This window comes from Flammeovirga agarivorans, from assembly GCF_012641475.1.
Taxonomy (GTDB): Bacteria; Bacteroidota; Bacteroidia; order Cytophagales; family Flammeovirgaceae; genus Flammeovirga; species Flammeovirga agarivorans.
In genome coordinates this window covers 115,344-173,014 of sequence record NZ_JABAIL010000011.1, presented here as the reverse complement: position 1 = coordinate 173,014, position 57,671 = coordinate 115,344, and the positions used below count along the sequence as shown (strand labels likewise).

Here is a 57,671-nt window from a genome sequence, read left to right as displayed (position 1 = left end):
TCATCGACAACAATAGTTGATGGATCATATGAAGAAAGATGTTGAACGACGTTTTGTGAGTAAGCACCTGTAGATCCCAAGAGCCAAATGATTATTGAAATCAATAAAAAATAGGAGTGCTTGATTGGTAATTTTTGTAGTATATAATTCATACAAATTCGTATTGTAACGTGAATTGTTTGTTCAATCCAGTAGTGTTTTCATTTCTATACTAACAAATCTATCCCACGAAGTTAATTTTACATTAATAAGCAATTAAGTACATTCAAATGGGTAAATGAGACAAAAATTAATTTCCATTATAAAAGAAAAACACCCACTTCTTAGAAAAAAGTGAGTGTTTTATTCCTACTATATTCGCTACTTGATACTTTATTTTTTCAATACTTTCTCATTTAAGATTTCACCGTTATCCAAATGTATTCTTAATAGATACATATCTGTGGCCAGTGTATGTAAATTGATGGTCTCCGAAGAGTGCCCTGCCTTTTTACAATACACCTTTCTTCCTAGGTTATCAAAAATTTCAATTCTTCTGATGTCTCTTTTCGCTTCGATAAAGAGATTACAACTGGTCGGGTTCGGGTATACTCTTAAAGTTACCCCGTTAAGGTCTTCCTCAAGATTATTGGAAACTTGTCTTGCATTACTATTCATGCCTGCATTCATATTTTCCATTCTTAAATAGCCTACTTCCTCAAAAGGATGGTCCACTTCTTCATCTTTGGACTGTTCTTCCTCTACCATAAAATCAACTCTATTATAGGTGAGGTTTCTATATCTTAAGCCTGATGTATTACTTCCATTTCTTGTCTGCATATTGGCTAATACTCCAACATTTTGAAGATCCGAAGTGAAGTCCATCTGATACCATTCATCATCCACAATATTTTCAGTAGCTCCTACTTCAATTGTTTCTCCATTAATAGTACCAGTACCTTTAGATAACACAATATAATGTATCACTTCATCTGCATGTACTTGGTCTGCATTTTCTTCTTCTCGCATTCTTATGGTAAAACCTGTTGTCGTTACATCTTTAATCTGAAGTGTCGTGGCGTTGGCTTCGTTATCAGAAACTTGTACTGCTAAAACTACAGGCGCTTCCGTATATTCATTGATAAATGATTTATTTACCCAAGTCATTTTACCTGTAAGGCTACCCGCTTCGGCTATAACACCTCCAAAATCGTATGTTCCTTCCTCAAGGGCTAAGTAATAAAGCTCTTCTGTTTTATTATGGACTCCATCCAAATAATCCCATTCATCCACTTGTATTTCAAAACCATCAGTAGTGATATTTTTTACTCTAGGGATAGCTGGAGCGGAACCGAAATTACTTACAGGTCCAGTGATTACAATTGGAGAACTTGCCATTGGGTATCCAAAATTGACCGAGGTCCAATCACTTGCATTGGCTTGAGTGATATCGACTCTACCAAAGTAAGGTCCTGAATTATTCAACTCATCTACAGTGACATTCACTTCTATTTCAGGGAAGGTACTTAGGCATCGATCTTCCAAGATTCTAAGCTTCCATACACCATTATAGGTATCTTCTAATGCTGCAGTCCATGTAGGGTTAGTATTCTGAGTCAGACTAATTCCTTCTGGAGTTACCCATTCATAATCAACATCTATTTCCTCAAAAGGTAAGAGAGTAACACTTTCTCCATCGTACAAGTTGACAATATTTCCTTGTTGTGAAGCACCCCCATCAATACTATACAAAACAACCGCTTGATTATAGTAATCTTCATATGAGGATAATGGAAGGGTAAAATTATTTTGCTCAGATTGTGCAGGAATAAAGTTAAACTCACCTAAGTCATGCTGATCACTTACAGTATAAGAGAATGTGTTCGATAACTTTGTAAACTGATAGTCGTCTCCACTTGGCGCTTCTACGAGCATTTCTAATGGAGAGTGATCTCTGAACTTATTGTAGACAGTTAGATCACTTGTTAATCCCCATTTGTGTGCTAAGTAACCTTCCACCAATTGTGTTTCCGCTGTATTAAGTTTGCGGTCTAAAATAATTACCTCAGCGATATACCCTTGATGGTATCTACTCTGACTTGTAGAATAACTGATCTGTCCCAATAAAAGGTCCTCCCCATTATCAAGCTTATCTCCTTCAGTAATAGTTAATGTAGTTTCTTGAGTACCATTGACAAACAAACTCATTACATCATCACCTTTTGATATGGTATTAATTGCGAGTAATGGTAAATCGTAGGCATCACCAGAAATATCCTTTTTACCTCCCGAAATCGCCATTTTACCATTATCTGAAATTCTAAAGAACATACCATCATCTGTTGTTGTGTTTTTGTTGCCTAGAGTATTACTCCAAACATCAATCGGATTAAGTTGATGGACCATAAAAATCGTCCAGTCTTCTTCCAAAAACTCTGTTTCTGTTCCCTCAAACAATGTCAATAAAGAACCTCTTGTTCTACCAAACTCTAAAGCAGGTTTACCATTAAACCCATCTACTGAATAATAAGGTGCTAATGTCGAATTTGATACTTCTGCATTGGCATTATTTCCACTGATATCTTCCCAAACCATCACTTGGTCTCCATCATTATATGTAGCAGTTGTTGAAACAGACTGTGCGTCTAACCATAATATAGGTTGAATATCTACGTCTGCTCTAAATGTGATTTCATCACCAAAACAAGCTTGTAGAGCCGTTGCCTTTTGCCAATCCTCTGTATTAATTTTTGTATTTATAATAATGTCGCCAGGAACATCAATGGTAGTTGAAGCTATATTGCTATCGACACAATCAGAGCTACTAGTCATTGTACAACCAACAATATCCCCTGGCTCAAAATCTGTAGTATAAAGTTTATTGCTATTATTATTTACCACTACTCCATTTACTGTCCATGAGTAAGAAGGATGTCCTCCTCCACTTGCAGGAATAGCCTCTATGAATTCCACATTTCTATACAATTGGGCGTTTGGACTTAATCGCAATTTCACACTTGGAGAAATATTAAAGTCCCAATTGATATTTGGCCATGCCTCTTTACTCCATGCGATCAACTCCTCAATCGTTTCGCATTTTACACCAAACTTAATGGATTCTTGAATCACCCAATACATATGATCTGCCCAAAGCGGTTCACCTAATGTATCTTCATCACCAGAAGACGTCGCACTAATTTCATCGTTGGAAAGCGTTACATCTACAACTGACGATTTCTCGATCGGGTCTAACATATTGGAACCATTTTCTCCGGGTGTCCAACGTTCCCATTCTGAAATATCATGCTTTCTCACTGCTTTTAAGAACTCTTGTAATAAGGCATCCAATACCCATTTTGACATCCCTGGTTCAATATCATCGAGTAGTTGAGGCCAAACACCCGGCTCAAAACCTAAGAAATTGTTTTTGCCACCATCTCCTTCTTTACCAAAGAAATACCAAGGGCCTTGCACTCTAATTCTAAAGCCCATACCATCATTTGGATTATCATCACCCGACCAAGTTTTCGTTTTATACATGGTACCGATACTGTGGTAATATCTAAGTGGATGGAAAATATTTGATGAGTAAGAACTCGCTAATATAAACTGTGGATGGTAATTATAATCAACCGGACCATTCCACCATTGGTAACCTTCACCACCTGCTAATATACCTTGTAGGTGATACCAAACAGAAGATTCATATTGTCCTGTAGTTAACGGTTGTCCATCAAATGTCTGACAGTCTCCATCTAAACAGCCCGTAATGTGTGCGGGAACTTCAAATACGTGTTTTGATAAACCATGGAACCACTGTCTTCCTGAAGGTTGATCTACTGCATCGATATAATTTGGAGCTTGATCCTGAAGATTAAATTCCAACATAAACTCAAAGTTTTTGACAGCCATTAGTCTTGCCATACTTGTTGCTGCAAACTCTTGTGGTACATCGGGAGATAACGCATCTAAACCATTACCTGTTGTAGACCTCCAGTGTCTAGTATCTCCTCCTCCTTGTGCTTGGAAAAAACGATAGTTGTATCTAAATATCTCATGTTGTAAACGAAATTCTGCCAACTGATTTTCCGATAAGGCATTCATATTTACCGTTACACCATCTCCGTTAGTAGGTAGAGTAAGAATGTATTCTCTCAACACTTCATACCCTTTCTCTGGATTTAATAAACTTACTTGATTATTAACATAAGGTGTTCTGTCTTGATAAGACGTTTCATATAAATTTCCTTCTGTAAACGCATCTTTAGGATGAATCATTGGCAACCAATGTTTCCAATCTGGAAATTGAATGGCTAATGGTAAAGTAGTTCTGTCTTCTCCTTGATCTTGATCAAAGTAATCTTTCACTGTTTCTTCATTGACTCCATTAGGGAACATGTAAGGAAGCATTTCTTCATCCTTTTCTAATACTGCGTCTAACCCAGCTCCCGCAGCCCAATAGTCAATCGACTTTCCTTCTAATTCTGGACCTGGTTGGTATGGAGGATTCCATGGACGACCATGTCGGTTGACATTTTCATGTTTTCCTGATAAGGAACGGATATAACTCGCAATTTTTCTCGCTTGCTCATCATTAAGATCATGAAACTTTGCTCTTTCAATAATGGATTTATTTGAGTAAGAAAAAATCTCTAAATCCCTACCATCTTGTGTATGGCAATCTGCACATTTCGCATTCATAGGAATATGTGCTTTTAAAGAATATCCATACCAGAAACCTTCTGTACCTTCTTCTAAATAGTTAGACCATAAACCTGCATTTCTCCACAAGTCTTCCCCTTCTGCTATAGAAGTATTGTCCGTATATGGAGAGACCCATAGATTCGGATCATCGTTATAGAAAAAATTATCTGGTAAAAGTGGTTCATCATTTTCATTTAATAAATTAAACTTAACCACTCTAAAACCATTGGAAATTCCATCTGAATGGTTAAACCTGAAGGATACTGTATTTGTCCCTGTTTGTATATCTTTTGTTGGATAAGTAAAACGGATGGTGTTATAACCTCCATGTTGCATACCTCCTCGAGCTTTTTCTTGCTCATACATTTCGACACTACTATGATTAATATCTATCCAGCTTCCATTGTTTATTTTCACTGAAGCCTTATTCTCATAACTTAGGTTATTGATTTGCAACCATACTTTCTGTGTGTTACTGGCTTTTGTTTCTCCTAACTCAAACGTTCTTGTTTCTACTAAACCTTCTCCTCCTAAAACTTCAACAGGTAGAGTAAATCCCTGCCATAAATCATATAACTGAGAGTACTCTGTTTTAAATTTTGAGTTGGACAAAGCTTCATTATAGATTTTTACATCTCCAACTATCCCTTTGAAATAACGGTTACCATTAGAATTTGAGCCTAAAAATAAATCGCCAATATTGAAATTAGCTGCAGTCACATCATAGGTCTGCTTTAATTTATTTTGGGAGTCCCAAAAAGTTAATTCCCCTTTTGTTGCATCATAATTTACAGCAACAACTATAGATTGACCTGGAATCGCTTTCGCTCCTGGAATCTTGGCATTTAAACTACCAAGATATACCTGATATTCTCCATCGTCTGCATAACGGATACCAAAACCACCGTTATCAGTATTGGAATTGTTGCCTATGATATCACTCCAATTATTATGAAGTGATTCCATCTGAAAAGTTAATAGAACAGCAAAACCTGAATTACTTGCTGCATCGCCTGTAAAGTCGAAAACCTGAGCTGCATCTGTCGATGATAACAGTTTTAAACTATTTCTATCTGCACCAAAATCAAGTCCTTCTTGACCAGAAAATGATGTGATAGTTGATGGAAATGTTACACTACCAATTTTAGAAGTGGCATGTTGTTCATTCCCTGAAATATCAAGCCATTTAGAAACTCCTCCCTCTGCATTTAATTCTATAGAAGTACTATTTTTAGAAGTTAAATGTTGAATTGGTGTTTGTGCTTGTGTGGGTGTAGTGAATAACAGACAGCACAACACGGCAATAAATGTTGCACTGCAGTCAAATAGTAAATTATTCTTCATTTCAATTCTTTAAGGTAATTACATTAAGCTGGTCTATGAACCATGATTGTTTTATTTATCTGTAATAATCACACTTAAAGGTAGGGAGATGCATTAATTTGACATTAATTTTCCGCTAATTGCCAAGAAGAACTCATTATTTTGATTCAATTAATGGATTAATACCTAATCTTTGGTAGACTTTACCGCCTCTTCCTAGGTTTTCACCTATCCCAAAATATCCAGAACCGTTCCCCATCATAATAGGTCGAAGCTTATTTATATCAACAAATTTCTGGTTCTTCTTTAGAATTGCCGTATCCACTTTTACATCCATAATCTCCCCAACAAAATGAGTATGTTTTCCCAATTCCGTAGAACGAACAACTCTACATTCGAGCACCACTGGAAATTCATGCACATAAGGAGCGTTAACTAGTTTTGAACGAACCGGAGTTAAAGGAAGTACATCAAATTTATCGATATCTTTTCCTGAATAATGGCCCACCCAATCGACATATTCCACAAGCTTTTCGTTAGCAATATTTACAGTGAACGCTTGTGTTCTCATTACATTATTGTATGTTTTTGTTGAAGGGCGTAACGAAACACCAATACTCATTGGTTTAGAATTCACAATCCCGATCCAAGATGCAGCCATGATATTTGGTGTTCCAACACTATCATAAGAACCAATAATACCAACAGGCATTGGGAATAAAAACGGTCTTTTACCTACCGATTTCTTGGTATGTAAAGAATCCATAACCGCTGTTGAGTTCACAACTGTCGTCTGGCTAACCTCGTCAGTAGTTCCGTTGACATTGTATCTAACCAATACGAAAATTAGGATGACCGTCAATACAATATTTAAGAGTTCGCTTGATTTCATAACACATTATATTTTTTATTGTCTCTAGCAGTCTTCTTCTTACAATTATCTAGAAGGAAGCCTGTTGGACAGATCTTACACCAAGGTTTAGAGTAGAAAAATGATAGCCCAATAAACAGTAGACCAAAACCAATCATCCACCATGAGACGATTCGAAAAGAGAAAGAGGGAAAAGGTTCTACATAAGATAACTCAGGATACTTTCCTATCAGAATACAACTGATAAGGATGATAGTAGCAATGGTTTGTAATGGAATAGAACGTAACTTCATCCAATTCATGTTCTTCTTTTTTAATGGAGATACTTTACCCACTAATTCTTGAGCTGCACCAAAAGGACACATATAGTGACAGTAAAACTGTTTCTTTGTTGTCAAAGGAAGCACCACCGATAAAACCAAAAGGACAATTGATACTAAATTCGATTCTAGAGAAATTCCATGAACAATCCATCCATGTAAAAAGGATACCGAGATCATTTTCTGATAAACAAACCCCATCACTATAGTGACCATAATGAGCATGGGTGTTCTATAGTTTTTCATTGGTTTATAAAAACACACCAATAATCCGAAAATGATGGTGATTGACGTTAGTACCCATTGTAAAATCAAAGACCATGAATACTCTTGATGTACCAATTCTTTACCTGTTATTTCAGATAACGTAACATGTATCGTTTTTATAATTGCTTCGCTTGTTTCTGTGGCAGAGGTAATCCCATCGACCTCATGGTACAAGGCTCTATCGAAGGTTAGCCCATTCCATTTATCTAATAATCGATCATCAAGTATAAATTCAATATATTCTCCAGATTCATTATGCTGAAGCATTTCCATTCCTTTAATAGTGGAGTCGTTATCAAACCCGATCAGTACCGGAACTTCACCTGCAAAACCTCTAACATGACTTGCATAATCATGCGTAGAAATCGCATAACCAATGATGTCTTTAAATTGATTGTAAACAGTATATTTCTTCTGCTCATCCACAGTAAAGTATTTCGCTTCTTTAAAAATACTTTCCAAGTGAGGTTGCGTCACTATTATTTTCTTTGGATGTGTATCTTCTTCTAGAAATGGTATTTTCCATCCTCCAGATATTCCTACAGCTACAACTAATAAAGATATTAATACTATTCTATAAAGATTATATGCCTGTAAAGAACTAAGTCCTTTACTTTTTTCCTTTTTAACTACCTTTTTTACAGGACGCTTTGGAGCAGGGCGTTTCCTTACTTTCTTTACTTCAGTTGTCATTTGCTTTTCCTTTTATTTTTCTTCCCTTCTCCTTTTATATATGATGTTGGCAATGTTGAATTCCATTGCTTCGCTTTATCTATTAATTCTTTAGTGATCTCAGGATGTTGTAAAGAAATATCTTTCGTTTCTCCTTTATCTTTTTCAAGATCATAAAGCACATATTTTTGCTCCTTCTTGATGTAATGTAACTTCCAGTTATTTTTTAGAACGGATACACTTCCGTTAGGAGAATTTGTCTTCCAATATAGATAGCGTTCAGGATTGGATTCTTCGCCAAACCAAACCTTTGATACATCCTTCCCTTCAAATTTATTTACCGAATAGGGTGTTTTAGTGATAGCACATAATGAAGGCAACCAATCTAAACCAGAAAGCACTGATGTTGTATTTACTTTCCCTTCAGGTACATGATTTGGATATCGAATGATAAATGGAATACGGACACCTCCTTCAAATTGCTCATGTTTTCCTCCCCTTAGGCCTCCTGCCCATCCCAACATATTTGCTACTAATTTTGGGTCTTTTTTTGGTTTCATGCGTACAGGAGCAGGGCCTTGATCACTTGAGAAAACAACAATGGTGTTATCAGCTAATCCTAGTTCATCTAACTTTTTTAATAACCGACCAACTGCTAAATCTAAAGAGTAAACATCTCCCAAATAGTTTCTAAAAGATTGATCAATATCTTGGTTCAATTCAATTGATTTTTTTAGCTTCTTCTGATAGTATTTATCAAAACGACTAGCATCTAACTTTACATCCTCAAACTCTTTTGGAAATTGATCACTAGGGTCTACTGCATAATGTGAAATATGTCCCCAAACATTTAAATAAAAAGGTTGATCTGATTTACTTCTTTTCTCAAGAAACTTTTCTGCTTCAGTGAAAATATCATCATCCCTACCAATATCATCGTCTTCGGCATTTCCCATGATTTTAATATAATCCATCCCATACGTACCTATTGGAGGGTTTTCATTACCACTAATATGCCACTTACCAATATGACCTACATAATAACCGTTATTGTGTAATAATTCTGTGATTGTAGTTCTCCCCGAAAAGCCATGAAATGCCATATACTTTTGGAAAGAGGCCGGGTGTTTACTCGTTAAAAAACCAGTTCTACTAGGGCTACATGTAACACCCGTTGCGTAAAATCGAGTAAACTTTGTTCCTTCACTCGCCAAACGATCAATATTAGGTGTTTTCATATATGGATGACCATAGGTACCCAAATCACCATAGCCTAAATCATCGGCAAAAATAAATATAACATTTGGTGGTTGTTCAGTATTTAATGCCTTTGAGCTTGCCTTCTGAGATAGAATAAGGCAAAGTATCCCCAACAAGATATTGAGTTTATACTTGTAGATTGAATTCATTTCAATGATATGTCTTAAAGGAAAAATGGTGTTAGTTCTAGGATAAAAGAATACCCAATAGCAGTTTCAGAAGTATTGCTACTATTGGGTATTGAATATTAATGTATTGGTTTCTTATGGATTTCTTTTTTCCATGCTCTAAGCAGTTTTCCATATTTGCTGACTAACTCGGGATGCTCTGAAGCAACATCAGTTGTTTCTCCCAAATCTGCTTCTAAATCATATAAAGTGATTTTGTTTAAATGAAGATGTGCTTTCCATTTACCATCTCTTAGCACTTGCCAATTGGGCTTATCACTCCAATATTGGATTTTATTTCTTTTCTGAGGTGTTCCCAAGACAGAAGTACTTAAATCTTCTCCGTCTAATTGCATTTCAGGAACTTCCACACCCGTTAATCCTGCTACTGTTGGTAAAAAGTCTACACCAGTAAAAATAGTTTCTTCATCTGTTGTCCCTCCTTTAATCTTCTTCGGCCATTTAATGATCCAAGGTGCTCTGATTCCACCTTCGTACATACTGCCTTTTCTTTGTCTAAACGGACCTGCTGAACCTACTGAATTGACTAATGTCGGTTTTTTAGCATAGCGTTCTCTTAATTTTTTCATGTTGTTAAGGATCGGCCCCGGACCATTATCACTTGAGAAAATAATGATGGTATTATCATCCAACCCCATCTCTTCGATTGCAGCTAACAGACGGCCAATTTCATCATCTAGGTTAGAAACATCTGCACAATAAGCTCTCATTGCATCATTGATATCATGAGTCTCACTGACAAAGTTTAAAAAGTCTCTTTGGTATTCTGATTCAAAATCATCAATATTCACTTCTAAGTCCTTAAAGCGATCTAAGTATTTTGGAAGTGGATCGATGTAAGAATGTGTAGGATACAACCAAAGGTTAATAAAGAATGGATCTTTTTTATGACTTTTTGCAAAGTCAATCGCCATGTCAATATAGTGCGTCGTTGTATGCTCTCTATAATGTGGTTTCTTTTTATCTTTTGATGTAAAACCAGGTCCAGTACTCTGAGTCGTAAAACTTAGATCAATACCATAATCTGCAGGAGGTGGAGCATTTTCTCCTCTTTTGTTATCTCCAATATGCCATTTACCAATATGAGCAGTCTTATATCCTGCATCACTCATAATACTCGTAACGGATGGTTTTTCAACGTCAATAACAAAAGTCGTTAGAAATTCTCTTGATGGAAATAAACTTGTCATCAATGCCGCCCTAGCTGGCATACACCAAGAACCTGACATATACCCTTGAGTAAAACGTTTTCCCTCATCAGCTAACTTATCTAAATGAGGTGTTTTTGTATAGGGGTGTCCATATTTTGGAAGATCACCATATCCTAAGTCATCTGCTAAAATGAAAATGACATTCGGTTTATCTTGTGCTGATGATGTGATATTTATTCCTGCAAATAAAATGAGGAGGAATAAATTCACTATTAATTTCTTATCGTTCATTTTATGTTATGTTTATTTACTTTTGATATCAATAATATTTGCCTCTGTGACCTTGTCTTTATAGATCTTTCTCATTTGTTTAAGAACATCAGTGTAATCAGGATCATTCACTTTATTCATATATTCTTTTGGATCTATTTCGTAGTCATACAATTCCGATTGGTTTTCATCCTCTCCCCACTGTGTGTATCGATATCTATCTGTTCTAATTGACTTACCCATTAATTTACCTCTTTTTGCATAAGTAAGTGCAACTTTTTGGAAATTTTTATCCTCAGGGTTTTTCAATAGAGATACTAAACTTGTTCCTTCTACAGTCGTTGGATTAGACAGTCCAATCAGTTCCGTTACCGTTGGGTAGACATCAATTAACTCTACCGTTTTCTTTACAGATGTACCATTATTCTTGTTATCAGGCACTCTAATGATTAGTGGTGATTTCGCACTTTCTTCATATAAAGACACTTTACCGTATAGATAATGATTACCCATATGGTAGCCATGATCACTAAAGAATACTATAATAGTATTATCCCATAAATCTTTTTCTTTCAGCTTATTTACCATCTGACCAAGAATGTCATCGATATATGAAATACAAGCATAGTACCCTTGCATATATCTCTTTCTAGCTTCCATAGATGACAGTCCAAAATAGATATCTTCAAACGCCTCATATCTCTTCCAAGAAGCAATTAATGGTTTATTGTTCCAGTCATCAATTGGCACTTTTTCTGGATGTATTTTGTCCAACGGATACATATCAAAAAAACGCTGTGGTGCTGTATACTGCACATGAGGTTTATGGAATCCATAAGCAATAAAGAAAGGTTTATCTCCGTAAGATGCCTCGTCGATCCACTCTGAGAAAGTGGCTAAATTCAGGTCATCCTCTAAAGGAATACCATCTTTTATAGGTAATGGCAAAGCATGTTTTCCTTGGCGATCATCATCTTGATATTGTTTCTTGATCACTTCCCATGCTTTTCTTTTTTCTTCGTTATCAATGGGGCCATATTCTTTTTCAAACTTCCCTTTTAGATGAAGTACTAAATCATTGTCCTCCATTTTTAATGTTCTTTTGGCATCCCACTCAAAATCTTCTGCATTCGGATGATATACTTTACCAGTATTTGCTACCCAGTAACCATTTTCTTGGAAAACTTTACCAATACTTACCGCATCCGGTCTGGTATCCGTAACATGAGGTCCGTTTGAAAAAATTTTAGTTTGAGGAGGATACATACTTGTCAAGAAAGAAGCTCTTGATGGACCACAAACTGGATATTGGCAATAGGCTTGTTGAAACAATACACCTTGATCTTTTAACTTCTCAATATTGGGAGCACTTACACTGGTATACCCAAAGGATGGTAAGTGAATATTTAAATCATCTACAGAGATAAAAAGAACGTTCATTTTTTTTGGTTTCTTTTTATCGCCAGCTACTACGATGGAACAGTAACTTAATGCAAGTAATAGTAATAAAAGATTTTTCATACTTTATATAAGATTTTGAATCTAGCTTAAAAGCTTTCACAATATCATTTTCGAAGGCAAATAATTCATTAAAATCAAATTAATGAAGACTTAAAAAATGGCCTTAATGGATATATTTTCGACATTAATGCTACTTTAATGTATTTCTGTGTTCATATTTGATGAATTGAAAACAAGTTCCTCATGAATCATCCTTTGCCTAAGTAAACCATCGAATTATTATACTTTTCTAACATCTGCAGTTCTTATAAAGAAACAGAGCCCTTACGAAATAAGAGCTCTGATTTACAAGAAATATAAGTTGAATAGTAAAGTAGTCACTATTAATAATCGTATTGTCTGTTATTGTTAGTTCTTTTATAAACTAATCTTCATTCGCTTGTCTTTGAAACTTGTCACACTCACTATTGAATCACTATTTTATGTTTTGAAATACCCAAAGATGTGGTGAGTGTAAGTACATAAATACCAGCCTCCATATTGTACACATCTATTGAAATATTCTTTTGATCTATTTTAGATTTTGTACCGATAGACTTTCCATTAATTCCATGTAAAGTATAACCGGTAATGGTTCCTTCTCGCATTTGAATAAACAATCGATCCGATGATGGAACAGGGTAGATACTTAATTGAGTGAGTACTTCAACATCTGATGATAAAACCTGGTCGTCATCAGTGTTATCAGTATCGTCTTGATCTCCATCATTAGGCGTTTCATCCTCATCGGGATCTTCCGGTGTTGTTGGAGATTCACCTTCAATTTCAACCTTTTTCCCTCTTACAATAAACATTGGATGATTAGTTCCTTCTCTAACGATATGGATATCAAGTCCATTTAAAGCGTAGCAAACCGCTTCTGTTCTTCCAGTACTTGGTCTTACTATTCTCTTTGCTTCTTTAGCAAAAGCTTCTTCCCAAGTTTCACCATCATTACGGGTATATTCAATCATATCTTCCACACTAATGATGATAGCTCTATGATTATCGTAAGATATATCCATTCCAGTAGCAGCATCAATATCTGCTCTTCCAATTTCTACTGGTTCATGAATGGTATTATCTTCATCTATCAGTAATGGGATTGTATAAATAGTCGTATTCTTTGCACTACCTCTTTTGGTTACAAAAAAGATTCTATTGTTCGGTAAATCAACGGCCAAAGATTCATGATTATAAGAAGTCTCTCCTCCATTATAAGCATATTTTATTTCCTTGATAATATCATGATTCCATTGAGTATCGGATTCAAGATCAACTTCTGGCTCTTCCATTAATACCAATTGATACTGTGTTCTTTTAGTATTATTGTCACCAAATGCCGCGACCATCAGATAGTTTTTTCCGTCTTTTTCAAAAGCGACAATATCTTCCCAATCTTTATTGTTCACATCGTTGATTAGCCCATGTGATACGACATTACCAAGTGTATCAATTAAATACAATAATGGATCATCTCCTGAATCATTGTGCACCCAAAAATGTCCTGGATATCTTCTTGAGGCACAAATTCCACTCATCTCTTCCAATAATGTACTTTCATACACAGGAGTTTCGACTATGTTTTCATCATATTCCACATAGTAATTTCCATTTTGAGCATACAGTGTCTGGGTACTCCAAAAGAGGAGTACATATAAAAGTAATTTTTTCATGGATTGCCTGCTAAGTGTTATTGTTGCTTTTTTAACCTTTCTCCTGCCTGACCTGTTAGCTTCAGATAGTGATCAGATGGAAGCCCTTCGTAATCAGAAAATGTTCCATTAATTGGAGGTGTATTTGTTGCTTTAAAAATAGCTGTTCCTTCATCAATCTCATCAAACATTGCCACATATAACATTTCGGCTCCATGCTCGATGGCCAAGTCTACCTGTTTATTAAAGAACTTGCCTTTTAACCTTGGTATAGCATTCAATGAATTATCTTTTCCCACCTCGCCTTTCATTCGTTTTAAATTATACCAGCTAAATCCAGGATAGATAGTAGGAACATAGTCTACAGCATTCTCCTGACACCATGCCACATCTTTAGCAATCTGAGTTTTGTAAACTTTGTTTTCCAAATGCTGCATTCTAAATCTTCCTACAAACCAAGGTTGAACAATATCAGCTTTTCTTATTACTTCATGTACATAATTATCAGGCTCACAATCACCGTCCAAGGTTCTGAACTTTGTAGGTACGCCTAGCATAATAGAGAAATTACCGTACTCGGGATCATTTTTTACAAAATCCATAAAACGTTCAATTTCACTACTCTTTGCTGTGTAAGGTCTTTCTTGAAAACCAACCCCCCAAATCGCGATCAAAGGTTTACCATTATGGTGTAGGTAATTTTCTTTATTGACGCCTTTATTAAATTTTAATTCATCAATTAATCGTTGCCAATCGCTTACTAACGTTTCATAGCAACTTTCCTCTTTTTTTAAACCAGATAGATCATACATTACTGCAATAGCTCTTTGGTGCTTATTAGCAGCCTTAAAAGCATTTTTCAATACCTGAGTTGCCTCTTTTCTTCTTGGACCTTTTTTAGAGTTGTTATAAAAACGTTGTACAAAAACACCATCTATTCCATACTCTTTCATCCATTTAAAATGAAGATCTACAGTAGATGCATCCAAAGAGCTAAATACAGTTGCAGGAGAACCATCTTTGTTTAAAAAATCTGTTGAATATGTCTTTTTATATTCAGACATATCAGGCCATAAGTCGACCGTTACATTATCAGGATTGAAACTTTTTGTTCCGTAATGTACCCAACCTCGGGCACCACCATCGCCTGGTGTTCGAAACCAACCTTGATAACCACACATCACTAATCCTTTATAGGAAGGATAATTAATTTTTTCTTTCTTCTTTTTAAAAGCCAATAACATTAGTAAGCTAAAAAATGCTACCAACCCTATTGTATATATTTTTTGTAATCTCATTTCACTCAAATCTTAATAATCCGTTCAATAGTTATCCTTGTGGATAATGTAAAAGTAGAAAAGTACTCAAATATTAGATTAATTGAACATTAATATCCAGTTGGTTAATATAAAATTTTTGTCCCCTCAAAATGATCGATAAAGTCTACTGAAATTTTGGGCAATTAACGTTTAATTAATGGTCGATGCTACTTTTATGCAAAATTTAAACGACCACCTGAATTAGTTAATGAAATGAACAACTCTTTTAGTTAAATCGATTAACTCCTTTTTGATATTAATACCAAATAATTAGTGTGAAAAAGGTAAACGCACTTAATCAAGAAGATACTTCATAGTGACACTACTCTACTAACAAAAAAATCCAATTACAATTCTAAAAACATAGCCAGCGAACACTAGAACAGGTGTAATTCATGATTCAAAATCATCATTTACATCCAAACTAGCTCTTTTTACAATTTTTATTTAAACAAGCATGATAATGAAATGTAAACAACTATCAGTATTATTACTTATTTCAAACATGGTACTTTTTGGAGCATGTACCAAAGATGTTCTTCCTGAAACTACAACGGAAGAAGGTCTTGAATTGACGTCTTCAGCAAGAAATACCCTTTCTGAGGGTGAAGTAGTGGCGATACAAACTCCTCTTGAAGGATCCACTATCTCTGAAGGTTCCATTTTTACAGTGGAAGGATTGACAGATGAAAATGTCGACCTTGTTGCTTGTAGATTGTGGATTGATGGAGAGTTCCATAGCTATGACAAAGAAGCTCCTTATGTATTTACCGTTGATGGATTGCCTTTAGGTGAGCATACCTTAATGGTAAGAGCTAATGGAGCAGATGGAGTAAACCACGATAGTGAAGTGATTACGATTACAATCGTTGAAGCCAATGCTCCTGGTTCTATTACTATCAATTCTATTTCTAATAGAGATACTTTTGAGGAAGGGGAACCTATTCATATCACTTCTACTAGTTCGGATGGTGACGGTATAAAAAGTGTAAGGCTTTGGATTGATGGAAACTACTATGATATCAATAAAGAAGCTCCTTATGATTTTACCATTGACCATCTCACGCCAGGAACATATGAGATTGTTCTAAAAATGAAAGATGAAAAGGACAACAACACTACTAGTGCACCTGTTATGATTGAGGTAGAAGCACCCAAAGCCAAAGAAATTGTTTGGGAGGACTTTTCATTGGCTATTCTTCCTTACGTTAGAATGAGTGGAAACCAAGACATTATTATCGACAAAAGTGTGGTGGGTACTACCGAATTCTTAATCCTTTCTGCAAGTCATGGTAACCCTCCTGCTGGAAGTTATGAAAAAGAATCTACCGTAGAAGGAGGCGACTGGACAAAAGTAGCATACGGAGGTGATGATGATAAAAGTGCTGAAGTTTGGGTTCGTCAAGTCAATAATGAAAATAAAAATGTGCATGGACAAATCAATACTAAAAATGCTGCTGCTAAATTATCTGTACTTACCTATGATGGGTTAATTAGTACAGGAGAAACACAAAACCTGCAATTTCATAATACGAAAGCAAGTATTGATCATAATGGTGAAGAAGGACCTTTCTTAGTGGTTATCGCTACTGATAATGGAAAAGAATCTAGTAATTCTGACTTAAACTATGGTTATAAAGATAATGGAAATGTTGGTGATGATATGACAATGTTGTACCTCACTCATGAAGATCAGTTTTACGACAATTCTTTCTCTGTTAGAGGAGGAGCTGTAAGTATTCAATTGATACCTTAATGAATTGATACAGCATAATATTCAATGTTTTCAATTTAGGATATTGTTCATAAAAAAAGATGTTGAATCAACGAAACGATTCAACATCTTTTTTACGCTCTGTTGAGTATAAGTTTATCTTTTAATAGGTATTTCCCATTTCTCTCAAGAATTCATTGTAATGCATATCGAATTTTTCATCGTAAATCGATTCATATTCATCCTTGAACTTATTGAAAATATCTTTTGCTACGCTATGCATTCCTTGTGAAGAAAGCAGTTGACATTTAATCAAAGTAGCTTCTTCATGGATATGGTCATATTGTAAAATAGTATCACTAATTTTTAGTTTTTCCTGATTAGATAGTTTCACTTCTGATGAAGTAAGGTATCCATACAACGTTTCGATTAGATGATTGACGATTTCAGCCTTCATCTCTTCCATCCACTCGTAATCCGTACCTAATAGTAACTTACCTGTATCAAGAATCTCTAATATTTTCAATAACGTTTCTCGTGATTGAGGTTTTACTAATAATTCTTTCAATTCGAAGAAAGGAATATTCACTTCCTCTCCAATTTCTAACTTCCAGAAATCAGCATCTTTCAAAAACTTAACCTCACCTATGGTTTTACATAACCTTCTTAATTTGGTAAGGTTTACTCCTCTATTGTTTCTTGCCTTACTCAATGGCATATCATACCAAAACAGTTTTATCATTTTATCTGCTGAGACACCTCTACCATTAATATATTGTGAGATGGTAATCAAGATAAACAACTGCTTAATTAGTGGAGTAAATTCATTAGAGATGTCTTTTCCAGTACTATCAAAGATTCTAAAACCTCCAAAGAAGTTAATAGTTGATTTCTTTACTTTCGGTGGTTGGACTTTAACAGGCTCCTCAATTGTAACGGTTTCTACAACAGGTTCAGACTTTGGTTTTGGTTCTTCTTTGGTAGCTAAAACATCCGAAGATGCCGACTCAGTTTTTTCAATCACCGTTGTAGTTTGAGACGACTCTTCAGTCTTATCCTCAATTGTTTTTCTAGATTTTCTCCAGATAACAACACCTACCATTAGTAGAGAGAAGGTCGCCATAAATAGAACTAGGTTCCATGATGCAGGCTCATCCTCAACAGCCACAATTTCTGCAGTCTCTTTTGGTAATTCTGGAATATAAAATCCTCCCATTAAATTTAATGAGAACACTTTTATCTGTGATTCTACCCCTACTTTCTCAATTAAAATAGCATATAGCTTCTGGTATTGAGTATCAAAAGTAAGGTCCACAACCGTTTTTAAATCACTAAAATTAAAAGGAATAGCCACGGGGAATATTTTCATTTCTCCAGAAGCTAGATCATAATTTCTTAGGGTAATTTCGTTTTTAAACTTATGGTTATCAAAAGTCAGAGCATACAATTGATTATCAGTAGTATCAACAACTACTGACCTTGCAGAAACAAAAGAATCTGATGGAGTATCCCAAGTAAATACTTTCTTTAATGTTGATGTATTTTCATTGAACTCATACAGGTCATAGAAGTTTTCAGGATTAATAATTTGCTGCCCTGATACACTCCCATATCCACCAAATAAATATACATGCCCTTTTTTGCCATAGCCGACACCGGTGTAATACCTAGGGGTGATTTTATCACCTGTTACATTGATATCGGTATAATTATTTTTCTCTATATCGTATTTTGTAAAATGGCTATTGAATTCATGATTGCCATAACCACCAAAAATCATAATTGATTTATTGTTCTTATCAAACCACTGAGCATGGTGTGTTGCTGTTTGACTTATTGGATAATCTGCACTAAACTTTTCAAACTTTTGGCTTTTAATATCATAAGAATAAACAAAATCTTTTTTGAGGTTATACACCAATAGTTTATTCCCATTCTTTACTAAACGATTACGTACATCTGATTTTAGGTCGATTGCGAAAGGACCTACCTTCTTTGTTTCTGAGGTTTGAAAGTCATGGCGGTATAAGTTTTTATCCTTAACAAAGTACATACCTGACCCATTCTCTAAGAAACAGTATAAACCTGATTGAATTGTTTCATTAAAAGAAGCATCCCATTTTGAATGAGTCTGTTTTACCCAAATTGGGTGCATCACTTTACCATTGTACTCGGGATTATCTTTACAATGTGCCACTTCACCTTCTTTCTCGTCTAGAGGCCAAGTGTACCCAGTGTTATCAGAAGTAATTTGAAGATTTTTCAGGGTCATTGGAGGCACATCATGTGCCTTAAAATAAGGGTTATTATTGGCACCAAAATAAAATTTCAGTCCTTTCATTGGAGGAATCCCATTCTCTACTTTGTAAGAATAAGTTCTATCGTCAAGGCTCAAAGAAATTTCATTGTTCTTGACGTCTAATTTAAACTTAAGTTTCCTCCACTTTTTATTTAATGCGTTTCTTCTGTTTTTGTAGTTAAATTTTATAGGCGTTAATTGATGGTCGTAGATAATACTGAAATCATTAAACCTATTCGACTTGTAATTATATACAATATCGATGTTCCGATGACTATCATCTATTATTCTTAAGATATAACCAAAGTAGTGTTTCGGTGATCTATTAAAAAATACATCGACAGTCAGTTCTAATTCCTCATTTACATTTAATTTCTTACCATCCATTAATTTTAGACCAGTACGTTGATCAATTAATGATTCGTGGCTACCAAATTGTAAACCAGCGGGTTGACTGACAACAGAATGGAAGGCAAAAACTAGTAAAGTGAGTAAAAAGTAAAAATACTTTCTCATATAAATGCAACCTGTTTAGTAAAGATTAAAAAATAAGTAACTCAATGAAGTGGTCAGTGCGTAGATAGATTTTTATTCAACTAATATTCTTTCTTTCAGAAAAGTAGTCATTTGAAATGTAAATTCATAATGAATTTAAAAAACCAACAACAATTTTCTTTTGTTTAAACAAATTATCTCATTGAGAGGCTATTTCACCTTATTTATCATGCTCTTTTTGGTTGAAAACAGTAATCTCAAATGTATGTGATTTTCTTTCCAAATTCGGTATTATAGCATTAGTAATAGTGTTACGATACATGGTATTTATATTTAAGTCAAAGTGATATTCACTTCCATCCATTGCTACTAACTAATGGGTGGAAGTGAATAATTTATTATTTACATAAAGATATTTTCTGTCATAGGTTCATCAGTCATCGTTACTTCTAGTGTCTTCCCTTCCATGATATCACTATGATCTATAAAAGGCTTTTTCAAATCCACCCCATCAAGTGTGATTTTCTTGATGTACTTATTTTCAATTTTATTGTTGATCGTCTTTACAGTGAAGTTTTTACCGTTTTCTAATTGAATACTAACGCTATCAAACAATGGTCTACCGATAGCATAAGTCGTTTCACTTGGACATACTGGATAAAAACCGATACTACTTAAAATGTACCAAGCAGACATCTGACCACAATCTTCATTACCAATTATTCCTTCTGGTGTAGCAGAATAATGATTTTGAAGTAAGTAGTCTGCCATATACTGCGTTTTATGAGGTTCATTGATATAGTTATACATGTAAGCAATATGATGACTTGGTTCATTACCATGAGCATACTGACCAACCATACCTGTAATATCTGCACTCGCATGTTCACCTGCTAATTGTGAACTTGTAGTAAATAAAGAGTCTAATTTTTCTTCGAAATAAGTCTCCCCTCCCATTAGGTCTTTTAATCCTTCTACATCATGCGGTACAAACCAACTCCATTGGTATGCGTTGCCTTCCGTATAATCATCTTTTCTATGTTGACTAAACTTCGGATCAAATGGCTCTCTCCAACCTCCGGTACTTAATTTGCCACGCATAAAACCTGTTTTTGGATCATAGTATTTTTGGTATCTTTTCGAACGTTCCATGTATTTTTTATGGATCTCCATTTTACCAAGATCTTTGGCCATAACAGCAATACAGTAATCATTGTAAGCATACTCTAATGCTTTAGAAACAGATTCATTTTCTTTGTCTGCAGGGATATAACCTAAGGTTTGATTATAATATTTGCCCATAGGCATCATTTTTTCCTTTACGACAGGATCATAAGCGACAAACTCTTTGCCTTCGTTGTACTGACTTGCTTCTAGCATCGCTTGAAAAGCTTTTTCAACATCAAAGTCTCTAGCCCCTTTCATATATGCATCTACAATAACGGGTACCGCATGATATCCAATCATTGTTCCAGTATAATTTCCCATTAGTTCCCACTTTGGAAGTAATCCACCTTCATCATATTTTTTTAATAACGAACGGATGTATCCTTGGTTTTGTGAAGGCTGAATGATCGTCATTAATGGGTGAAGACCTCTAAAAGTATCCCAAAGAGAAAATACAGTGTAAGCAGTATTCTGAGTATCTTTTTTAATTTGTTGGTCAATAGTTCTGTATCGTCCATCTACATCTGAGAACGTCATAGGAGCTATAAATGAATGATACATTGAAGAATAAAATATCTTCAAGTTTTCTTCATTTTTACTGTTTGCATCTATCAGAGCAATTTTCTCTGACCATCTTCCCGATGCTTCTGTTTTTACTTGAGCGAAATCCCAATGGTTTATTTCCTTTTCTAGGTTGTTTTTTGCACCATCGATATCTACACTACTAATACCTACTTTCACTTGTACTTTTTCTGCTTCTGAAGTAGCAAATTGTAGTACTGCTTTTCCGTGTTTACCTGTATATGTTTTTCCTTCTACTACTTTGTCATTACCATAAAGAGTATATCTAAATGGTTTATTGAACTTAGCATAGAAGTAAACATGTTGTTTTCTTGCCCAACCTTTTGTGCTTTTTACACCAACAATCTCAGTATCACTAATGATTTTAATTGTATTCTCTAAGTTCTTGTTGTTCGCAATACCCGTTGTTAAGTCAAGAATCATTCCTGCATTTTCTGTTTCAGGGTATGTATATTGATGAAAGCCTACTCTTGTTGAAGCCGTTAATTCTGCTTTAATATTATAGTCCTTCAAAAGAACGCTATAGTATCCCGGTTCAGCTGATTCATTATCATGATCAAAACGCGATCTATATCCCGAATCTGGATTTTCTGCATCACCATATTGTGTATGTACCTCACCTGTAAAAGGCATAATAAGCACATCCCCTAAATCACCAATACCTGTTCCTGAAAGATGAGTGTGTGAAAACCCGATAATTGAAGAATCAGAATAATGGTATCCTCCACATGCATCCCAACCAATAAAACGAGTATCTGGACTTAATTGTACCATTCCGTTTGGTGTTGTTGCTCCCGGAAAAGTATGCCCATGGTATCCCGTTCCTACAAAAGGATCGACATAAGAAAGCTTATCTGATAGTTCTTCTTTACCAACAGTACTATATTTCTGACACCCCATACAAAGGAGTGCCAGAACCAATAAATTCGTTATTTTCATTTTAATATTTTGATTTCAGATTGAAGTTTTAGTTGACCTTAGTTTGTTGTCTAAGTATTTCTAAAGAAGTCGTTCCGTAACTCTCTCCAGGCTCTAATTGTGTATCATCTTCCCAATCATTGAATGAGTTGATAATCATTAAGCGAGAGGAGCCAATATTTTTCTTTGCCACATTCAATACATCTTTAAAGTATTGATCCTTTCTTTCATGTTTGTAAGAAGTACTCGTCGGCTTAGCAATTAATGGATCGAAAGATGGTGCTACCGTAGGTACCCATTCTATTCCACCTTTTTCATTCATGTAATAGTCTTTACTATAATCCCAATGCAAGTCCAAGTATTGTGGAAATGCAGAATAACGGTCATAATAGTTGTCGTTGAACATGGTTGTGAATGAAACTGCGTCTAGAGCATTTTCATAAAACATCGAAAATCTAGCTGGAGGCACCCAACCATTTCCTTGTTCACCTAAAAGATACAGTTCATATCCTTCAGCACTCATTGTTTCTCTGATCTGACGGTATACATCCTGTAGATCATTACAATGTACGTTATGTGCTCCAATGATACTTACTAAGTATTTACCATCAATTTTCTGGTAAGTAGAATCTTGAAAGTAAGGAATCATTTGTTGGAAAATCTCTATCAAATCATCTACTCTACCAATATCTTCCAAGGTATTGTCTTCATCCAAATTGAAAGGTCCGATATTTAAACGGATAGAGAAGTTCATTGTTTTCTCAGTATTCTGCTCTCTAAAAGCTTCGATCATGCTTACATCCAAAGAGTTTGAAGACTCTCTAAAACTAAACATAAAGAAATCTACACCTCCTGTTGTGGCCCATTCTATATGCTGTTTCATTGCTGTAGCATCTCCGTTTTCATATTGCCCTGCCAATGGTACTTCTTCTATAGCTGGATTCCATTTATTTTGAGTATAAAGTGCCCCAACCAAGTAATCTTGTGTCACTGGAATTTCTTCAATTTCCTGACTTAGAGGATGCTCTTCGATTGTTTCATTTTCTGGTTCACATGATATTCCAAAAAATGCAAAAACACAGATAAGGCTAAGTTTATATATATTTTTCATAAGTCAGATGTTATAGTCTCTCGATAATTTCAAAATCAATTCCTGCCGCTTCGTATTCTTCTAGCGTCGTACCATAATAGTATCTCAGTACATCGGTATTCATGATAGGGTTCATCGCTCCCCAATCTTTATAATTTTTTGGAACTGATAATTTCAATCTTGTATTTAAGAAATCAGCACCACCAAGATGAGCCAATCCTTGATAATATCCATTCGTGTTTAACCTTTGCTCCTTTGTAGGGAATAAAATTCTCTCCGGAAGATTCGTTGCTTGTCCCACACCATTTTGATCTGAATTGAAATGAGGAGGCAGATCAAATATTCCGTTTGTTCTTCGAATTAAACACCAAGCATCAAAGCCTTGGAAGAAACCTGCAATCCATCGTTGAACTAATACTTGTTCGATTGGACCATTTTCAACTTTTGCAGTAACAATAGATCTATAATCTCTAACTCCTTCAGACTTTGTTCCCCATTTCACTCCATCATTCTCTAGGTAAGTATCTACACTCTCAGAGATTTCATGCTGAGCAAATGAAGCTCTAATTCCTTCGTTATAGTAGGCCTCGGCAGATTGTCCACCACCCCAGTGAAGTAATTTTGCCTCTGCTTTCATAAAACAAGTTTCAGCATAGCCTAAGATGGTTGGAGCATAGTCTTTTGCATAATACTTCTCTGAAATATCAGAGAAACTATCATCTCCTAAACCACTATATGGATTTTGTTGATCCGTCAACGCCCAATTATCATGTGGTGTCGTTGATTTTGGTTTACCTACAAAAGGTGCATTGTATTCAACCACTACTCTCTCATCTGTTTGAGTAGTTAAAGTATCTCTTAATGTATATCCCAAAACAGGAGCCTGTGCATATACTTCAACTCTTGGATCTTTTAGATCTCTAAGTTGTGTATAGAAAACGTGACTGAATCGTTGTAATTGACTGCTACTATTTTGGTGTCTGAATTCTCTGTAGAAGTAATTCCAGTTTTCTTCCAGAGTACCCCATGCAGCAACTACTGATTCAGATTCCATACCGATCAAATCAGCTTCTCTCTCCATTGCTAACTTACCAAAATCGGTAATGTTCGCACCCATATTTTGGTAACGTAAGGCTAATTTTAACGATAATGTATTCGCAAATTTTCTCCACTTGTCGATATCTCCATGGAAAATAGGATCATCCATTGTGTCCTCTCCTGTTTCCATTACTTCATACGTTTCTGAAAGTGTCGTTAATAAGCTTTCTAGAACTTCTTCTTCACTATCAAAACCAATACTTAGTTTTTGTTGCCATGCTTCAGAGTAAGGCATTGGTCCCCAAGTTCCTAAAATCACAGAAGCCAAGTATGACTTATAAATTTTGGCCATACCCACTTGGTTGACATATCTTGGGTTATCTCCATAAAGGTCGATGATAGACTGAAGATCCATAATCAATTGAGTATAAAAATCTTCCCACCAGCTTTCTCCTAGAGGATCAGAATACCAATAAGTATTGTAAGGACCTCCACCTGCAGTAGTATAATGTGAGTATTGTAAATACATTTTATTGGCAGGATCACCTTTCACCACATCCAACGATTTTTTTACAACACCAGGGAACAATACATCCGGTGTAGCAGTCTGAAACTCATGAGGGTTGGTATTTAACTCCTCAAAGTCTTGTGTACAACTCGATGCACTACATAGAATTGCACTTGCGATAATGATATTGTTGATATATTTCTTAAACATGCTCTTCTAATTAAAATGATACTCTGAAATCAAGACCTAACGAAGATGTTGGTGGTAAAGAACCTAGCTCAATACCTTGACCATTTCCTGAATATGATGCTGCTTCTGGATCTAAACCATGTGGTGTGTTTTGATAGATAATCCATAAGTTTCTACCTACTGCAGAGACTTTCGCTGCTTCAATTTTCAATCGTTTTAAGAAGCTCTTAGGAATATTATAACCAATCGAAACTTGTCTTAATTTCACATAAGAAGCATCATATAAGTTAAACTCTTTGGCGTTGGATGTACCTGTTTGGAAAAAGTTCTGAGGAGAAACATAAGTCGTATTTTTTCCAACCTTTTCCCATTCTCCTGTTTCCGGATTTTGTACAGCTTCATACGCATCTAGTAATATACCTTTCGACCTTTCGCTATCATCGTATTCTGTTCCGTACAAACCATCACCATTTCTTTCACTGGCATTTTCACCAAGAACGATACTACTGAACCAATAATCTTCACGTCCTTCAACAGTATTTGCTGTATTACCCCAAGTTTCCGCTTTTGATCTTGATACACTGTATAAATCGCCTCCCATTTTTACATCAATCAAGAAGCTAAGATCAAAGTTTTTAAATCTGAAAGAGTTGTTAATCGAACCTAGCCAATCTGGTTGAGCATTTCCAAGAATCTGATTTGGATTCGCAATCGGTAAACCATCAGGACTTACTAATTTATTACCTTCATCATCCGTTAACCATTTTTCTCCTCTGATCACACCGAATGGATAACCTACTTCAGCGTTTACTGAAACAGTCGAATAACCTCTGTATTCTATTCTATCCAATTCTGCCCCCGAAGCTGGGTCTTTGTACAATGAATTTACCTTTGAAATATTCTTCGACCAGTTCACCATCATATCCCATTGGAAATTATTTGTTTGAACTGGAGATACGCCTAAAGTTAATTCTACCCCTCGGTTTTGAATTTCACCTGCATTGATCATTTTTGTTTGATAACCGGCTCCACTAGGCAAGTCAATTCTAATAATCTGATCGTAAGTTCTGTTGTTGTAGTACGTGGCATCCAAGCTGATTCTATTGTTGAAGAATTTTAACTCAGAACCTATTTCCCAAGAATTAGTCGTTTCAGGTCTAAGGTCAGGGTTTCTCAACATAGTCTGATTAGTGACCCAAGCCATACCATTGTAGTTTCCGCCATAATTGAATGTGTTGTTCAATTCGTTAAAACCAGTATCGTTACCCACCTGTGCTATGGATCCTCTAATCTTACCAAACGATAGTACCGAGCTACCAATATCTAAAGCATTGGTAAACACAAATGAAGTACCTAAGCTTGGATAGAAATATGAATTATGTCCTTCTGGTAAAGATGAACTCCAGTCATTTCTAGCTGAAAGGTCAAGGTAAATCACATTATTATATCCTATAGATGATGTTGCAAACACAGAGTGTATTCTCTTATTGTCAACGCCTTGTGTTACGATTGGAAGTGTCGCTGCATTCGATGCACTTGGAACATCAGGAACAATTAATGTATTGATCACTGAATTAGTGAAGTCGATGCTCTTATCAAATCTACTGGCACCAGCCGTTGCAAAGAAGTCGATCTTACCGAAACGTTTCTTATAGTTGATAAAGCCTTCGTAGTTCCAAACTTGTGTATTTCTATTGATCATCTGATACATGCCATCAGGGTCTAAAGCTGCCCCCATATTACTAAACACATATCCTTTTCTCATTCTTACATCTCCACCTACTCTTACGCGAACATTTAAGTCTTTTGAAATTTTTGATTTCAAAGAAACTACCGGTAAAAATCGCTCTTGAGTATCTTCATTCTTATTCTCGTTCATTGCCCAATAAGGATTAAAGAAATCCTCAACTTGTCCAATTTCGTTTCCAAACTCATCTTTCCAAGGAGACAACTCTTCTAACTTCACATTTCTATGCATGTAGATAAAAGAATTGTAAGGGTTCTTCTCACTACCATTCTTTTGAATACGGTTGGTTGTTTTCTCAGAAACATAAGTCACTTTTACATCTGCTTCTAAATATTTTGTAAACTTTCTTGTTGTTCTAACATTAAAGGTATTTCTCACTTGTAGGTTCGAACCTTCAATGATATCCGTTGCATCCATGTTCGAATAAGAAAGGTAAAGAGATCCTTTCTCCCCTTTCTTCTGTAGGGTTAAATTATTCGTGATGTTTCTACCTCTTTGGAAAAAGTCTTTGATATTATTTGGTTGAGCATCATAAGTACCCACTTGACCATTATAGCTTAGTACCTCTTGACCGACCATCGGTGCACCCCAAGATCTTCTGAAATTGTATAAATCAGGAAGTCCCGTTTCGTAGTCAAAGTGATTTTGTGATGAGCCAACTCTTGTATTACTACCAGCTCCATATACATTTTGGAAATCCGGGTATTGCGTAATCTCTCTGATTTGGTAGTTCAATCCATAAGTAACTCCCCAGCTCTCATTTGCTGAAGAACTTTTCTTAGTAGTGATCATAATTACACCATTCGCAGCTCTTGAACCGTATAGGGCAGCAGCGTTAGCTCCTTTTAGTACCTGAATATCAGCAATATCTTCAGGATTAATAAAGCTTGTTGCTCCACCGTAATCAATGTTATCGGAACCTCCTGCTAATGAAACACCAGTGTCACCACCTTCACTATCAATCGGCACACCGTCAACAACATATAACGGTTGGTTGTCTTTAGTAAGTGAAGTAGCTCCTCTAATCACTACTCTACTCGTTCCTGTAGGTGAGTCGGCTCCTGTTATCTGTACACCTGCCACTCTACCTGCAAGGTTCGTGATGACATCAGCCTGTTTTACCTCTGTTAAAGATTCCCCTTCAACACCTTGTGTAGCATAACTTAGGCTTTCTTTCTCCCTACTAATACCGAGAGCGGTGACCACCACCTCTTTTAAGTGTTCCACTTCTACCTCTAAGGACACATCAACAACTTTTTGATTCGCTATTGAGATTTCTTTAGATACCATACCGATATAAGAAAATACTAGGGTATCTCCTGTATCAACATTCAGTGAATAGTTTCCTGTTATATCTGTGATTGTACCATAATTAGTACCTTTCACTCTAACATTTACACCGGGCAAGGAGATATTATCTTCTTCTGAAAAAACTTGTCCAGTAATAATTCGTTTTTCTACTTCTACTTGTGCAGTTAGAATGCCAGATGAACATAATGACATAAGTAGTAAAAAGAGTAACTTTAGTTTCATTCTTCTCTACGCTAGTTTTTTAACATTCATTTCATCAGTGATAATTACTTTATCTGCGGTCGATAAAAAATCATTTTATTTTTCTGATATTCAAGTTTAGGATAGTGCCATTAATTTTTTCCAATTAATGCATTAATCAAGCCTTAATCGACTATTTTAAGTGTAATTAAACCCATTATTAATAAAAAAATACCGCTTAATAAGGTCAGTTAACGTCAGATTTTAAAAGTTTAAATAATTATTTCAATTCTCTTCATCATAGCCAATTAATCAGAATTAAGTCCGTATTAATTTAATTTTAGCCTCAAAGAATAGGTTTGTATCAATCATGTTTTTAAACACAAACTTTAAAGAAATGAATATGAAGTTGAAGTGCTTATTACTTATACAAATCCTTACTACATTAATTACACCAATTCTATCTTTTGGTGGAGACGGCGAAAAAACTAATGTGTTATTCATTATAACTGATCAACAAAGGTTCGATGCCTTGGGCAAAGCCAATGTTTTTAAATTCTTAAAAACGCCTACCTTAGATAAATTAGCAGACGAAGGGGCCTACTTTACTAATGCCTATACTCCATGTGCTGTATGTGCACCCGCAAGAACATCTATACTCACCGGACAGACTGTCGAAAACCATGGAGTCCGAAAAAATCAATACGCCTATAAAAATCCTGAAGAAGGAGCTTATTGTGATCTGCCATCATTCGATCAAATATTAGTTGAAAATGGATATTATACAGAGTACCTAGGAAAATACCATTCGCCCATCCATTTATCGGAAGGGTATTCTGAATTTTCCTATACAGTAAATAATCAAAATGTTTATACTCTTAAAAATAAGAAAATTTATCAAGAAAAGGTAAAAGAATATATGATTGCTCAGGGACATAAGGAAACAGAGTACGATTTAAGAGATAAATACTTCAGAAACTTCTATACTCCTGATCCTATTGACCTTAGATATAAAAAAGATGAAGATTACCGCAGACATCATGTTGATAATGACAGGGAACTAAAAATTACACAACCCGATGGACATGGGCAATTACACCTTCCTAAGAAACTGAGTCTTACTTTTTATCAAACCTCGACACTAAGAGAAGCCTTAAAAAGGGCCTCTAAACAAGAGAAACCTTTTAGTATCACTCTCTCTTATTTCTTTCCTCATGCACCGATGTTACCTACAAAACCTTGGTATGGTATGTACAAAACAGAAGATATGCCCATGCCAAAGAGTTTAAGAGATACTATGGATAATGTTCCTTATAAAAATGGAAATAATAGAAGATCGATGCCAGAATATAGTGACCCTGATAAAGTAAAATTTATGATGTCAAATTATTTTGGTCTAGTCAGTGAAATTGATCACTACTTAGGAACAATCATGAAGGACCTTAAGAAATACAATATGGATAAAAATACACTAGTAATTTTCACTAGTGATCATGGTGAAATGTTAGGATCACATGGCATGAGAGAAAAAAATGTATTTTACGAGGAGTCAGCACATGTTCCACTGATTATGTGGTACCCAGGTAAAATACAACCGACTCAGGTGACTAGTCCAGTTTCACTCATCGATATTTACCCTACTATTATGGAATATCTCAACGTTAATGGAGGAAAAAGAGATGGTCAATCATTAAAAACACTGATAGAAGGAAATGATGACAGAAGATTTACTGTAACAGAATGGGATTATAATGGTCCAAAACAACCGAACTATATGGTGGTTACTAACGATGGGTGGAAATTACTAACTTCGTATGCCGCCAAAAAACCAGAGTTGGATGTCTTGTTCAATCTTAATGATGATCCTCATGAGATGAATAATTTGATTGGTAAAAATCCCGAGGCTTATAAGTACAAAGAAAAAGTAGAGGAGTTGAAAGGCTATTTAATTGAATGGCTTACAAATAGTAATTCAAAACGAGTAGAACTTATTAAAAATAGAAATATATCTGGAGTGGTTAAACTTTAGAGCATAGCATATCATTGATCATGAAAAAGACACTTCAAATTATAATTCTACTGAGCCTTAGCATGGTAAATCTTGCAGTGGCTCAAGATAAAAAGCCAAATATCATTTTGTTTTTAGCTGATGATTTCGGGTTTGGTTCTACCAATGTTTATGGAGCCTCTGAAGCATTAGTACAGACACCTAACATTAATCAATTGGCGAAAGAAGGCGTTCAATTTAATAATGCTTTTACAACTGGGTCGGTATGTTCTCCAACCCGTTATGGTTTACTCACAGGTGAGTATTCCTGGAGAAGTCGATTACAAAAAGGGGTAGTTAGTCCATCTGCACCAGCTTTAATCCGCCAAGAGACAAAGACACTTCCAGAATATCTGAACTCTATTGGATATACCACTGCAGCCATTGGAAAATGGCATTTAGGTTACAATGAAAAGGAATTCAAGAATTTATTAGGTACTATTAAACATGGTCCAAATAGCCACGGATTTAATTATAGTTTTACTGTTCCGAATAACTTGGACGATGTCCATAAAATTTATGTAGAGAATGATAAAGTTTATGGCCTTCGCTCAGAGAAACTATCACCTTATGGCCGATCATTTTATGGAAAACAATACAAAGGGTATGATGCTCCACAGAGAGTGACAGAGCAAGTAATGAATGACTTGACTGAAAAATCTATACAATGGTTAGATACTTTGGACAAAGAGCAACCCTTTTTCTTATATTTCTCCTCCGTAGCTGTTCATCACCCTATCACTCCTAGTCCTGAAATGAGAGGAAAAAGTAATGCAGGTGCTTACGGTGATTTTATTCAAGACATTGATCGATGCTTGGGCATATTAATAAACTACCTAGAAAAGAATAATCTGAGAGAAAATACCGTTATTATCTTTACAAGTGATAACGGAGGGGATATCCCTCATAAGAAAGATATCATGCCGGAGAATTTTGCGATTAATAAAGGGCTTCAAATTAACGGTACTTACAGGGAAGATAAACATACCATATGGGATGGTGGTTTAAGAGTTCCTTTTATTGTTAATCATCCTGATGGTATTAAAAAAGGAAATACATCGGAAAGTATTGTTAGTACCGTTGATATTTATGCTTTTCTTGCAGATTATATCAATGTAAAAGAACTTGGTAAAAATGATGCTGTTGATAGTTTTAGTTTTAAAAAGGCAATCAATACATCTAAGGCAAAATATCAAAGAGCTCCATTAATACATCGGGATGCAAAAGGTCGAAAAGCAGTACGTGATCTAGAATGGAAATTTATCGAAGCCAAAGACAGTAACGCAAAAGATAAGTCTTTGCATGCTCAGCTTTATCATTACAAAAAGGATCCTTCTGAACAGGAAAATCTAATTCATGAGTATCCTAAAAAAGCAGAGGAATTAAATCAGTATTTGGAAACAGCTAAAAAAGTTGGGACGAAGTTGAATACACCTTTGAAGTGAATAAAGTAATACTACCCATTTTTTAAAAATTAGATGAAATGAAACATATATTATTTTCTATCATTGTCTTCAGTTTATGTGGGCATATCTGGGCTTCTAACCCGCCAAAGAAAAGGAAAACCAATCTTGTATTTATCATTACTGACCAGCAACAATACAAGGCCTTAGGGTTAGCAGGTAATAAAGTATTGAAAACTCCAAACCTGGACCGATTAGGTGAAAGCGGAGCTTACTTTGTTAATGCTTATTCTGCTTGTGCAGTTTGTGGCCCTGCCCGTTCCTCTATTCTTACAGGGTTAACAGTGGAAAACACAGGAGTAAATACCAACGATAAAACGTATTACTACAGAAAAGAGAAGGTGATGCAAGCTCCTACCTTTGATGAAATTCTAAAGGAAAATGGCTACACCTGTGAATACTATGGTAAGTGGCATGTCATGTCCAATAAGGCAAAAGTATACTCCAATCCTAAGTTGAATGCTAAAAGTGGTAAATCAGCATTTGATCATGGTGGACAAAATTTTATGTATCAGGATTGGCTCAATGGACATTTATCAAAAAGACCTCTAAAAGATGGTGAGCATCTGGATCGTTTTACCAAAAGGCCCTATTCGCCAGACCCAATTGACAAGTTTTACGGAAAGGATTATCAAGAAATAAAAAAACAAAAAGCTTCTCAGCCTAACTTTCATGGTCGATTAAACATCCCTCAGGAATATTCTATTACTGCTTTCCAAGCACAAGAAACCATGAATGCCATTGAACGCTTAAAAGATCAGCCATTTAGTATTACTTGTTCTTTTCATTCACCACATGCACCCATGATTGTTCCTGAACCTTTCTACAGCATGTATGATCCTAAGAAAATGACTCCACCAGTGAGTATTGGAGACGACATGAAAAATTCTCCCTATAAATTCTCGAATGGAAAGAAGAATTTACCGGAATATTCAGATCCAGAGAAAATCAAATATATGATTTCAAACTACTATGGATTAATTTCTGAAATTGATCATTGGGTAGGACAAATAATTGATAAAATTGATGAGTTAGGACTTTCTGACAACACTTTAATTGTATTTACCAGCGACCATGGCGAAATGTTGGGAGCACACGGATTAAGAGAAAAAAATATCTTCTACGAAGAATCCGCTCATATTCCATTGCTACTAAAATTACCTAAGCAAATTGATAAGAATACAACAGTTGAAGGATATGTTTCACACATCGATATCTTCCCTACAATTTTAGACTACCTCAATATTAAAGGGCATGATGCCGATGGGCAAAGTCTACGAGACCTTGTAGATGGAAAAGATACCGATTATGGTCAATTTGTAGTCACTGAATGGAATTACAGAGGAGATACCTCACCCAATTACATGATTGTAAAAGATGGTTGGAAAATGATGGTTCCATACTCAGTAGAATCGAAAGTATTGGATGTACTCTATAACCTCAATGAAGATCCCAACGAGATGAATAACCTATTAGGTAAAAATCCAGAGCAGGCTAAATATTCAGACAAGGTGGAAGAACTTCGAGCAGATTTACTGAGTTGGTTAAAAAAGAACAATTCAAAACACTATAATGGAGTAAGAGATAGAGTTATCGTAAAAAACATTTAGGACGATAATCTACAGTATCATAAAAAAGGCCGATCTCATCGTATTGAGATCGGCTTTTATTTTGTTGAAGAGTGGATAAGAATCTCTACTTTGAAGTTTTCTAATTTATTACTTGTATAATTGGGCCTCACAATATCTTGTAGAGGCCCTTACTCTTTACTTTATAAGCAGCTCACACTTCTTTGAACACATTAATCTGTTACTTATATATCAATCACTATTAATTTGCTGGTAAGACATTGTACGAGTTCTCAAACTCATGAATATCGTAATCTGCTAACGGTTTCAAGTACTCCATTTTCTCATTGATAATTTCATCCCAAATAGAGTAATTGAATTCAGATAATAATGCTTTAATCTTTGCCTTATATTTTTTATGATACTTATCCATCTTACCAATCGCATCATCAGATTTTTCAATGCTGCTTAATAAAGTGGATGTATAATATGTCATCTTTTCTTTTTCAATTGAAATCCACTGATTGTACAGCTCCCTAGGAAGTAAGAATCTATTGTTGAAGAAATCCACTTCTTTTTTGGCTAACATGGTCACCATCTCATCATATAACTCAGGGTCTTTGGAAGACACATATGCTTTTGAAGGATTATTTCGGTACAATGAATAAGAAATCTTTTTGGTTGAATAAATTTCTAACACCTTTAAACCATCTCTTTTTACAAATGCTTTTACCTCTCCTTCACTCCAAGGTACTGTTGTTACAAACCTTCCTGCAGGAATCGTTTTTACTAACTTATTTCTAAAATATAAATCTCCTGCCTTATCCAAGTTGGTAACAATTTCAATATTTTTTCTTTCGTAAGTATCGTCCTTATAAGAATGGTTTTTTCTAGGTTTATAGGCTAAGAAACCTTTACCATCTGTATTTTGATAAGGCAAGAAGCTCATCACTAATGATTCTTCATTAGGCTTACCTTGATACTCATTAATGTAACTTTTTAATAATACAGAAAGTCCCCAACCATTATTGTAGCTAGGTCTAAAATGAGATTGTTCAATAAAGATGTTCCAAGAATCTAATATGATTAATTCAGCATTGTTCTTCTCTGCACTTTTAAATCCATCTCTAATACTTCGAGTATAATGTAGATTATCGTACTCTTTGTAACAGTCATCGATGGCTATTTTTGATTGCATCACAAAGCGTTGAGGCTTCTTCTTATTCTTATCTTTCATTACGTAGTAACTTGAGATACCACTATGAAATACAGTCTGTACAAATGGTCTATTTTTAGATTTTATGATCCTTGCAAGAATATCAATTTTACCTTGACGTAACATTCTTGATTTCTCAAAAAATACAGTTTCAAATCGATCTAATGCCAACTCAATTTCTTTCTTTCTTCCTGGCCACAGTGCATTATAAATAATCGATACATCTGTACTTAAATAAGAAGTGATTTCCGAAAAGCGGTCAAAGTAAGCACTCATATCTAATTCATTGTCTTTACTTTTTTCCCAAGATTTTAATTCATCAGCAGACATTAACCCCTTAGACTTATAAAACATCAGGGCTTTTTTACCTTTCATTTTATACCAGACATTAGAATTTTTCGTCGACCCATAAATTTTAGAAAGATGAGTTCCACAATCGTAAATACCTTCATTGACTTTTACCCCTCTCTCGAATTTTATGGCCATCATTAATTTAAAATCATAGCCTTTTTTCTTGATGACTTCAACGTAAGCATTTACAATTTCATCATAGGTATCTAAGATTTTTCTATTTCTAGAAATAGTATATAACAAGGCAAAACCATTGATTCCATTTTTCATGGCCATTTGAAGCTCTAGGTCTACGGCATCCTCTAGAGTTAATGGAGATACCAAGTCAGTATCTGTTGGGTAGAATAATTCATTATTTTTTACCCAGTTTTTTTTACTTTCATCATAAAAATAGTTCCCTGCATTAATATGTGAAAGAATACCTTTTTGAGGAGTATTTATAAAACGAAGACTATTAACAGCAAAGACGTATTTGTTATCATTAGCCATTAAGTCAGAAATTCCCAGCAATAGTAAAATACTTATTAGGGTAGTAAATCGAATACATTTCATAATGATAGCTTTTTATTTATGTAGTTTTAGGCAATTCCTTTTTCCTATTGTTTGGCAACGATTATTAATATTTTTCAAAAAAGAGTAACAATAAGGAATAAGTTTTCAGAATTGATATTCAAATGTACCTGAGGTACTTAATCTTCGTTTACTTTCGCATTAATTCTGCATTAATCGACTAAAAAAGTGAGAATTAATATTGATTAATGTAGTATTAAGCAGGAATTAAGTAGCTCACCTAAATTTGGGTATTGTACGTAATTGACGTTTCTTCTTTACTTAAAGGAACTTCAACGATAAATTTAATTACAGACCATCGTGACTAAATTTTTTGGTCTATCATAGAATAGAAGCTGAAATGAAATTAATATCAAGAATCTTATTTACTCTTTGTCTATTACTACTTTTCAATGTTAAAGGTATTTCACAACAGAAGCCTAACATCGTATTTATAGTCGTGGATGATATGAGTCCTTTTCCAATTGAAAAACAAGAAAATGGTGAGACTAGAGCCTTTGGTTTTAGTGGCGAAAAATATGTAAAAACTCCTTTTATCGATAGTCTAGCGGCAGATGGCATTATTTATAAGAATGCCTATGTTTCGTCCTCTGTTTGTTCTCCAAGTAGATATACATCTCTTACAGGAAGGTATGCAGGAAGATGTTCTGGCACTCAATTTATGAGAATGCATCCGCTTGGAAACATGACAAGAGTAGAGAATAATACAGAGTTGGAAACAAACCGATGGAATGTAGCGAAGGTACTTAAAAAACATGGTTATACCACCGGGTTTGTTGGTAAAAGTCATATTGTTGAAAACGATAAGTTAAGAAGAGACAAATATGAAGAAAATGGTTTCGAGGAGTTTCCATTGTCTGCTGATATCAAAGATCAGAAGGTTTCTAATGCAATGTCTTATAACCATAATAAGTGGACTCAGATGATCAAGGAAAATGGTTTTGATTATGCTAATGCAGTATACGGTGCTAACCTGAAAGAACTTTATTCTAAAGAAGCCAATGCTCATAACATTGAATGGACCACTTCTGCTGTTCTAGATTTTATCGATCAGAATGCGAAGAAAAAAGATCCATTCTTTTTATACTATGCGACAACGGTACCCCATGGACCTGAACCTTGGAGAAGAGTAAAAGGAGAATTTAAATATAGTTTAGATGCGGACCCTAATATAACAGGAGAAGGATATATAGAAAAAGACTACAGTTTTATGCCTAGTAGAACTGATATCAAAAACGAAATTATAACTGATAAAAGTCTTAGAAAGGATCAAGCATGGATCACATGGTTTGATAAAAGTATTCAAGCTATTGTCGATAAACTGAAAAAAGATGGCATGTATGAGAATACCTTAATTGTTATCTCATCTGATCATGGTTCTTATCATTTTGGAAAAACTACACTCTACGAAACAGGAGTAAAAATTCCGTTAATGATGCACTGGCCAAAAGGAATAGAAAAAGGAAAAACTTACAATGGTTTAGTACAGAACATAGACTTTGCTCCTACTTTCTTAGATATTGCTGGAATAAAGCAGAAAAAATCATTAGAGATGGATGGTAAAAGTCTTCTGCCAACATTTAAAGATCAAGAGACGAAAATACATGACTACCTTTTCTTTGAGTTAGGTTTCGCCAGAGGTGTACTTGCTGACAATTGGAAATATATTGCCGTAAGGTATCCCAATAATATTAAGGCTAAAATTGCAAAAGGCGGTACGTTTAAAGGGTATCATGATGTAGAAATCAAAGAACCTTATTATACAAGAAACCAACACCTAGGGAATTTAGCTAGTAAAGCCAATCCTCATTACTTTGAAAAAGATCAGTTGTTTGATCTCACAAATGACCCAACAGAAGAGGTCAATCTGTTTGAACAACAACCTGAGAAAGCAAAAGAATTAAAGGAGATCTTACAAAAGAAACTGCATACTTTTAAAGATCGACCTTTCGATGAATTTACAAAGAATAATTTTCCACAGTAACCCGCTCAAAAGCTATACAGCAGGATCATGTATTTTACATATTCTGCTGTTTTTATTTATATACTTTCGAAAGGAATAATTATTTAATAAAATATCGCCATAGTACACAAAAATTACATTTTAAGTCACAAAGTTAAATTGCACTAAACAGCTAAGATCAAGTACCTTTGTAAGGTAAATTATTCATGAAATAAATAGAATGAGTTAATAATAGTAAACGAGAAGATTGTGTACAGAAACGATAAATAATCAAATGACTTTATGATTCTTACTTCTGTACTGTTGGGGAGTGATACCGTACTTCTTTTTAAAAATTCGAAAGAAGTAGCTATGGTTCTCGAAACCTGCATTGGTATAAATACTCTTAATGGGAGCATTGGTCATTGCAAGTTGATTGGCGGTATAAAGTAATCGCTCATCATTCACCAATTCTGTCAACGTTTTCTGCATACATTTTTTCACTACTCTATTGACATGATCTCCCGATCGTTGGGATAGTTCAATAAAGCCATTGATTCCGGTTTTCAGATGTTGTGGAGATTTAAATTCTTTCAAAGAATAATTTAACCAAGACGGTAGATGACCATCTTGAATCGAATAATCTTTCAATAAGGAAAAGAGGTGAAGTACAAAAGTATCTAGCGTTAGAAGGTTATTTTCTTTCGACACCATTTGGTCCAAGTAACCTAAAATAGACTGAAGTTCATCATCTGTAAATACTACATGCAATGGTATCTGTTCATCATTCCAATAAAACAATTGAGGTGATGTAAAGTACCGTTCCTTGTAAAAAGGTAAAAGGTCTGCTTTGATGGCCAAGTTAGTAATCACTAATTCCTCCTTAGATGTCTTCTTAAATGTATGCACATCATGCGGTCGAATGAAACAAGCTTCCCCTTTCTGAATAGATAATTCTTTGTTATTGATTTTATGAATTCCCTCCCCATCCGAGACGATAAAAAATTCAAAGTAATCGTGGTCATGTGGATTTAAATCATCATGATTATTAATACTCGTACTGGCAAGGTGAAATACATCTGTAGAAGATAAAGCAAAAGTTTCGAATAAAAATTTTCTCACAGACATATGATTAAATCAATAACGGTGATTAGGTTAAATAAATAGGGGTTACTCCCATACATGTAATCATAAATTAAATCTACAATTAATAATTAACCAAAGAAATGAATAGAAACTTATCCTTCACTCAATGTCTAGCAACTAGCTTGGCTACTGCTATACTATTTACCTGTTTACTACTACCACAAGTTAGCTTAGCCAAAGATAAAATCAGCAAAAAAGAAAAAAAGGAATATCAAGAAAGAGTCAAAACAGCTTTTATTAAAGGTTGGGATGCTTATATGAAATATGCGAAAGGATTAGACGCTGTTAATCCTATTTCTGAAAAAGGACACAATTGGTATGCAGAATCCTTGTTGATGACACCTGTTGATGCTTTTTCTACCATGTATCTTATGGGACTTGAGAAAGAAATGTCAGAAGCAAAAGAACTTATATTCAGTGAATTAAATTTTGATAAAGATTTAGAAGTACAGCAATTCGAGATTGCTATCAGGATCTTAGGAGGTTTAATTTCTGCCTATCAACTAGATGGTGATCAAAGGTTCTTAGATTTAGCTGTAGATCTTGCTGATAGAATGTTACCAGTATTCGAATCTCCAACAGGTATTCCTTACCGCTTGGTTAACCTTCGTACAGGAGCAACTAGCGGACAAGGCACTAACCCTTGTGAAATAGGATCCATGATGTTGGAATACGGCATGTTATCAAAATTAACAGGCGATTCAAAATATTACGACTTATGTAAAAGAGGTATTGTTGCTTCTTTTGAAAGAAGAGGTAAAACAGGATTACAAGGTTCGTGGATCGATCAGGATACCGGTGAATGGGCCGATACAAGAGCACATATTTCTGGTGGAATTGATGCTTACTATGAATACCTACTAAAAGGATATTTGTTATTTGGTGATAAAGATTTCTTAGAGATGTATGAGGTCTCTAGAGATGCCGTAAATAAATACCTTGTTGATGAAACTTCTGTGGAAGGTGAATTCTGGATTGGATGGGCAGATATGAATACAGGCGAAAGAATCAGTACTCGTTTTGGTGCATTGGACTGTTTCTGGAATGGATGTTATGTTTTAGAAGGTGATATCGAAAGAGCAGAGAAACTACAAGCTTCGATTAATAAAATGTGGTTTTTAAATGATATTGAACCTGAAGCTATAGATTATACAACTATGCAACCTTTCTACAAAGGAGCTGAGTATTACATGATGCGTCCAGAAGCTATCGAATCTACCTATTATGTTTGGAAAGCAACTGGTAATAAAACGTATTATGTGCAGGGAAAAAAGATGTTTGAAAGCATCGAAAAGTATTGTCAAGTGGATAATGGTTATGTTCAATTAAAGGACGTAAGAACAAAAGAGAAGTGGGATACATTAGAAAGTTTCTTCTTTGCGGAAACTATGAAATATTGTTTCTTATTCTTTGCTGATGACGATGTTTTTGATTTTGAAAAATATGTTTTAAACACCGAAGCTCACCCACTATTTAATACATGGGATAAAGGTTGGAAAGGCAACCACCATGGAATAAAATAATCTAAAATAACAAAGGCTTGGATATTAAAATCAATACCAAGCCTTTGTTATCTATAAATCTTCCTATTGTATTTCTAGCGTTCCATTCGTTCTGATATAAAATACTGCTTCTTGACTTTCAGTATTTTCAATAGTATGAATTGCCTTACTGCTTGCAGAAAAACAACTTCCTTCATCAAGCTTTTCCACTTTATTATTCTGAGGTAAAGTATAGGCTATTCCTCCATCAATTACTACAGAATACATCACCTCGCCAGTACTTTTTATAGTTCCTTTATAGCCAACAGGAATTTTAACAAAAAGTCCCTTTAAGTCCTTTTCATTTTTACTTTCCCACAAATAACTCAATTGAACTTTACTGTCTTTGGCTATCCATTTTGATTTATCACTACCTAGCCATACAATATTAGAAACATCGACATTTATTGGTCGCTCTCCGTTGTCATATGCTTGATCAGTAGGTTTTACCAAATAAGGTCCTTGGTCGATTTCTATATAAGCAATATTCACGTCACCTTTTGCTGCTGTGATATGTGCTTCACCTTTAGGTTGTGTCCAGAAACTACCCGGTTTCATCCACATTTTTTCTGCATTAGGATCATCATTATGAATGCTCCCTTTTATTACTATCGCTCTATAAGTCACATTATGAATGTGTGGTGGTGATGAAAAACCATCGACAAATTTGCCTAAATAACCAGTAGCGACATCCGCTTTTCTATCTCCCCAAAGTGTTCCGGCCAATGGACTTTTATCTCCTCTTGCTGGATTCAATTGCTCCCATTGCACATCTTTTGTGAGCATCACTTTATTTGTTGGATTCTTAATATCCCAATCATCAATTGCTTTATCGGTTGTCTGTTGACAAGCAAAGAAAAATAATATTGGAAGTATAGCGACAGATAATGTTTTCTTCATTGAGTTAATAAATAAGTTTTCTATGAAATAGTTAACAGCAAATTTGTGAATTAAAATGATAATGAATCACCTAATTCACAAAAATTTGCTGTTTTATTAAGTTTATATTCTATGTCTAACAGGCACACTATTTAATCTTGCGGCATCTGTTGTATTCAGTACATAATTTAATTTATTGATGGCTGCATTCTTATCTTGTGGTAGCTTAGCATCAAAACTTACTGAGTTGATCGCATGTATTCCCATATAATAAGTTGCAGTTTCAATCAATTCTATTGTTTTAATTTGTTCTTCAAGTACCTCTTTCTCAGTCGCCATTTCATAATCTCCATTCATTACATCAAACGATAATTTAGTACCTTCATTAGCATTTAATGTAGTTGGAACTATACCCAAAGGTTTCACTTTATTGATTAATCTTGCATTGGCCTCCGCATTTTCTCTCCCGCGGCCCTTACCTGCTGCACCAAACATAAATCCGTAGAAGAAAGTCATGCCCGCCTTATTTAAGCGTTCTAATTGTTCTTCAGTATCGGCCAAAGTAGCACCTTTATTCATATAATCAAGGGCATCCTCCAAACCTGTTTCCACTCCTATCCAAAGATCACCGATACCTATTTCAGCCAATTCTTTTAACTCTTCGTCTGTTTTATGCATGATGTTATTGATAGATGCATACATTGTGATAACCTCTACCTCTGGTAAGTAATGATGTATTCTTTCTGCAATAGCTTTTAATCTTTTTGCAGACAAAACAAAAGCGTCACCATTTACTAAAAATATTCTTTTAACATGTGGATATAAACGTTGAGCTTCTTGTAAATCACTTTCTATATCCTCTGTTTTTGCGACAGAAAATTTCACATCTCTATACATTGTACAAAAAGAACAGTCGTTATGAGCACAACCTACTGTTACTTGTAGTAATAATGTATTGCCTTCGTAAGGCGGTCTATATACAGGTCCAGTGTAGTTCATTATTGTAGTATTTTATTTGTAACATCTATAAGCTGATTAACAGCACTTTCATTATAAGTGTCTGGATGTGCTTTAGCGTATCTTCCAGCATCATTATCAAAATAATCACCATTGTGAGCCGCATGATTTTCTGATAAGGCTAAATCATATAAAATGTTCGCCCCTTTATCTACAGGTGACCAATGCTGACCATAAGCCTCCAAAGCCATTTTAGTGTTTAATAATGATCCTGGGTTAACAGAAATCACAGTTATTCCTTCCAATTGGTGAGCTAAATAATAGCTCCACATCGTTAAAGCCAATTTACTCTGAGCGTAAGATGCATTTGCATTTGAAGGCTGTTTCCCCATCAACACATCATAAGAAACCTCCGATTGTGCTGCAGAACTTAAGTTGATTATTCTTGATTGTTGTCCTAAATTAAGCAGTGGTAATAATTCTCTTGTCAATAAATAAGGAGCTAGATAATTAACCGCATATCTAATGTCATATCCTTGTTTCGAATAAGAAATAGGACTATTAAATACTCCCGCATTATTGATAAGTACATCCAAATATTTCACTCCTTTTTGTACTTCATCAGACATTCTTTTTACATCACTTAAATCTGCAAAGTCAGCGACAAAGCCATATATATTATTATTGTTTGTCTCTTCTTTTATTGTATCAATAAGTTGATTTAATCTTTTACTATTTCTTCCATGTAAATATAACGTATGCCCTTCCTCGGCTAATTTAAAAGCGGTGCTTTTACCAATGCCATCTGTACTACCTGTAATTAGAATATTTTTTTTCATGATTGATATAGATAATGGGTGATGAGAAACCGAGTGATTGGTCTCCCATCAATAAAACTTTTATTTAAGCAAGATCATCTTGTGCGGCAATTAAATAGTGATGGCTTATTGAACCTGCTGTTCTTTCTTTTAAATGAGGAACATAGCCAGGATCTGCCATAAAATTTTCTGCTGCTTCTTTTGAAGGCCATTCAATAATAATTCGCAATCCTGCATTTTGCTTTTCACCTTCAATCTGCTCATGTGTTGCTGTTCTTGCAAGGTATTTTCCACCGTGCTTAGCAACTAATCTATTTGCAGGTTCTAAATAATCTGCAATCCATTTTTCTGTTGTTGGAGTAACATCTAAAACTGAGTAGTAAGACATAGTAATTAAAGTTGAAGTGATTAAAATGATTTCCCTTTCGTTGATATTACAAAATTAGTATACCTATCTATCAGATCTATTGTACCAATGTTGGAATGAATTGTATCAATATTGGTTTATTTGTAAAAAAATAAGTAAAACAAGGTAGTTAACTTCATCAAACCATATATTTGTAATGTAAAACAAATAAAAACACCTATATATATACCATGAAAACAGAATCAATCAATAAGCTATTAGAGATCCACATTGAGGAAATGGACAACTGGACGAAACGACCCTATAAGAATAATTTCTTTGAAATTGTATATGTCGAAAAAGGTACTGGAAGACAGTGTATCAATGAACATGAATTTGAATATAAAGAAGGAAATATCTTTTTTTTACCCCCTCTAGATTGCCATTCATTTAAAATACATACACCAACAAAGTTTTATTTTATCAGATTTACTGATCACTATTTTATACAAAAAGACAGCCTTACTAATTATAATGCTTGGTTTGATAAAATTGCCTACGTCATTGCGAACTACAATAAAATACCGGGAGATATTATTGCCACTGAAAACGAAAGACAGTTCATTATCAATAATATAAAGTGTATCTATCAAGAATACCTTAGAGCAGACAATTATTCTAACTCAATAATTACAGGAGCTATTGCTTCTATATTAAATATTTTAGCGAGAAGTATTGAAAATCGATATGTAAATAAAGCCAATGAAACGGACAGTCGTTTTGGTGAAATACTTCGATATATCAATACCAATTTATTGGATCATGATTCAATAAAACTAACAGCATTAAGTGAGAAATTTGGCATCTCAAAATCGTATTTCTCTGAATATTTCAAGAAGCAGGCAGGTGTGAGTTTGGTGGATTATATCTTGAAATCTAAACTAAGAATTGTAGAAACCAAGGTACTTCATACTGATTTAAGCCTAAAAGAAATTGCATGGCAATTAAACTTTACGGATAGTAGCCACCTTTCTAAGGCATTTAAAAAAACGTATGGAATGACAGTTAAAGAGTTCAAACACTCTGGACGAGTAGCCTGTGATATATAATACCCACGATAGAAGTAATTTCACTCTATCGCAGGATTTATTGATTAATTGATAACATCGGTTTCTAATGAGTAGGTACTGATATACGGAACGACATCTCCTCCTATATACAACTTACCTTGATGTTCTTTTACAGCTCCAGCTTCTGGTATCGTTTCTCCTGTTGTATCAAATAAAGAGGATAAGATCTCTCCTTGATCATTAATGTTTAGGACCATTCCAAATTTCTCTTGCTTAGGTTGCATCATTTCAGGCAAACCGTAGACTACTTTTTTAAGAAAGGGTTTCGGGTGAATATCATCTAATGCGTCATTTCTTTTGGTGGAGAACCCTAACCAGAAGGTGCCATCCTTTCGGATAGATATTCCATTGGGAAAGCCGGGTAAATTTTCCATTAAAACCTCAGTACTTCCTTTTTTATCACCTTTTAGCCAATAGCGTAATACTCTGTATTTCGTAGTTTCCGTCATGAGAAGAAAGTCTTCGTTTTGAGATAATACGACCCCATTGCCAAAAAAAGTCCCATCTATTAATGTGGTCACTTTTCCTGTTTCAGGATTGTATTCATATAATCCTCCATTAGGGTTTAACTCCATAATTAATTTCCTTCCATACTGAATATCGTATTTCTGATCGTAGGAGGTATTTGAAAAATAGATTTTACCATTCGATGCTATATCCAACCCATTCGGAATCAGAAAAGGCCTTCCCTTTTCATCTTTTTTTGCCAAAACTTTCACTTGTTGATCAGGTGAAATACTGATTAAACCCTGACGATGAGAAAGAGCAATTAGATTTCCATTTGCATCAAAATGAAGCCCAGCGACCCAAGAACCTGCTTCATAAAACGTTTCTACCTTTCCCTTGGGGGAGATTTTTAAAATCTTACCGTCACTAAAATCTTTCGCTCCTTTATGCACACCACAATACATATTACCTATTGAATCAAAAGTGATGTCTTCGGGGCCAAACCCACCTTTTAATTCTAATTTATTAGAAGTCTGAAGTTTGTCGTTAAAAGCCAATTCATCAATCATGGTTGGCTTCTCTGGAGGTGTCCAAGCCACTGGCTTTAAACTGCAAGAAGAAAGAAACGAAAAGGATAGATTAGTAAGGATTAAAAGTACGAGATGGTATTGATTAAACTTTGTCATAGTGTTTTTAATATTGTTTATAACAAAGGTCCAAAGCAGATCACCAAATCTCGTTTACATAGGTAAATAAAGTATTATCCCTCTAGGTTTTGAAGTTTACTTCTTAGTCGGCTCAATTGTGTTGCGGAAACTCCAAGGTAAGAAGCGATGTGGTATTGTGGGATGAGTTGCTCAAGATTTGGAAATCGTTTTCTAAAGAGAAGGTACCTTTCTGTCGCATTCATCAATGCCATCTCTAATTCTTTTTCTTCTTTCTCCAAGAAATAGTGCTCGGCAATTTTTCTTCCTAAACGTTCAAAATCATGATACTTAGCAAATAGGCGTTCCAAATCTGAAAACTTAGCTGTCCATATGACACAGTTTGTCAATGCTTGTTGAGGTATTCGGTTTCTTTTACCGGTTAATAAAGAGGTGTAGGCACCAATAATACTTGGGCCTACAAAAAACTGCTTATTGTACTCTTTTGCTTCACTATTGGTAAAGAAAGCTCTCACTACTCCAGTTTCTAAAAAGGCAATCTCTTTGGCTAACTTATCTTCTTCCACAAAAAAATCATGGTCTTCCAAACGCTTTTGTTTGAAAAGTGGAGCCAATTCTTTCCATGTATTGTCTGACAATGGAGAAATTTTATTAAAGTATTGTTTTAGAAGTTCCATAGTGAAAAAAGTAGCTTAAATGGAGATCTTACAAAACTAACTTTTTATCTGAAAGTTCTCCGATTTCTTCCATAGAATTAATGCACTCAATCCAATGGCAATTTCACCTATCATAGCATAAAACAACCCTTCAGCAGGCATTCCATCTAGAAATAAGCTTAGCAAACGTCCAATCCCATACGATAAAAAAAAGAGAGTCGTTAAGCCCAATGCTAATTTTCTATATTCATTTTTGAAAACAGCTACAAGAATAAAAATAGAGGCAGAAAGTATCGCTGTTCCAGGTGCTCGAGTCTCACTAAAATGACTTGGATTATTATCTAGAAAAATACCTGATTGTGCTTGTAACCATTCAGGAAAAAATACAAGACTTCCCCCTACATATAAACCAATGATACCAGATAGAAATAATAAGATTGAAGATGATTTTGAGATGTTCATAGTAAATTACTTTTTATTTTAATGATACTTCAAAAGTACTTTACTAGGCTTCCTACTAGTTGTCTCAAAAGGTTTTTGATTTGTTGCAAAAGAATTATTTCGAAAATTTTGATGGACGAAAACCATATTGCTTGAAGAACGCATGAGAGAATGAACTTAAACTTTCATAACCAACCTGCCAGGCTGCTTCTTGTACTGTTGATTCCTGATTCTGAAGTAATTGATAAGCTTTTTGTAATCTTTGTATTTGAAGGTACTTAAAGACAGGCATTCCAAAAATTTGCTTAAAGTTCTTTTTCAATTTGTTATTATTCATCCCTATCAACTTCGACAATTCATTTAATGTCGGTGGCGTATGAATATTATTCTCCATGATCTCCTTCGCTTTGTAGAGTTTCTGTAACTCATGCTCATCCATAACAATATTCTCTGTTTGTTCTAGCTTTGAGAAATAATGTGATAGCAATTCAAGCACCTGACTTTTCATAAAAAGTAAACGACTATATCCTTGAAATGAATTAGAAAATATCTTTGATATCGTTAATTGCATTTCTGGTGTTAGCCTTACTTCAGGTCCACTTTTAAACCAATCGGATGTTTGTAATAGCTCACTTAAATGGAGTTCATACAAGGCTTTCTCATTATTTGATAGCTTCAGTAAGTTGTCTCTCGTAGAAAAAATACTAACACTCTGTAATGGTTCTTTTTGAGATATATTATGTGAAAACTTTACTCCTTGTTGACCATAAAAAGAAATGCACTTTCCTTTTCTACTTTTTAATATTGTACTGTTTTTGTTTTCCCTATCATCAAAAGCATGTATATCAACATGTCCTGAATTATAGAATGTAATACCTATTATATCATCCTCAAACTGACAGTTAAATAGTTCTGCTTCCTTACTATCAGTGCTGTCAATCATTACAATAAAATCATTTACTTCAATAATATCAGTGGTCATTGCTTTACATATATTTTGGAGTATATGCTAATATAATGGTATCAGAGTATTAGAAAATAAAAAAGAGGTAGTATTATTTCCACCTCTTTTTTATTTGAAATTTAATTCACTACTTCTTCTTTCTGGAAGGGAGTGATTAATGGATATTTTTCAGCTTTAAGTTTAGCACTACTTGAGCCTCCTTTATATTTTAAGATCCAACCACTTTCTCTTGATTTCAACTCATAATATTCAGGATATAATTTTGAGACACTCAGGAAATATTTATTGGTTCCCACTGTCAAGATTGATGTATAATCATTTGGTACCCTTAACTCCAGTCTAAATGATTTATCGACTTTTACCTCTTCTCCATTAAATGTGATTTTACATTCTCCGTTTACCTTCTTTGCAAAAACAGTTATTAAAGCTTCCTTTTTTGCCGTCTTTAACTCTGGCGCAGGGTTTCTTTCCATATAAGACATAATGATTTGTTTCACACTAGAATGCCAAGAACGGGTGAAACCTGGAGCATTTAGCTCACTTACAGATATAGGATCATCGCCTAAATACTTTTCGAATAAATCTATCGTTTTTTGCTTATCACCAAATTGGAGGCCTGTTGAAGAAATAGCTTCTGCTTCTACATCATCACCAATATAATAATATGTAGTAGTGTATGAATTTTGACCATTAACATGTGTACTAATAGTATAGTAAATATTGAATTTACTTTTATACAATAGATACACTTTTTTGACTTTGTCTTTAATACTTACAAAATGATAGTTTCTATTACTACTAGATGAAAAATAATAATCTACCTCTTTGTAATTGATAAATTTTCGTTCTCCACCAATGGTTGTGAAATTTACTGTACCATCCTTTTTTACATTACAAGTTGAAACTGCAATGAAATTACCGCTTTTTAATGCTAAAATATCATTTGCTAAAGTACTAACTGTAGTCACAAAGAATAAGATCACCAATAGGTATAGTGATCTGGATAAATAGAAGTTCATAATAAAAAAATATAGTTTGCTATATACAAGTATACCCAAAACACTACTACAAACAAAAAAACCGTTGAAATAACATTCTTGACAATGAATTTCAACGGTTTATCTATTTTTAAAAGTAATTTCTATTGGTAAATTACCTTCTTTCTTGTCTTATCGCCCATTGGTACATTTTCCCAAACAAAGTGTCCATTTACTAATGGATAACCTGCTCTAACGATGTCACTATTACCATTACTTTGAATAGTATCCACAGTAAAGAAACCTAACTTCTTAGCAAATAAGATATGGTATTCTTCTACCTCTCCTAAAGGTTTAAAAGTTCTATCTTTAACCTCTAACTGTTTCCATTCCAAGTACTGCGGTAATGTATATTCATGGAACATAGTACATTCTCTAACAATACTAGGGTTAAGGTTTTTCACTGTTTGAGTATAAGACAACACTTGTGTCATAATATCACCGTAGTCATCCGCCTCATCGCCAAGTTCTAAACTTTGAAGTAAGTTTAAAACCAATGTATTTTTATACGTTCTTTCTTTTGGTAACCAACTTACATTAAATACAAAGAACATTACTCTTGCAAAGAATTGTTTTTTGTACTCAAATAACTTAGCATCTAATTCTGTATTACCATATTCAATGATATTGTTGTTGGCCAACACTAAGAATTTACCAATTGTTTTTACTAAGAAATTCTTAATACCAAATGGCTTCTGATCAATCTTTCCGTCCAAGAAGATCTTCTTAGAAATGTTATCACTTTCGTCTAGTTCTTCAATGTCGTGGTGCATTAAAAGAACATCCATTAAAATAAGTAGATTCGTAATATCTTGAATTACCATCTTCTTATCTTGATCACTTGTGATTGATTTTTTCTTAAAGTAAGGATTTAATGTCACATCGTATTGCTTATTAATCCTATCACTTATTTTTTGTAGTAAAGTAAGTACATTACTGCCGATCACTCCGTCTTCCTCGTTACCCTCCTGAACTGGCTTTGTAGCAACTTTACGAATAAACTCAAGAATTTGATCGTTTGCAGTTTCTAATACTGTAGATTCTTCTTTATCTTGACCTTGGAAGTCTGTCCACCCAGATACCATATATTCTAGCATCTTGCTAACACCCTCTCTAGATTCGAATTCGACAGCTATATATTTAGATAATTGACTAACTTTTCCCATTAAATTAACTTTACCAATATTTTTAAGACTGCAAATCTACTAAAGATATTGTGGATAATAAATTTTGCTCCTACTTTTCTCTTTGAGGTAAAGACTTATTAAAAAAGATTTAAAATAGACTATAAAATTAATACAATTGGGAGATTGTATACACCAATATCTAATTTCCTGTGATGGTCGACTTGCCACTTTTATTGATCCTATTCGTTTGTACTTCCTCACTACGATCAATCAAAGCGATGAGTCCAAGTACAGGCCCAATTACTAAACCTATTAAGTATTGCATTGAATCTGTATTTTCACTTAAATATTGAATACATTGGATACTAATAATAGTGATCAAAAAGCCAATACAGTTGACTATCGTTAAAGCAGTACCTTTTAATGCAGGTGGTGCCGTTTGGGCTACAATAGTAGAGAATAAAGGAGAATCTGCAATTACAGTCATCCCCCAAAACAATAAAAATAAAAAGAAGGTCGGAAAAGATCCTACGGTAAACATCATTGGAGAAATCAGACAACAAAACCCTGAAAATAACAATGCCAGTAGTGCCACTTTTCTCACCTTAAAACGTAAGGATAAATACCCAGATAAAATGCAGGCTAAACTACCAATTCCAATAACTAAAAATGAATAAACAGGTATATTGATAGTCACCTGAGGGTGCATCAAATTATAGGTTTGAAGCATAGCAGGAACCAAGGCCCAGAACGTATATAATTCCCACATATGTCCAAAATATCCAAAAGCAGACTTTCTGAATTCTTTATTCTTAAACACTTGAGAAATTGCACTTAATTGTAATTTTTGGCTTGGTGTCCTGTAAGGACCATCTCCTACAAAAAAATACATAGAACCTCCCCCTATTACTGCCAATAAGGAAGTCGTCATAATCACGAATTCCCAAGGTAGATCTCCTTTAGCTCCTTTAAGCAAATGAGGTAATGCCGTTCCTAACACCAAAGCCCCTACCAAAAAACCTAATGATTTTCCTAGCCCCTGTTTATAATAGTCCGCCGCGATTTTCATTCCTACAGGATATATCCCTGCAAGAAAAAATCCAGTCAGAAACCTTAATACAACTAGCGTTTCTAAGGTATTTCCAGCCCATGTCATGCCTCCATTAAACACTGCTCCGAGTACCCCACAGGCAAAAAATACCTGGACAGGAGAAAAACGATCGGCAATTGAAAGAAGTGCAAATACAAGTGTTCCAATGATAAAACCAAGTTGAACAGAGGAAGTGAGATAACTCAAAACATTATTCTCCAATGAAAAACTATTGATCAATTCAGGCATCACAGCATTACTTGCAAACCATAATGATGTGCATAAAAACTGAGCAATAACAATAATGTGAAGAATGTATTTTTTATAGTTCATAAGTTATAGTTCTTGAATGAGTACAGTTAATGTAAACTAATTGGATAGTACTTCTGTTTTCTTTTCTTGTTGTTTTCTAAGTGTTTTAGCCCTTTTATCTTCCCCATCATGGCTCCACCCAGGTGATTTATACAGATATTTAAGTTTATCTGACCATTTATCTGCTCTTTGAATATCTTTCCAAATTGCCGCATATTCATGAGTAGCGACCTCAAGTGGTTGATAGGTTTCTATATTGACAGTTAATCCATAAACAGGCTTTTCAACCTCTTTTTGTTCTTCTGCAAAAGTACCAAAAAGTCTATCCCAAATAATTAGTATACCGGCATGATTACAATCTAAATAGCGAATATTTGATGCATGATGTACTCGATGATGTGAAGGCGTATTAAAAAGAAATTCAAACCATTGAGGTAACTTATCTACCATTTCGGTATGTACCCAAAACTGATAAATCAAACTGATTCCCATCATGGTAAATATCATCAAAGGATCAAACCCTAACAATGGAATCCAAACCCAAAAGAAGAATTTATGTACCCTTTCTCCTACACCTTGTCTTAATGCAGTTCCAAAATTCATGTATTCTGACGAATGATGAGTGACATGCCCTGCCCAAAAAATTCGTACTTCATGATTAAGGCGATGAAACCAATAATAGGAGAAATCATCAGCAAAGAATAAAACTGCCCAAGCCCACCATTGTCGTTGTACAATGTCTTTCAATGGACTTAGCTGATATAAATAAATAAAAGCGATAAATGCGATTACTTTAGGTACAAATTCTACAATTGCAGAAAATACCATCATTGTTAAAGACACATAAGTATCTTTTTTCAGATAGTGTTCTTTCGCAATTTGATATTCTACGATTATTGCAAAAATAAAAATTGGTAATGCAAAATATAATAATTTGTCTTGAGAGAGTTGTTGGATGTATTCTAATGTCGTCATGGTTTAGGTCGAATTGGCTAAATACTTTATAGCAAAATTTGTACAAAATATTTAAAACCAAGAAAATAACTCATTCAATTACCTTCTATGTTGAATAGTAATTCCTTTAGCTATAAAACCATTATTGTATTATAATGTTATTTCGAGTGTAAACGACTCACCTTCTTAAAACCATCTAAATAGTGTTTCAATTGAATCGGATGGTTTGTCTTTGACCATTGATATACCGTTTTATATTGATATTCTTGGTCATTAAAACCGACAATAGGGACATACTTAAACCCTTTAATATTAGGTGTGTAAATAAAAATTCTATCCGTTAACTCTTTTGTATGCTGTTTGTAAAAGGTCGTCATTTTATCCTTTAGAACATCCTTTTTGTCCATATTATAGTGCATGTCTTCCAACATCTTCTTTAGCACATCAGCTTCTAACCCTCTCAATTCTAGAAGGTCCATTTCCGTTTCCCAATTTGTAGTCTTATTTCTTTGTATGCCAATCACTATAATTTTTTCGAAATCTTGATTCCTAAAACGTTCGTACTCTAAAACTGCTTCGATTGGAATATCTTCTTTCGTTCCTCCATCAATATATTTTCTATCATTAATAATAGTATGAGGAAAAACATGAGGCATAGCACTTGTTGCCTTCAATACTTCCACCAAGTTAGTAGTGACCTGATCATTCATTCTAAAACCATCAATATTTGTGATTCTGACGAGTTGCCCCCTTTTTTTATCCACAGTAGAAATAATAGTCGGTAACTGAATCTCCTTTATTGAAGAATAACCCATAGTCTCTACATATACTGCTCTAAGAGTGGAATCAAATGGTGATAAATCAACAGGAAGGTGATGATTAGGATTGATAAAAATATCATCTTCTTTTAGTTGGAATAAAATAGACCTCACTTCTTTAAATGATATACGTCCTTCTTTCACTCCATCTATAATTACAGCATTTAATGCTCCAGCACTCACACCTGCTACAAGTTGAAGGTTATCTAACTCTCCTTCTTCATAAAGACGCTCAATTAATGCTGTTTCTTGTGATATTCTGGATGCTGCACCGATCACTACCAAAGCAGTTCCTTCTGGATTCTTTTTTTCTGCTACCACTAATTTTTGGCTACAAGAGATAAAAACTACTAGTGGTAGGGTAACACTTAGTAGGTATTGAATAGATTTAAACATGATAATGAGATGTAATGTGATAAATAGGTAAATGTGTGTTGTTTATTGATTGATGTTACAAAAGTCGGCAATGTTGAATTAAATGATTGGTGAAAAAAGTAAAAGAATTAGTAAAAAAATACTTTAATAACTCTATTTTAATTATCAGACAAACAGCCTATTAGATTATCATGTAAGAATCCTTTGTCAAAGTCATTTATTGCTATCGTCTTCTCTATTATTTTTGTAGAAACTTTACTTAAGCACTCTATGTACACTAAATTAATAGCAACTATTGCTGTAAGCTTGCTTACATGTAATCTATTTGCTCAAACCGACTACACTTTAAATGATGACGACGTAATCGTATATAATGGTTACATTCAATTATGTTCCTATTCTTTTGAGAATCCGAACATCATCATTCCATCTACCTTAGACGGACAAGAAGTTATAGGTATTGAATCTTATAACACTCCAGCTCAAGGTGTTTTCTATAACAAAGGAATTCAAAAGGTTACACTTCCTACATCATTAAAAGATATTGGTAATTATGCCTTTATGCAGAATCAACTTTCAGGTATTCAATTGCCTGAATCTGTTGAAAAAATTGGAATTGGGGCATTCAGAGATAATCAACTCGAAGAAATTTCATTAGAAGATCATATTACCGCTATAGGTACATCCTCTTTTAATAATAATTCCATTTCTATAGTCACATTAGGCTACTCTACTATCGATGTAGGTGATTCTGTTTTTGCAAAAAATGAAATCGAAACACTCGAAATACAAGAAAAAGTTAGAGTGATTTCTACTCATATGTTTGCTGAAAATCAGATTTCGGTAGTTCAGCTTCCAACTACAATTCAATATCTTAAACAAGGGGCTTTTTCGAATAATGAACATGCTTTTATTATCCTTCCAGAAAATTCTGACCCTGCCTATTCACATTGGTTATCTTCCGCTACAGAGGAAATAGATGCAGGATACAAAATTATTGATTTTGACAAAGGGTATACTGCTATCTTAAAGTATACACTACAAGACCAAGATGTGACAGTAGAACAAGGTAATATCACTTCCGTTCAATACGACGAAAAATACAATGACATTACTATCCCTTCTCAATTGGATGGTCAAGATATTATTGAGTTACAAGGTGCTGAAAGTTCTAAGAATGGCTTATTTTATAAGAAAAACATCCACTATTTACAGTTCTCATCCACATTAAAAAAGATTGGTGACTACAGTTTCTATAACAATTGCATACATCAACTTTCATTGGCAAATGGCATTGAGGAAGTAGGTAAATCTGCTTTCTATGAAAATCAGCTTCAACAATTAGACCTAGGAGAGATAAAGACAATTGGTAAACATAGTTTCAGTAATAACCAACTAAAGAGTATTTCAATTCCCGGTAGTCTTAAAGTGATAGGTTATGGCTCATTTTCTAGAAATAGTATGGAGCAACTGACTATCCAAGAGGGTGTTGAAGCAATTCTTGAAAGTGCTTTTAATAGTAATAAGCTCAAACAAATTTCAATACCTTCTTCTGTAAAGCGTATAGATGACTTGGCTTTCATCCATAATGATATTGAAAGTGTCACCTTTAATGAAGGTTTAGAATCACTTCATTATGAAGCATTTGCTTATAATAATATCAGAGAAGTTCAGCTACCTTCCACATTAGATACTTTAGTCAATGATGCTTTTGAAGGGAATTATATAAAAGAAATCACTTTACCTCAGCCAGATAATTTAGAAGATTTCCTCTATTGGGATGATCCTGCAGGTGATGAATTCAATGCTCCTGGAGATGTCATCAGTACAACGGGTGAGTCAAGATATACCCAATATTATAAATCTATTTTAGATGACTTTTTTATCGTAAGAGATGGGGTAATTACAGGTACAAATTTCTATCTCAGTGAAATAAAAACCTATCACATAAAATTACCTTCTGTGATAAGAGGGCAAACGATCATTGGTATTGGAAAAGATGGTCTAAGACATAAAAACATCAGGGCAATCAAACTACCTGAAACCTTAGAATTTATAGATGAATATGGTTTAGGATTCAACTACATCAAAAAGATTGAAATACCAAAAAATATTAAAAGAGTTGGAAAAGGATTTTTAAAAGGAAATAGGATCTCCGATTTATCCATTAAAACAAACTCACTCACTGAAATTCCTTCTGAAGCTTTCTATGGTAATCAATTAACACAATTGCATTTACCTTCTACAGTGAAGTCGATTCAAAGTGATGCTTACAAAGGTAATAATCTAGTTGAAATCGATCTATCTAATATCGATGAATTAGGAGAAGACGCATTTTCTTATAATGATCTTACTACTGTTACACTATCAGACCAATTGGAAGTTATTCCAACTAAGTGCTTTGAAGGGAATAACCTCACCACGGTAAATTTTGGTAAGAATATTACAGAAATAGGCTATTATGCTTTTGAAGATAATGCACTCCAAAATGTCAACTTACCATCTAGTATACGGTATATCAATCATTCTGCATTTCGTGGTAATGAATTAACATCGATAAAACTACCAGCAATATCTGAGGAAGATTTTATGAATTGGCACCATGGTAATGAAGAAGCCTTAAAAGATAATATCTTACGTTTAGATGATTATGGATCTCACCAAGAAGTATTTGCTGCTTATATATACACTTTAAAAGAGAGTGATGTACAATTAAATAATAATCAACTGGTTAGAATAACAAGTGATTTAAAAGACAAACTTTACATCAAATTCCCATTTAAAATAGGTAATAAAAGTATTTACCAAATCGAAAGTAATGATAATAGATCTATCATGAATGGGGCAAAACCCTATAAAATTATTATCGAGGAAGGCATAACAAAAATTGGGAAGTATGCCTTTGAATATGCCAACACTTATGAGGTTGAACTACCTTCTTCATTAATTACCATCGATAATAATGCATTTAAACACTCCAAATTAACGACACTTGTTATTCCTGAAAGTGTAAAAACAATTGGGAACAATGCCTTCGAATATGGAGATATCACTTCGATTACTATTCCAAAAAGTATAAGTGAAATTGGAAGTTATGCATTCGAAAATAATGAGATATCAGCAATACATTTCCCGAAAGAAAACGCCCAATTAAAAACTTTGGGTTATCATGCTTTTCATCGAAATCAAATTAATCAATTAGAACTACCTAGTTCTTTAGAATATATAGGTGTAGGATGTTTTACAGAAAATAATATCTCAACATTTAAATTACCTAATATTCAAAAAGATGGTTTTGTAGAATGGTATTCTTCAGGCCAATTTTATGCTAACAATGCTGTTGTTAATAATGAAGACGTATCTTTTGAAGCCTTATTTTTAGATACTTTAAGTGGCAATGATGCGACCTTAGAAGATGGAATTATCACACATGTTAGCTCTTACAGCAATTCAAATTTCTGGCATTTATATATTCCTAAACAATTAAATAATAGAAATGTAATAGGTATAGGTTCAGATGTCTTAGATAAAGCCGGTATTAGAACCCTAATTCTAGAAGAAGGAATTATATCAATTGGTGATAATGCCTTTAAGGATAATTATATCAATACATTAGAATTACCTCAATCATTATTATCTATTGGTGCCGGTGCTTTCCAAAATAGTGGATTGAAGGACCTACAACTTCCAAATAATATCCAACTAATAGAGGCGGGAGCATTTTATGGAAATAAAGAGTTAACCTCTTTTAAACTTCCTATGTCAAAAGATAGCGATTTTGATTATTGGCTGAGTGGAGATAATGTTAAATACAACAATGGCGAAGAGGTGAATAACTTTTTTGTCAGTTACTTAGCGGTATATAAAGGCGACAGGCCACAAGGAAAGCCCGAGAAACCCACCGATTTACCTGATGTAGAACAACCACAACTTTCAGTTTTTCCAAACCCTACAAACAATGCCGTTTATATTAGAAATCTTGAACAAGAAGCAAAAGGCAGAGTACTCAATGTAGAAGGAAAAGTAGTGGATGAAATTACGATCACTCCAGTAAATAATAAGATCGATTTAAACTACAAAAAAGGGGTATATAT

Annotated in this window: 37 protein-coding genes (2 of these 37 cut by a window edge); 8 read left to right on the top strand and 29 right to left on the bottom strand. The window is 34.4% G+C overall.

Annotated features, from left to right (window positions below; translation table 11 throughout):
- From HGP29_RS24455 to HGP29_RS24415, 9 genes are all read right to left on the bottom strand, one after another.
- A protein-coding gene (locus tag HGP29_RS24455) for a T9SS type A sorting domain-containing protein (protein WP_168885090.1) crosses the window boundary here: on the bottom strand, positions 1 to 152 show its start. Its footprint begins 4,804 nt before the window's first position; the window shows 152 of its 4,956 coding nt (coding positions 1-152); it begins with the start codon at positions 150 to 152; its stop codon lies off the left edge, out of view.
- A 220-nt stretch (positions 153 to 372) separates the two neighbouring features.
- Positions 373 to 6,027: a LamG-like jellyroll fold domain-containing protein gene (locus tag HGP29_RS24450; RefSeq protein WP_168885089.1), complete on the bottom strand. Its 5,655-nt coding sequence runs from the start codon at positions 6,025 to 6,027 to the stop codon at positions 373 to 375.
- A 136-nt stretch (positions 6,028 to 6,163) separates the two neighbouring features.
- Positions 6,164 to 6,898 (bottom strand): flavin reductase family protein, encoded by a 735-nt coding sequence (locus HGP29_RS24445; protein ID WP_211093405.1) that lies wholly within the window; start codon positions 6,896 to 6,898, stop codon positions 6,164 to 6,166.
- A complete protein-coding gene (locus HGP29_RS24440) occupies positions 6,895 to 8,157 on the bottom strand; it encodes an FMN-binding protein (RefSeq protein ID WP_168885088.1) in 1,263 nt (420 codons plus the stop codon). Before HGP29_RS24440 ends, HGP29_RS24445 begins: the two co-directional genes overlap by 4 nt.
- Positions 8,154 to 9,545, bottom strand: a complete 1,392-nt coding sequence (locus HGP29_RS24435) for a sulfatase family protein (RefSeq protein WP_168885087.1) — start codon at positions 9,543 to 9,545, stop codon at positions 8,154 to 8,156. The genes HGP29_RS24440 and HGP29_RS24435 overlap by 4 nt, the downstream gene beginning before the upstream one ends.
- Positions 9,546 to 9,643: 98 nt before the next feature.
- Positions 9,644 to 11,026: a sulfatase family protein gene (locus HGP29_RS24430; protein ID WP_168885086.1), complete on the bottom strand. Its 1,383-nt coding sequence runs from the start codon at positions 11,024 to 11,026 to the stop codon at positions 9,644 to 9,646.
- Positions 11,027 to 11,038: 12 nt separating this feature from the next.
- Entirely contained in the window at positions 11,039 to 12,526 is a 1,488-nt protein-coding gene (locus HGP29_RS24425; protein WP_168885085.1) for a sulfatase, read from the bottom strand.
- A gap of 404 nt (positions 12,527 to 12,930) precedes the next feature.
- The gene (locus tag HGP29_RS24420; RefSeq protein ID WP_168885084.1) at positions 12,931 to 14,181 is read right to left on the bottom strand and encodes a T9SS type A sorting domain-containing protein; all 1,251 of its coding nucleotides are present in this window, start codon (positions 14,179 to 14,181) and stop codon (positions 12,931 to 12,933) included.
- A 17-nt stretch (positions 14,182 to 14,198) separates the two neighbouring features.
- A complete protein-coding gene (locus tag HGP29_RS24415) occupies positions 14,199 to 15,458 on the bottom strand; it encodes a glycoside hydrolase family 71/99-like protein (protein WP_168885083.1) in 1,260 nt (419 codons plus the stop codon).
- A 484-nt stretch (positions 15,459 to 15,942) separates the two neighbouring features.
- Between HGP29_RS24415 and HGP29_RS24410 the strand changes: the two genes are divergently transcribed.
- A complete protein-coding gene (locus HGP29_RS24410) occupies positions 15,943 to 17,235 on the top strand; it encodes an Ig-like domain-containing protein (protein WP_168885082.1) in 1,293 nt (430 codons plus the stop codon).
- Positions 17,236 to 17,356: 121 nt separating this feature from the next.
- On the opposite strand, the gene HGP29_RS24405 is transcribed toward HGP29_RS24410, so the two are convergent.
- From HGP29_RS24405 to HGP29_RS24385, 5 genes are all read right to left on the bottom strand, one after another.
- Positions 17,357 to 20,008, bottom strand: coding sequence for a Kelch repeat-containing protein (locus HGP29_RS24405; protein ID WP_168885081.1), 2,652 nt, complete (start codon positions 20,006 to 20,008; stop codon positions 17,357 to 17,359).
- Between the two features lie 381 nt (positions 20,009 to 20,389).
- Positions 20,390 to 22,675 (bottom strand): GH92 family glycosyl hydrolase, encoded by a 2,286-nt coding sequence (locus tag HGP29_RS24400; protein WP_168885080.1) that lies wholly within the window; start codon positions 22,673 to 22,675, stop codon positions 20,390 to 20,392.
- A 28-nt stretch (positions 22,676 to 22,703) separates the two neighbouring features.
- Positions 22,704 to 23,765 carry a glycoside hydrolase family 99-like domain-containing protein gene (locus tag HGP29_RS24395; RefSeq protein ID WP_168885079.1) on the bottom strand — a complete coding sequence of 354 codons (1,062 nt, stop codon included), beginning with the start codon at positions 23,763 to 23,765 and terminating at the stop codon, positions 22,704 to 22,706.
- A gap of 10 nt (positions 23,766 to 23,775) precedes the next feature.
- On the bottom strand, positions 23,776 to 25,500 hold the full coding sequence (locus HGP29_RS24390; RefSeq protein ID WP_168885078.1) for a SusD/RagB family nutrient-binding outer membrane lipoprotein: 1,725 nt from the start codon (positions 25,498 to 25,500) through the stop codon (positions 23,776 to 23,778).
- A gap of 10 nt (positions 25,501 to 25,510) precedes the next feature.
- Complete coding sequence (locus HGP29_RS24385; RefSeq protein WP_168885077.1) at positions 25,511 to 28,759, bottom strand: SusC/RagA family TonB-linked outer membrane protein; 3,249 nt, start codon at positions 28,757 to 28,759, stop codon at positions 25,511 to 25,513.
- Between the two features lie 361 nt (positions 28,760 to 29,120).
- Here HGP29_RS24385 and HGP29_RS24380 point away from each other — a divergent pair, with 361 nt between their 5' ends.
- From HGP29_RS24380 to HGP29_RS24370, 3 genes are read left to right on the top strand one after another with little or no spacing between them, the layout of a single operon-like run.
- Positions 29,121 to 30,746: a sulfatase-like hydrolase/transferase gene (locus HGP29_RS24380; protein ID WP_211093404.1), complete on the top strand. Its 1,626-nt coding sequence runs from the start codon at positions 29,121 to 29,123 to the stop codon at positions 30,744 to 30,746.
- 20 nt (positions 30,747 to 30,766) lie between these two features.
- Positions 30,767 to 32,209 (top strand): sulfatase family protein, encoded by a 1,443-nt coding sequence (locus HGP29_RS24375; protein ID WP_168885075.1) that lies wholly within the window; start codon positions 30,767 to 30,769, stop codon positions 32,207 to 32,209.
- 38 nt (positions 32,210 to 32,247) lie between these two features.
- The gene (locus HGP29_RS24370) at positions 32,248 to 33,837 is read left to right on the top strand and encodes a sulfatase-like hydrolase/transferase (RefSeq protein ID WP_168885074.1); all 1,590 of its coding nucleotides are present in this window, start codon (positions 32,248 to 32,250) and stop codon (positions 33,835 to 33,837) included.
- A 220-nt stretch (positions 33,838 to 34,057) separates the two neighbouring features.
- On the opposite strand, the gene HGP29_RS24365 is transcribed toward HGP29_RS24370, so the two are convergent.
- On the bottom strand, positions 34,058 to 35,851 hold the full coding sequence (locus HGP29_RS24365) for a hypothetical protein (RefSeq protein WP_211093403.1): 1,794 nt from the start codon (positions 35,849 to 35,851) through the stop codon (positions 34,058 to 34,060).
- A gap of 421 nt (positions 35,852 to 36,272) precedes the next feature.
- Here HGP29_RS24365 and HGP29_RS24360 point away from each other — a divergent pair, with 421 nt between their 5' ends.
- Positions 36,273 to 37,916, top strand: coding sequence for a sulfatase family protein (locus HGP29_RS24360; protein ID WP_168885072.1), 1,644 nt, complete (start codon positions 36,273 to 36,275; stop codon positions 37,914 to 37,916).
- 249 nt (positions 37,917 to 38,165) lie between these two features.
- Here HGP29_RS24360 and HGP29_RS24355 read toward each other — a convergent pair whose 3' ends face one another.
- Positions 38,166 to 38,996, bottom strand: coding sequence for a helix-turn-helix domain-containing protein (locus HGP29_RS24355; RefSeq protein WP_168885071.1), 831 nt, complete (start codon positions 38,994 to 38,996; stop codon positions 38,166 to 38,168).
- A 104-nt stretch (positions 38,997 to 39,100) separates the two neighbouring features.
- On the opposite strand from HGP29_RS24355, the gene HGP29_RS24350 reads away from it, so the two are divergent.
- Complete coding sequence (locus tag HGP29_RS24350) at positions 39,101 to 40,543, top strand: glycoside hydrolase family 47 protein (RefSeq protein WP_168885070.1); 1,443 nt, start codon at positions 39,101 to 39,103, stop codon at positions 40,541 to 40,543.
- A gap of 63 nt (positions 40,544 to 40,606) precedes the next feature.
- On the opposite strand, the gene HGP29_RS24345 is transcribed toward HGP29_RS24350, so the two are convergent.
- The 4 genes from HGP29_RS24345 to HGP29_RS24330 form a co-directional block, all read right to left on the bottom strand.
- Positions 40,607 to 41,461: a DUF4437 domain-containing protein gene (locus HGP29_RS24345; RefSeq protein ID WP_168885069.1), complete on the bottom strand. Its 855-nt coding sequence runs from the start codon at positions 41,459 to 41,461 to the stop codon at positions 40,607 to 40,609.
- Between the two features lie 102 nt (positions 41,462 to 41,563).
- Positions 41,564 to 42,439: a radical SAM protein gene (locus HGP29_RS24340; protein ID WP_168885068.1), complete on the bottom strand. Its 876-nt coding sequence runs from the start codon at positions 42,437 to 42,439 to the stop codon at positions 41,564 to 41,566.
- Positions 42,439 to 43,236 carry an SDR family NAD(P)-dependent oxidoreductase gene (locus tag HGP29_RS24335; protein WP_168885067.1) on the bottom strand — a complete coding sequence of 266 codons (798 nt, stop codon included), beginning with the start codon at positions 43,234 to 43,236 and terminating at the stop codon, positions 42,439 to 42,441. The genes HGP29_RS24340 and HGP29_RS24335 overlap by 1 nt, the downstream gene beginning before the upstream one ends.
- A gap of 64 nt (positions 43,237 to 43,300) precedes the next feature.
- Positions 43,301 to 43,603, bottom strand: a complete 303-nt coding sequence (locus HGP29_RS24330; protein WP_168885066.1) for a DUF1330 domain-containing protein — start codon at positions 43,601 to 43,603, stop codon at positions 43,301 to 43,303.
- A 209-nt stretch (positions 43,604 to 43,812) separates the two neighbouring features.
- Here HGP29_RS24330 and HGP29_RS24325 point away from each other — a divergent pair, with 209 nt between their 5' ends.
- Entirely contained in the window at positions 43,813 to 44,670 is an 858-nt protein-coding gene (locus HGP29_RS24325; protein WP_168885065.1) for an AraC family transcriptional regulator, read from the top strand.
- 44 nt (positions 44,671 to 44,714) lie between these two features.
- Here HGP29_RS24325 and HGP29_RS24320 read toward each other — a convergent pair whose 3' ends face one another.
- From HGP29_RS24320 to HGP29_RS24280, 9 genes are all read right to left on the bottom strand, one after another.
- Positions 44,715 to 45,824: an SMP-30/gluconolactonase/LRE family protein gene (locus HGP29_RS24320; protein ID WP_168885064.1), complete on the bottom strand. Its 1,110-nt coding sequence runs from the start codon at positions 45,822 to 45,824 to the stop codon at positions 44,715 to 44,717.
- A gap of 74 nt (positions 45,825 to 45,898) precedes the next feature.
- Positions 45,899 to 46,480 (bottom strand): Crp/Fnr family transcriptional regulator, encoded by a 582-nt coding sequence (locus HGP29_RS24315; protein WP_168885063.1) that lies wholly within the window; start codon positions 46,478 to 46,480, stop codon positions 45,899 to 45,901.
- A 36-nt stretch (positions 46,481 to 46,516) separates the two neighbouring features.
- Positions 46,517 to 46,921 (bottom strand): DUF4345 domain-containing protein, encoded by a 405-nt coding sequence (locus HGP29_RS24310; RefSeq protein ID WP_168885062.1) that lies wholly within the window; start codon positions 46,919 to 46,921, stop codon positions 46,517 to 46,519.
- Positions 46,922 to 47,015: 94 nt separating this feature from the next.
- Entirely contained in the window at positions 47,016 to 47,882 is an 867-nt protein-coding gene (locus HGP29_RS24305) for a helix-turn-helix transcriptional regulator (protein ID WP_168885061.1), read from the bottom strand.
- A 101-nt stretch (positions 47,883 to 47,983) separates the two neighbouring features.
- Entirely contained in the window at positions 47,984 to 48,883 is a 900-nt protein-coding gene (locus HGP29_RS24300; protein ID WP_168885060.1) for a hypothetical protein, read from the bottom strand.
- A gap of 122 nt (positions 48,884 to 49,005) precedes the next feature.
- Complete coding sequence (locus HGP29_RS24295; protein ID WP_168885059.1) at positions 49,006 to 50,067, bottom strand: hypothetical protein; 1,062 nt, start codon at positions 50,065 to 50,067, stop codon at positions 49,006 to 49,008.
- Between the two features lie 160 nt (positions 50,068 to 50,227).
- Positions 50,228 to 51,451 carry an MFS transporter gene (locus tag HGP29_RS24290; protein WP_168885058.1) on the bottom strand — a complete coding sequence of 408 codons (1,224 nt, stop codon included), beginning with the start codon at positions 51,449 to 51,451 and terminating at the stop codon, positions 50,228 to 50,230.
- 36 nt (positions 51,452 to 51,487) lie between these two features.
- Positions 51,488 to 52,405 (bottom strand): sterol desaturase family protein, encoded by a 918-nt coding sequence (locus HGP29_RS24285; RefSeq protein WP_168885057.1) that lies wholly within the window; start codon positions 52,403 to 52,405, stop codon positions 51,488 to 51,490.
- Between the two features lie 137 nt (positions 52,406 to 52,542).
- Positions 52,543 to 53,598, bottom strand: coding sequence for a patatin-like phospholipase family protein (locus HGP29_RS24280; protein WP_168885056.1), 1,056 nt, complete (start codon positions 53,596 to 53,598; stop codon positions 52,543 to 52,545).
- Positions 53,599 to 53,847: 249 nt separating this feature from the next.
- Here HGP29_RS24280 and HGP29_RS24275 point away from each other — a divergent pair, with 249 nt between their 5' ends.
- On the top strand, positions 53,848 to 57,671 hold the 5' portion of the coding sequence (locus HGP29_RS24275) for a leucine-rich repeat protein (RefSeq protein WP_168885055.1). It continues 55 nt past the right edge of the window; 3,824 of the gene's 3,879 nt are visible here — the first part of the coding sequence; the start codon lies at positions 53,848 to 53,850; its stop codon lies off the right edge, out of view.

Bases quoted from the DNA above. Each gene is read 5' to 3' on its own strand.
- HGP29_RS24450 (WP_168885089.1), bottom strand. From the start codon at position 6,027: ATGAAGAATAATTTACTATTTGACTGCAGTGCAACATTTATTGCCGTG.
- HGP29_RS24445 (WP_211093405.1), bottom strand. From the start codon at position 6,898: ATGAAATCAAGCGAACTCTTAAATATTGTATTGACGGTCATCCTAATT.
- HGP29_RS24440 (WP_168885088.1), bottom strand. From the start codon at position 8,157: ATGACAACTGAAGTAAAGAAAGTAAGGAAACGCCCTGCTCCAAAGCGT.
- HGP29_RS24435 (WP_168885087.1), bottom strand. From the start codon at position 9,545: ATGAATTCAATCTACAAGTATAAACTCAATATCTTGTTGGGGATACTT.
- HGP29_RS24430 (WP_168885086.1), bottom strand. From the start codon at position 11,026: ATGAACGATAAGAAATTAATAGTGAATTTATTCCTCCTCATTTTATTT.
- HGP29_RS24425 (WP_168885085.1), bottom strand. From the start codon at position 12,526: ATGAAAAATCTTTTATTACTATTACTTGCATTAAGTTACTGTTCCATC.
- HGP29_RS24420 (WP_168885084.1), bottom strand. From the start codon at position 14,181: ATGAAAAAATTACTTTTATATGTACTCCTCTTTTGGAGTACCCAGACA.
- HGP29_RS24415 (WP_168885083.1), bottom strand. From the start codon at position 15,458: ATGAGATTACAAAAAATATATACAATAGGGTTGGTAGCATTTTTTAGC.
- HGP29_RS24410 (WP_168885082.1), top strand. From the start codon at position 15,943: ATGAAATGTAAACAACTATCAGTATTATTACTTATTTCAAACATGGTA.
- HGP29_RS24405 (WP_168885081.1), bottom strand. From the start codon at position 20,008: ATGAGAAAGTATTTTTACTTTTTACTCACTTTACTAGTTTTTGCCTTC.
- HGP29_RS24400 (WP_168885080.1), bottom strand. From the start codon at position 22,675: ATGAAAATAACGAATTTATTGGTTCTGGCACTCCTTTGTATGGGGTGT.
- HGP29_RS24395 (WP_168885079.1), bottom strand. From the start codon at position 23,765: ATGAAAAATATATATAAACTTAGCCTTATCTGTGTTTTTGCATTTTTT.
- HGP29_RS24390 (WP_168885078.1), bottom strand. From the start codon at position 25,500: ATGTTTAAGAAATATATCAACAATATCATTATCGCAAGTGCAATTCTA.
- HGP29_RS24385 (WP_168885077.1), bottom strand. From the start codon at position 28,759: ATGAAACTAAAGTTACTCTTTTTACTACTTATGTCATTATGTTCATCT.
- HGP29_RS24380 (WP_211093404.1), top strand. From the start codon at position 29,121: ATGAAGTTGAAGTGCTTATTACTTATACAAATCCTTACTACATTAATT.
- HGP29_RS24375 (WP_168885075.1), top strand. From the start codon at position 30,767: ATGAAAAAGACACTTCAAATTATAATTCTACTGAGCCTTAGCATGGTA.
- HGP29_RS24370 (WP_168885074.1), top strand. From the start codon at position 32,248: ATGAAACATATATTATTTTCTATCATTGTCTTCAGTTTATGTGGGCAT.
- HGP29_RS24365 (WP_211093403.1), bottom strand. From the start codon at position 35,851: ATGGCTAATGATAACAAATACGTCTTTGCTGTTAATAGTCTTCGTTTT.
- HGP29_RS24360 (WP_168885072.1), top strand. From the start codon at position 36,273: ATGAAATTAATATCAAGAATCTTATTTACTCTTTGTCTATTACTACTT.
- HGP29_RS24350 (WP_168885070.1), top strand. From the start codon at position 39,101: ATGAATAGAAACTTATCCTTCACTCAATGTCTAGCAACTAGCTTGGCT.
- HGP29_RS24345 (WP_168885069.1), bottom strand. From the start codon at position 41,461: ATGAAGAAAACATTATCTGTCGCTATACTTCCAATATTATTTTTCTTT.
- HGP29_RS24340 (WP_168885068.1), bottom strand. From the start codon at position 42,439: ATGAACTACACTGGACCTGTATATAGACCGCCTTACGAAGGCAATACA.
- HGP29_RS24335 (WP_168885067.1), bottom strand. From the start codon at position 43,236: ATGAAAAAAAATATTCTAATTACAGGTAGTACAGATGGCATTGGTAAA.
- HGP29_RS24330 (WP_168885066.1), bottom strand. From the start codon at position 43,603: ATGTCTTACTACTCAGTTTTAGATGTTACTCCAACAACAGAAAAATGG.
- HGP29_RS24325 (WP_168885065.1), top strand. From the start codon at position 43,813: ATGAAAACAGAATCAATCAATAAGCTATTAGAGATCCACATTGAGGAA.
- HGP29_RS24320 (WP_168885064.1), bottom strand. From the start codon at position 45,824: ATGACAAAGTTTAATCAATACCATCTCGTACTTTTAATCCTTACTAAT.
- HGP29_RS24315 (WP_168885063.1), bottom strand. From the start codon at position 46,480: ATGGAACTTCTAAAACAATACTTTAATAAAATTTCTCCATTGTCAGAC.
- HGP29_RS24310 (WP_168885062.1), bottom strand. From the start codon at position 46,921: ATGAACATCTCAAAATCATCTTCAATCTTATTATTTCTATCTGGTATC.
- HGP29_RS24305 (WP_168885061.1), bottom strand. From the start codon at position 47,882: ATGACCACTGATATTATTGAAGTAAATGATTTTATTGTAATGATTGAC.
- HGP29_RS24300 (WP_168885060.1), bottom strand. From the start codon at position 48,883: ATGAACTTCTATTTATCCAGATCACTATACCTATTGGTGATCTTATTC.
- HGP29_RS24295 (WP_168885059.1), bottom strand. From the start codon at position 50,067: ATGGGAAAAGTTAGTCAATTATCTAAATATATAGCTGTCGAATTCGAA.
- HGP29_RS24290 (WP_168885058.1), bottom strand. From the start codon at position 51,451: ATGAACTATAAAAAATACATTCTTCACATTATTGTTATTGCTCAGTTT.
- HGP29_RS24285 (WP_168885057.1), bottom strand. From the start codon at position 52,405: ATGACGACATTAGAATACATCCAACAACTCTCTCAAGACAAATTATTA.
- HGP29_RS24280 (WP_168885056.1), bottom strand. From the start codon at position 53,598: ATGTTTAAATCTATTCAATACCTACTAAGTGTTACCCTACCACTAGTA.